This is a genomic window from Streptomyces sp. NPDC005496 (assembly GCF_042872045.1).
Lineage (GTDB): Bacteria > Actinomycetota > Actinomycetes > Streptomycetales > Streptomycetaceae > Streptomyces.
In genome coordinates this window covers 559,967-617,637 of record NZ_JBIAJQ010000004.1, presented here as the reverse complement: position 1 = coordinate 617,637, position 57,671 = coordinate 559,967, and the positions used below count along the sequence as shown (strand labels likewise).

At 74.2% G+C, this 57,671-nt stretch carries 33 protein-coding genes and 1 pseudogene (2 of these 34 running past the window's edge); 19 read left to right on the top strand and 15 right to left on the bottom strand.

Features of this window, described 5'->3' with window-relative positions; translation table 11 throughout:
- The 4 genes from ACFYQQ_RS15155 to ACFYQQ_RS15140 all read left to right on the top strand — a co-directional run.
- Positions 1-7,873: the 3' end of a non-ribosomal peptide synthase/polyketide synthase gene (locus ACFYQQ_RS15155; protein ID WP_388904735.1), read on the top strand. Its footprint begins 10,838 nt before the window's first position; 7,873 of the gene's 18,711 nt are visible here — the last part of the coding sequence; the start codon falls outside the window, past its left edge; it ends in the stop codon at positions 7,871-7,873.
- Positions 7,874-7,887: 14 nt separating this feature from the next.
- A complete protein-coding gene (locus ACFYQQ_RS15150; RefSeq protein WP_388904733.1) occupies positions 7,888-27,885 on the top strand; it encodes a non-ribosomal peptide synthase/polyketide synthase in 19,998 nt (6,665 codons plus the stop codon).
- 156 nt (positions 27,886-28,041) lie between these two features.
- Positions 28,042-28,245, top strand: a complete 204-nt coding sequence (locus tag ACFYQQ_RS15145; protein ID WP_388904728.1) for an MbtH family protein — start codon at positions 28,042-28,044, stop codon at positions 28,243-28,245.
- Between the two features lie 238 nt (positions 28,246-28,483).
- Positions 28,484-28,996 (top strand): GNAT family N-acetyltransferase, encoded by a 513-nt coding sequence (locus tag ACFYQQ_RS15140; protein ID WP_355793146.1) that lies wholly within the window; start codon positions 28,484-28,486, stop codon positions 28,994-28,996.
- Between the two features lie 5 nt (positions 28,997-29,001).
- Here ACFYQQ_RS15140 and ACFYQQ_RS15135 read toward each other — a convergent pair whose 3' ends face one another.
- Positions 29,002-29,715 (bottom strand): SDR family oxidoreductase, encoded by a 714-nt coding sequence (locus ACFYQQ_RS15135; RefSeq protein WP_355793144.1) that lies wholly within the window; start codon positions 29,713-29,715, stop codon positions 29,002-29,004.
- 148 nt (positions 29,716-29,863) lie between these two features.
- Between ACFYQQ_RS15135 and ACFYQQ_RS15130 the strand changes: the two genes are divergently transcribed.
- Together ACFYQQ_RS15130 and ACFYQQ_RS15125 are read left to right on the top strand one after the other, a co-directional pair.
- Complete coding sequence (locus ACFYQQ_RS15130) at positions 29,864-30,166, top strand: muconolactone Delta-isomerase family protein (RefSeq protein ID WP_356164414.1); 303 nt, start codon at positions 29,864-29,866, stop codon at positions 30,164-30,166.
- Between the two features lie 150 nt (positions 30,167-30,316).
- Positions 30,317-30,946, top strand: a complete 630-nt coding sequence (locus tag ACFYQQ_RS15125; protein WP_356164412.1) for a GPP34 family phosphoprotein — start codon at positions 30,317-30,319, stop codon at positions 30,944-30,946.
- A gap of 35 nt (positions 30,947-30,981) precedes the next feature.
- Here the strand turns inward: ACFYQQ_RS15125 and ACFYQQ_RS15120 are convergent, their stop codons facing one another.
- Positions 30,982-31,368 (bottom strand): VOC family protein, encoded by a 387-nt coding sequence (locus tag ACFYQQ_RS15120; RefSeq protein ID WP_355794917.1) that lies wholly within the window; start codon positions 31,366-31,368, stop codon positions 30,982-30,984.
- A complete protein-coding gene (locus ACFYQQ_RS15115; RefSeq protein WP_355794915.1) occupies positions 31,365-31,658 on the bottom strand; it encodes a metalloregulator ArsR/SmtB family transcription factor in 294 nt (97 codons plus the stop codon). Before ACFYQQ_RS15115 ends, ACFYQQ_RS15120 begins: the two co-directional genes overlap by 4 nt.
- Positions 31,659-31,812: 154 nt before the next feature.
- Between ACFYQQ_RS15115 and ACFYQQ_RS15110 the strand changes: the two genes are divergently transcribed.
- Positions 31,813-32,433: a TetR/AcrR family transcriptional regulator gene (locus tag ACFYQQ_RS15110; protein WP_356164408.1), complete on the top strand. Its 621-nt coding sequence runs from the start codon at positions 31,813-31,815 to the stop codon at positions 32,431-32,433.
- A 290-nt stretch (positions 32,434-32,723) separates the two neighbouring features.
- Here the strand turns inward: ACFYQQ_RS15110 and wrbA are convergent, their stop codons facing one another.
- Complete coding sequence (gene wrbA, locus ACFYQQ_RS15105) at positions 32,724-33,335, bottom strand: NAD(P)H:quinone oxidoreductase (protein WP_355795382.1); 612 nt, start codon at positions 33,333-33,335, stop codon at positions 32,724-32,726.
- Positions 33,336-33,630: 295 nt separating this feature from the next.
- Between wrbA and ACFYQQ_RS15100 the strand changes: the two genes are divergently transcribed.
- Entirely contained in the window at positions 33,631-34,656 is a 1,026-nt protein-coding gene (locus ACFYQQ_RS15100) for an alcohol dehydrogenase (RefSeq protein WP_388904723.1), read from the top strand.
- A 285-nt stretch (positions 34,657-34,941) separates the two neighbouring features.
- Here ACFYQQ_RS15100 and ACFYQQ_RS15095 read toward each other — a convergent pair whose 3' ends face one another.
- Together ACFYQQ_RS15095 and ACFYQQ_RS15090 are read right to left on the bottom strand one after the other, a co-directional pair.
- The gene (locus ACFYQQ_RS15095) at positions 34,942-35,403 is read right to left on the bottom strand and encodes a hypothetical protein (protein ID WP_355794223.1); all 462 of its coding nucleotides are present in this window, start codon (positions 35,401-35,403) and stop codon (positions 34,942-34,944) included.
- A 197-nt stretch (positions 35,404-35,600) separates the two neighbouring features.
- Positions 35,601-36,314 (bottom strand): FCD domain-containing protein, encoded by a 714-nt coding sequence (locus ACFYQQ_RS15090; RefSeq protein WP_355794222.1) that lies wholly within the window; start codon positions 36,312-36,314, stop codon positions 35,601-35,603.
- Positions 36,315-36,566: 252 nt separating this feature from the next.
- Between ACFYQQ_RS15090 and ACFYQQ_RS15085 the strand changes: the two genes are divergently transcribed.
- The 4 genes from ACFYQQ_RS15085 to ACFYQQ_RS15070 all read left to right on the top strand — a co-directional run bounded on the left by ACFYQQ_RS15085 (position 36,567) and on the right by ACFYQQ_RS15070 (position 41,017).
- Positions 36,567-37,808 (top strand): aminotransferase class V-fold PLP-dependent enzyme, encoded by a 1,242-nt coding sequence (locus ACFYQQ_RS15085; protein WP_388904720.1) that lies wholly within the window; start codon positions 36,567-36,569, stop codon positions 37,806-37,808.
- 73 nt (positions 37,809-37,881) lie between these two features.
- The gene (locus ACFYQQ_RS15080; protein WP_355784976.1) at positions 37,882-39,183 is read left to right on the top strand and encodes a sugar ABC transporter substrate-binding protein; all 1,302 of its coding nucleotides are present in this window, start codon (positions 37,882-37,884) and stop codon (positions 39,181-39,183) included.
- 2 nt (positions 39,184-39,185) lie between these two features.
- Positions 39,186-40,184 (top strand): sugar ABC transporter permease, encoded by a 999-nt coding sequence (locus tag ACFYQQ_RS15075; RefSeq protein ID WP_355784973.1) that lies wholly within the window; start codon positions 39,186-39,188, stop codon positions 40,182-40,184.
- Positions 40,181-41,017 (top strand): carbohydrate ABC transporter permease, encoded by an 837-nt coding sequence (locus ACFYQQ_RS15070; RefSeq protein WP_355784971.1) that lies wholly within the window; start codon positions 40,181-40,183, stop codon positions 41,015-41,017. The genes ACFYQQ_RS15075 and ACFYQQ_RS15070 overlap by 4 nt, the downstream gene beginning before the upstream one ends.
- On the opposite strand, the gene ACFYQQ_RS15065 is transcribed toward ACFYQQ_RS15070, so the two are convergent.
- Positions 40,992-41,435 carry a DUF6281 family protein gene (locus ACFYQQ_RS15065; RefSeq protein ID WP_355784968.1) on the bottom strand — a complete coding sequence of 148 codons (444 nt, stop codon included), beginning with the start codon at positions 41,433-41,435 and terminating at the stop codon, positions 40,992-40,994. The two genes, ACFYQQ_RS15070 and ACFYQQ_RS15065, sit on opposite strands and share 26 nt — an antisense overlap.
- 186 nt (positions 41,436-41,621) lie before the next feature.
- On the opposite strand from ACFYQQ_RS15065, the gene ACFYQQ_RS15060 reads away from it, so the two are divergent.
- The gene (locus ACFYQQ_RS15060; RefSeq protein WP_355784965.1) at positions 41,622-41,816 is read left to right on the top strand and encodes a dihydrofolate reductase family protein; all 195 of its coding nucleotides are present in this window, start codon (positions 41,622-41,624) and stop codon (positions 41,814-41,816) included.
- 36 nt (positions 41,817-41,852) lie between these two features.
- Here the strand turns inward: ACFYQQ_RS15060 and ACFYQQ_RS15055 are convergent, their stop codons facing one another.
- Positions 41,853-42,257, bottom strand: a complete 405-nt coding sequence (locus tag ACFYQQ_RS15055; protein WP_355784980.1) for a DUF5997 family protein — start codon at positions 42,255-42,257, stop codon at positions 41,853-41,855.
- Between the two features lie 58 nt (positions 42,258-42,315).
- On the opposite strand from ACFYQQ_RS15055, the gene ACFYQQ_RS15050 reads away from it, so the two are divergent.
- Together ACFYQQ_RS15050 and ACFYQQ_RS15045 are read left to right on the top strand one after the other, a co-directional pair.
- Complete coding sequence (locus ACFYQQ_RS15050) at positions 42,316-43,092, top strand: LysR substrate-binding domain-containing protein (RefSeq protein ID WP_356238514.1); 777 nt, start codon at positions 42,316-42,318, stop codon at positions 43,090-43,092.
- Between the two features lie 49 nt (positions 43,093-43,141).
- Positions 43,142-43,321: pseudogene (locus tag ACFYQQ_RS15045) on the top strand (helix-turn-helix domain-containing protein); the annotation flags it as partial.
- Positions 43,322-43,490: 169 nt separating this feature from the next.
- On the opposite strand, the gene ACFYQQ_RS15040 reads toward ACFYQQ_RS15045, so the two are convergent.
- Entirely contained in the window at positions 43,491-44,513 is a 1,023-nt protein-coding gene (locus ACFYQQ_RS15040; RefSeq protein WP_355794465.1) for an alcohol dehydrogenase catalytic domain-containing protein, read from the bottom strand.
- 400 nt (positions 44,514-44,913) lie between these two features.
- Positions 44,914-48,060, bottom strand: a complete 3,147-nt coding sequence (locus ACFYQQ_RS15035) for a carboxyl transferase domain-containing protein (RefSeq protein WP_388904716.1) — start codon at positions 48,058-48,060, stop codon at positions 44,914-44,916.
- A gap of 74 nt (positions 48,061-48,134) precedes the next feature.
- Here ACFYQQ_RS15035 and ACFYQQ_RS15030 point away from each other — a divergent pair, with 74 nt between their 5' ends.
- Both ACFYQQ_RS15030 and ACFYQQ_RS15025 read left to right on the top strand, forming a co-directional pair.
- Complete coding sequence (locus tag ACFYQQ_RS15030; protein WP_355791845.1) at positions 48,135-48,797, top strand: TetR/AcrR family transcriptional regulator; 663 nt, start codon at positions 48,135-48,137, stop codon at positions 48,795-48,797.
- Between the two features lie 87 nt (positions 48,798-48,884).
- Positions 48,885-49,517 (top strand): GNAT family N-acetyltransferase, encoded by a 633-nt coding sequence (locus ACFYQQ_RS15025; RefSeq protein ID WP_355794575.1) that lies wholly within the window; start codon positions 48,885-48,887, stop codon positions 49,515-49,517.
- Between the two features lie 38 nt (positions 49,518-49,555).
- Here ACFYQQ_RS15025 and ACFYQQ_RS15020 read toward each other — a convergent pair whose 3' ends face one another.
- From ACFYQQ_RS15020 to ACFYQQ_RS15010, 3 genes are all read right to left on the bottom strand, one after another.
- Positions 49,556-50,038, bottom strand: a complete 483-nt coding sequence (locus tag ACFYQQ_RS15020) for an STAS domain-containing protein (RefSeq protein ID WP_355794577.1) — start codon at positions 50,036-50,038, stop codon at positions 49,556-49,558.
- A gap of 459 nt (positions 50,039-50,497) precedes the next feature.
- Positions 50,498-51,202 (bottom strand): HAD family hydrolase, encoded by a 705-nt coding sequence (locus tag ACFYQQ_RS15015; protein ID WP_388904713.1) that lies wholly within the window; start codon positions 51,200-51,202, stop codon positions 50,498-50,500.
- A gap of 145 nt (positions 51,203-51,347) precedes the next feature.
- Positions 51,348-51,824, bottom strand: a complete 477-nt coding sequence (locus tag ACFYQQ_RS15010) for an Lrp/AsnC family transcriptional regulator (RefSeq protein ID WP_355794237.1) — start codon at positions 51,822-51,824, stop codon at positions 51,348-51,350.
- A gap of 242 nt (positions 51,825-52,066) precedes the next feature.
- Between ACFYQQ_RS15010 and ACFYQQ_RS15005 the strand changes: the two genes are divergently transcribed.
- The gene (locus ACFYQQ_RS15005) at positions 52,067-53,554 is read left to right on the top strand and encodes an FUSC family protein (RefSeq protein ID WP_388904786.1); all 1,488 of its coding nucleotides are present in this window, start codon (positions 52,067-52,069) and stop codon (positions 53,552-53,554) included.
- A 1,586-nt stretch (positions 53,555-55,140) separates the two neighbouring features.
- Entirely contained in the window at positions 55,141-56,181 is a 1,041-nt protein-coding gene (locus ACFYQQ_RS15000) for a lactonase family protein (RefSeq protein ID WP_356238507.1), read from the top strand.
- A 137-nt stretch (positions 56,182-56,318) separates the two neighbouring features.
- Here ACFYQQ_RS15000 and ACFYQQ_RS14995 read toward each other — a convergent pair whose 3' ends face one another.
- Both ACFYQQ_RS14995 and ACFYQQ_RS14990 read right to left on the bottom strand, forming a co-directional pair.
- A complete protein-coding gene (locus tag ACFYQQ_RS14995; RefSeq protein WP_388904711.1) occupies positions 56,319-57,242 on the bottom strand; it encodes a sirohydrochlorin chelatase in 924 nt (307 codons plus the stop codon).
- A 178-nt stretch (positions 57,243-57,420) separates the two neighbouring features.
- On the bottom strand, positions 57,421-57,671 hold the end of the coding sequence (locus ACFYQQ_RS14990; RefSeq protein ID WP_355790874.1) for a BadF/BadG/BcrA/BcrD ATPase family protein. The gene runs 688 nt beyond the window's last position; 251 of the gene's 939 nt are visible here — the last part of the coding sequence; its start codon lies beyond the right edge, outside the window; it ends in the stop codon at positions 57,421-57,423.

The following is a 57,671-nucleotide window of genomic DNA, read 5'->3' as shown; positions in this document are numbered from 1 at the left end:
CTACAGCGCCGCGGTGCACCACCGGGACACGGTGGAGGGACTCGCGGAGGGCATGCTGCGGGCGCTCGGCGACCTGGTCGCGCACTGCTCCGGCCCCGGCGCGGGCGGACGCACGCCCTCGGACTTCCCGCTGGCCGACGTGGACCAGGCCGCCGTGGACCGGGTCGTCGGCGACGGCCGCACCGTCGCCGACCTCTGCCCGCTGACGCCGATGCAGGCGGGCATGCTGTTCCACAGCCTCCTGGACGCGGACGCCCGGACCTACGTCAACCAGGTGCAGCTGACGCTCTCCGGCGTCCGCGACGCGCACGCCTTCGCCGAGGCGTGGCAGCGGACGGCCGACGCCAACCCGATGCTGCGCACCCGGCTGGTGTGGCAGGAGACGGCCGTACCGCTCCAGGTCGTGCAGCACCGCGCCGAGGTGCCCGTCACCCACCACGACTGGTCCGGATGGCCGGCCGAGCGGTGCGAACGCGAACTCGACCGGATGCTGGAGGAGGACCGGCAGGCCGGCGTCGACCTGGCCGCCGCGCCCCTGATGCGGCTCGTGCTGATCCGGCTCTCGCCCGACCGGGTGCGGATGGTGTGGACCTTCCACCACATCCTGCTCGACGGCTGGAGCGCCGCCCAGGTGTTCGACGAGGTGTGCGAGCGGTACGCGGCACTGGCGACCGGCCGCCGCCCGGAGGTCCCGGACCGCGCGCCGTTCGCCGACTACCTGGGCTGGCTGGCCCGGCAGGACACCGGACGCGCGGAGGTGTACTGGCGCGAGGCGCTGGCCGGCTTCACCGTCCCCACCGAGCTGCCGCGCGACCGGCGGCCCACCGGGGCCCACGCGGCCTCGTCCTCGGGGTCGGTGCGGGTGACGCTCGACGCGGAGGTGTCGGCACGGCTGCGGGAGACCGCGCAGCGCGCCGGGCTCACCGTCAACACCGTGCTCCAGGGCGCCTGGGCGCTGCTGCTGTCCCGCTACGGCGGAGGCGACGACGTGGTGTTCGGGACGACCGTGTCCGGCCGCCCGGCCGAGCTGCCCGGCGTGACCTCCATGGTCGGCGTGTTCATCAACACGCTGCCCACCCGGGCGCGCGTCGACGGACGGCGGCCGCTACTGGAGTGGCTGCGCGAACTCCAGGCCGCCCAGTCGGAGTCCCGGCGCCACGACTTCGTCTCGCTCGCCCAGCTCCAGACCTGGAGCGAGGTGCCCGGTGGGACCACGCTGTTCGACAGCATCGTCGTCTTCGAGAACTACCCCTTCGACGGCGACGCCCTGGCCCGGCACGGGCTGGCCATGGAGCAGGAACGCGACCTGGAGCCGACCAACTACCCGCTCAGCGTGGTGGTCGCCCCCGGTGACACCCTCGCCGTGGCCCTCGACTACGACCCCGAGGCATTCGACCCCGCGTCGGTGGAGGGGCTCGGCGCGAGCCTGCGCACCCTTCTGACGGAGATGGCCACCGACCCCGGCCGCCGCCTCGCCGACCTGCCGCTGATCGCGCCCGAGCAGGGCCGCCGGCTCGTCGAGCGCCTGGGCGGACCGCTCGTGCGGGCGCCGCGGCGGACCCTGCCCGAGGTGTTCCAGGAGCAGGCGGCGCGCACTCCCGACGCCCCGGCCGTGCTGGCGGGCGCCGAGTGCCTCAGCTACCGGCAGCTCAACGAACGCGCCAACCGGCTGGCCCGGCGGCTCATCGAGGCGGGCGCGGGCCCCGAGCGGTTCGTCGCGCTGGCCCTGCCGCGCACCGCCGACCTGATGGTGGCCCTCCTCGCGGTGCTCAAGAGCGGCGCGGCCTACCTGCCCGTCGATCCGGGATATCCGGCCGAGCGCATCGCCTTCCTCTTCGACGACGTACGCCCCGACGCGGTGGTCACCGGCGCCGAGACATCGGGACGGCTGCCCGACGGCCCGTTCACGCGGATCTCTGTCGACGATCCCGCGAGCGGCGCGCCCACGGCCGCCGGGTCCGCCGCCGACGTCCGCGACGACGAACGGCGCACGCCCCTGCTGCCCGGCCACCCCGCGTACGTCATCCACACCTCGGGCTCGACGGGCCGCCCCAAGGGGGTCGTCGTCGCCCACGAGTCTGTGGTGGCGCTGACCGACTGGGCCGCCGCGGAGTTCACCGGCCGCGGGCTCTCCCACGTCGTGGCCTCGACCTCGCTCAACTTCGACGTGTCCGTGTTCGAGATCCTCTCCCCGCTGCTCGCCGGCGGCTGCGTCGAGGTCGTCCGCGACCTGCTGGCGCTCGCCGAGCGCGACCGGCCGTGGACCGCGGGACTGCTCAGCGCCGTCCCCTCCGCCCTCGGCCGGCTGCTGGCGGAGGACACCGTCGACGTCACGGCCGACACGGTCGTGCTCGCCGGCGAGGCCCTGCCCGTCCACACCGTCCAGCAGGTGCGGACGGCGGTGCCCGGCTGCCGGGTGATGAACATCTACGGCCCCACCGAGGCCACCGTCTACGCCACGGCCTGGACCTGCGACCCGGCGGAACCCGACCGGGTCCCGGCGATCGGCAGGCCCGTCGGCGGCGCCCGCGCCTACGTCCTGGACTCGCACCTGCGCCCGGTGCCGGCCGGAGCCCCCGGCGAGCTGTACCTCGCCGGGACGGGGGTGGCCCGCGGCTACCTGGGGCGGCCCGGACTGACCGCGTCCCGCTTCCTCGCAGACCCGTACGGCCCGCCCGGCGGCCGCATGTACCGCACCGGGGACCTGGTCCGCTGGACCGCGCGCGGTGACCTCGTGTACCTCGGCCGCACGGACGACCAGGTGAAGGTGCGCGGCTTCCGCATCGAACTCGGCGAGGTGGAGGCGGCGCTGGCCCGGCACCCGCTGGTGTCCGCGGCCGCCGCGAAGGTCGTGGAGCACGACGGCCACCGGCGCCTGGTGGGCTACGCCGTCCCGGCCGGCGCCGAGGTCCCCGAACCGGCCGCGCTGCGCGACTTCCTCGCCCGCACGCTCCCCGACCACCTGGTCCCGGCGGCCGTGGTGCCACTGGGCGAGCTGCCGCTCGGGGCCACCGGCAAGCTGGACCGCAGGGCGCTGCCCGACCCCGTGTGGGCCGCGCCCGCCTCCGTCGACGCCCGCCCGCCGAGCACCGCCACCGAGAAGACGCTCGCTGCGATCTGGTCCGAGGTGCTCGGCGTGCCCGAAGTGAGCGCGCGGGACAACTACTTCGCGCTCGGCGGCGACTCCATCCTCGGCATCCAGATCGTCTCCGCCGCCCGCCGGGCCGGACTCGCGCTGACCCCGCGGCACCTGTTCCTCCACCAGACCGTCGCCGAACTGGCCGCGGCCGCCGAGGAGATGCCCGCCGGCGCCGCCACCGCCGAGCAGGGACCCGTCGTGGGCGAGGCGCCACTGACCCCGGTGCAGCACTGGCTGCTCGACACCCTCACCGGCGATCCGGCGCACTTCTCGCAGACGGTCTCCTTCCACCTCGCCGACGACCCCGACGAGACGGTGCTGCGGGACGCCCTGACCGCCGTCCTCGACCACCACGACGCGCTGCGACTGCGGTTCGAGCGGTCCGGCGACGGGCGCTGGCGCCAGTACGGCACGGCGCCCGGCACCCCCGCGTGGCTGGAGACACACGAACTGCCCGACGGCGCCGACCCCGACGCGGCGCTGCGCGAGCACGCCCGGCGGCTGGGCGGCGGGTTCGACCTGGCGGCCGGTCCGCTGCTGCGGGGCGCGCTGTGCCGCCCCGCCGACGGCCGGCGGCCGGTCCTGCTGCTGAGCGCCCACCACCTCGTGGTGGACGCTGTCTCGTGGCGGGTGATCCTGGAGGACCTGGAGAACGCGTACCGGGCCCTGTCGGCCGGTGACCGGCCCCGGCTCGGCCCGAAGACCACCTCCTACCGCGCGTGGGCGACGCGGCTCGCCGCGCACACCGCGGCCGGCGGCTTCGACGACGAACTCGTCCACTGGCAGGCGCTGGAGGCCGATCCTGACCTGCCGGCCGACCTGTCCGGGGCGAACACCGTCGCCTGCGAGGAGACCGTGACGGCCGGGCTGGACGACGAGGAGACCCGGCGCCTGCTCCAGGACGTGCCCGAGGTCTACCGCACCCGGGTGGACGAGGTGCTGCTGTGCGCTCTGGGCCGGGTCCTGACCCGCTGGACGGGCCGCGACCGGGTGACGGTGGCGCTGGAGGGCCACGGCCGGGAGGACGTGCTCGACGACGTCGACCTCGCCCGCACCGTCGGCTGGTTCACCACCATGTTCCCCGTCGCCCTCGACGTCCCCCGGGACGCCGACACCGGCACCGCGCTCAAGGTCGTCAAGGAGGGACTGCGGTCGCTGCCCCGCCGCGGACTGGGCTACGGAGCCCTGCGCCACCTCCACCCCACGGCCGGCGACCGACTGCCCGGACTGCCGCAGGTCGGCTTCAACTACCTCGGCCGCCAGGACCGCACCACCTCCCCGGGAGGCCTGCTGCACGCCCCCTACGGCGGACTGGAGGGCGGCATGGACGCCTCCGCGCGACGGCCCCACCTCCTCGACGTACTGGGCCAAGTCACCGACGGTAAAATGGAGTTCACCTGGTCGTACTCGCGCGAGGTGCACCGGCGCGACACCGTCGCCCGGCTCGCCGCCGAGCTGACCGGCGAACTGCGCGCCATCGTGCGGCACTGCGCCCGGCCCGACGCCGGCGGCCGCACCCCGGCCGACTTCCCGCTGGCCCCGCTCGATCAGGCGGGCGTCGACCGCCTGGTGGGCACCGGCCGCGACATCGTCGACGTCTACCCGCTCACGCCCACCCAGACCGGCATGGTCGTCCACGCCATGGACGAACCCGGCGAGGGGCTGTACGTCGAGCAGATCACGTTCGTGGTGGACGGCGTCCGCGACGTCCGTGCCCTGGCGGCCGCCTGGCAGCACGTCGTGGACCGCACCCCGGTGCTGCGCAGCGCCGTGGTCCTCGACGGGGTGCCCGTACCGCTGCAGACCGTGCACCGCGACGTCACCCTGCCGGTCACCGAGCACGACTGGAGCCACTGGCCGCCCGCCCGGCGCGAGGCGGAACTGGAGCGGCTGCTGGCCGAGGACAAGGCGCGCGGCCTCGCCCTGGACTGCGTTCCGCTGCTGCGCGTCGCGCTCATCCGGCTCGGCCCCGACGAGGTGCGCGTGGTGTGGACCTTCCACCACGTGCTGCTGGACGGGTGGAGCGTCTTCCACGTGCTGTCCGACGTCATGGCCTGCCACGCCGCCCTCGCCCGGGGCGAGGAGCCGCGGCTCCCGGAGCGCAGGCCGTTCGCGGACTACGCCGCCTGGCTCGCCGCCCGCGACGCGGCCGAGGCCGAGAACCACTGGCGCAAGGCCCTCGCGGACCTCACCGCTCCCACCCCCCTGCCCTACGACCGGCGGCCCGCGCGCGGCGCGGCGGCCCGTTCCGGCACCTGGCTGTCGCAGCGGCTCGAACCCGACGGCACGCGGCGGCTGCTGGACGTCGCCCGCCGCCACCGCCTCACCCTCAACACCCTGGTGCAGGGCGCCTGGGCACTCCTGCTGTCGCGGTGGAGCGGGGAACGCGAGGTGTGCTTCGGCACCACCGTCTCCGGGCGGCCCGCCGACCTGCCCGGCGCCGACACGATCACCGGGCTGTTCATCACCACCCTGCCCGCCCGGGTCACCGTCGACGGCGACGCGCCCTGCGACGCGTGGCTGCGCGAGATGCAGACCGCCCGCGCCGAGGACCGCCGCTTCGACCACACCCCGCTGACCGATCTCCAGGACTTCAGCGGAGTGCCCGGCGGGACCTCGTTGTTCGACAGCCTGCTGGTCTTCGAGAACTACCCGGTGGGCGACGGCACCGCGGGCGCCCACGGAGTGCGGGTACGCGACCTCGACGCGCGCGAGGCCACCAACTACCCGCTCACCGTGGTGATCTCGCCCGGTGACGAGCTGGGCGTCGAACTCGGCTACGACCCGCGGTACTTCGAGGAGAGCACGGCACGCGCCCTCGCCGCCCGGCTGCTCCACACGCTGCGCGCCCTGGCCGAGTCCGCGGACACCGCCCGCCTCGACGACGTCGACGTACTGCCGCCCGAGGAACGGGCACGGCTGCTCGACCCGCCCGCGCGCCCGCAGTCGCCGCCGGCGACCCCGGCCACGCTGCCGGACCTCGTCGAGGCCGGCGTGGACCGCGACCCGGCCGCGCCCGCGCTGAGCGCACCGGGACTGGAGCTGACGTTCGCGGAGGTCGAGGCACGGGCGAACCGCCTGGCGCACCGCCTCGTCGCCCGTGGCGCGGGTCCGGGCGGCATCGTCGCCCTCGTCCTGCCGCGCTCCGCGGAGATGGTCCTCGTCCAGCTCGCGGTCGCCAAGACCGGCGCGGCGTTCCTGCCCGTCGACCCCGGCTACCCCGCCGAACGCGTCGCGCTGATGCTGCGCGACGCCGCACCCGCCCTCACCCTCGACGCCCCGGAGGTCACCGCCCTGCTGGCGGCGCCACCGGACGGCACGCCCGACCACCGGCCCACCGACGCCGACCGCACCCGCCCGCTCGACCTCGACGACCCCGCGTACGTCATCTACACCTCGGGCTCCACCGGCACCCCCAAGGGCGTCGTCGTCACCCACCGGGGCCTGGCCGGCTTCAGCGCCGCCGAGGCCGAGCACTACCAGGTGAGCCCCGGCGACCGCGTCCTGGCCTTCGCCACCCCCAGCTTCGACGCCTCGGTCCTGGAACTGTGCATGTCGCTGCCGAACGGCGCCCGCCTCGTCGTACCGCCCCCGGGTCCGCTGCTCGGCGCCGAGCTCGCCGGCGTCCTGCGCGACGCACGCATCACCCACACCCTGCTGCCCCCGGCCGCGCTGGCCACCCTGCCGCCGGGCACCCCCGGCACGCTGCCCGACCTGCGCACACTCACCGTCGGAGCGGACGCCTGCGGCGCCGAGCTGGTCGCCCGCTGGGCACCCCACCAACGGATGGTCAACTCCTACGGGCCCACCGAGGCCACCGTCGTCGCCACCTGGTCGGCCCCGCTGGAGCCGGACGGCGCCGCGCCCCCCATCGGCCGCGCCCTGCCGTCCACCCGGGCCTACGTCCTGGACGCGCGGCTGCGCCCGGTGCCCGACGGCGTCGCGGGCGAACTGTGGCTCGGCGGCCCGGCCCTGGCCCGCGGCTACCTCAACCGGCCCGGCCTGACCGCGGCCCGGTTCACCGCCGACCCGTTCGGCCCGCCCGGCACCCGGATGTACCGCACCGGGGACCTGGTGCGCCGCGACGCCCGCGGTGAGCTGCACTACCTGGGCCGCACGGACCACCAGCTCAAGCTGCGCGGCCACCGCATCGAGGCGGGCGAGGTCGAACAGACCCTGGCACGCCATCCGGCCGTGCTGGACGCCGTGGTGAGCGTCCGGGAGGACGAACCGGGGCTGCCGCGCCTCGTGGCCCATCTGCTCGCCGCACCCGGCTGCGAGCCGCCCACGCCCGCCGACCTGCGGGCCTCGGCCGCCCGCACCCTCCCCGGGCACATGGTCCCCTCGGCGTACGTGGTGCTGGACCGCTTCCCGCTCACCGAGAACGGCAAGACCGACCGCGCCGCCCTGCCCGCACCCGAGCCGGGCACGGAGGAGACGCCCGGGCGCGTCGCCCTGCGCACCCCCACGGAGGAGGCGCTGGCCGCCATCTGGGAGGAGACCCTGCACACGGCCGTCGGCGCGGAGGACGACTACTTCGCCCTGGGCGGCGACTCCCTGCGCGCCCTGCTCATCGCCTCCCGCGCCAACGACGCCTTCGGGGTGGCCCTCACACCCCGCGACGTGCTGGTCACCCGCACCGTCGCCGGCCTGGCGGACCTGGTGGAGGAACAGGTGCTGAGCGAACTCGAGGACGCCCTGCGCGGCGACAGCGACCACGACGAAGAACGGTGAGGACCGAAACGACCATGACGTCTTCGAAGCGAAACCGCGCCGAGGCACTGCCCGAGGACCTCCAGGAGGCGCTGCGCCGCCGGCTCGCCGGACGGGCCGGCGGGGCACCGGGCGCGCCCGCCCGCCAGGCACTACCGCGCGCGGACCGCACCCGGCCGCTGCCGCTGTCCTTCGCCCAGCAGCGGCTGTGGTTCCTGGACCGGCTGCGGCCCGGCGACGCCCGCTACAACAGCGCCGTCGCGCTCCGGCTCACCGGCCCGCTGGACCGGGCCGCGCTCTCCCGCGCCCTGGACACCGTGGTGGAGCGGCACGAGGCGCTGCGCACCACGTTCCAGGAGATCGACGGACGCCCGGCGCAGTCCGTGCACCCGGCGGGGCCGGTACCCCTGCCGGTCCACGACGTCCGGCCGGACACCGCGCCGGGCGGCGCCGGGACCCTGGACGCGGCGCTGCGCGCCGAGTACACCCGCCCGTTCGACCTGAGCGACGGCCCGCTGCTGCGCGCCCTGCTGCTGCGCGAGTCGGACAGCGCGCACGTACTGATGCTGACGGCCCACCACATCGTCACCGACGGCTGGTCCATGGGCGTCGTGCTCCAGGAGCTGTGCACCGCCTACGACGCCCTCGCGCGGGGTGCGGAGGTGGACCTGCCGCCGGTCGCCACGCAGTACCCGGACTTCGCCGTATGGCAGCGCGAGCGCCTGTCCGGACCCACCCTGGAGCGTCAACTCGCCTACTGGAAGGAGCAGCTGGCCGGCTCCGTGGCGCCCGCGCTGCCGCTGGACCGCCCCCGTCGCGGGGAGGAGTCCGGCGCCGGCGCGGTCCACACCGTCCCCGTCCCGGCGGACGTCACGGACCGGCTGCGGCAGCTCGCGGCCGAGCAGCACACCACGCTGTTCACCGCCCTGACCGCCGCCTGCCAGGCGCTGCTGGCCCGCTGGTCGGGGCAGGACGACATCACCGTCGGCTCTTTGACACCCGGGCGCTCCCGCACCGACCTGGAACGGACCGTCGGCTTCTTCGCCCACACCGTCGCCCTGCGCACCCCCGTGGACACCAGGGGGTCCTTCCGCGCTCTGCTGGCGGACGCCGCCCGCACCGTGAACGACGCCTTCGCGCACGGCGACACGCCCTTCGAGCGGCTGGTCGAGGCGGTGGGCGCCCTCCGCGAGGCGGGCCGCAACCCGCTCTTCGACGTGATGGTCCTGCTGCACCCGGCCCCGCCCGAGGCGCCTGCGCCGCACGGCCTGGAGACCTCACCCGTCGGCGTGGAGCGGCAGGCGGCCACCTTCGACCTGAGCGTGGAGTTCGTGCCCGACGGGGCCGGACTGAGCTGCCTGCTGGAGTACCGCACCGACCTCTTCGACGCGGCGACCGCCGAGCGCATGGCGGACCAGCTGCTGCGGACGCTGGAGGCCGCCGCCGCGGAACCCGACCGGCCGCTCGGCACCGTCCCGCTGCTCTCCGCGCGCGAGACACGGCGGGTGACCGAGGACTGGAACGACACCGCGCTGCCGGTCACCCCGGCCGCCTACCCGGACCTCTTCCAGCGGCAGGCCGCCCGCACCCCGCACGCCACCGCCCTGGTCGCCGGGGACACCCGGCTCGACTACGCGACGCTCAACGCCCGCGCCAACCGGCTCGCCCACCACCTGATCGCCCAGGGCGCGGGCCCCGAACGGCTGGTCGCCCTGCGCCTGCCGCGCACCGCCGACATGGTCACCGCGATCCTCGCCGTCTGGAAGGCCGGCGCCGGCTACCTGCCCGTCGACCTCGCCCTGCCCGACGAGCGCGTCCGGTACCTGCTCCAGGACGCCCGTCCGGCCCTGGTGCTGGACGAGACCGCGCTGCGGTCGGTGCCCGGCACGACCCCCGCCACCGACCCCACCGACGCCGACCGGCAGGCCCCGCTCGACCCGGACCACACCGCGTACGTCATCTACACCTCGGGCTCCACCGGCAGGCCCAAGGGCGTCGCCGTCCCGCACCGCTCCCTGACGAACCTGCTGGCCGGCCACCGCGAGGGCTTCGTCGCCGAGGCGGGCGGCGGCCCGCTGCGGGTGGCGCTGACCGCGTCGTTCTCCTTCGACACCTCGCTGGAGGGGGTGCTGCTGATGGCGGACGGCCATCCGCTGCACCTGGTCGACGAGGCGACCCGGCTCGACGCCGCCGCCCTCGTCGAGTACGTCGTCGAGCACCGCGTCGACTTCCTCGACCTGACACCCTCCCATCTGCGCCAGCTGCTGCCCGCCGGACTGCTCACCGACCCCCGGCACCGCCCCCGGGTGCTGATGCTCGGCGGCGAGGCCGTCGGCCCCGCCCTGTGGCGCGAACTCGCCGCCCACCGCGACGTCGCCGCGTACAACTTCTACGGCCCCACCGAGTGCACGGTCGACGCCCTGGCCTGCCGGATCGACGCCGGCGACCGCCCCCTGGTCGGCCGCCCGCTGCCCAACGTGCGGGCCTACGTCCTGGACGACCGGCTCCGGCCCGTGCCGCCCGGTGTCGGCGGCGAACTGTATCTGGCGGGGGAGCAGGTGGCCCGCGGCTACGCCGGACGCCCGGGACTGACCGCCGCGCGCTTCCCCGCCGACCCGTTCGGACCGCCCGGCGGGCGGATGTACCGCACCGGCGACCTCGCCCGCTGGACCTCCGACGGGCGGCTCGACTACCTCGGGCGTGCCGACGACCAGGTCAAGGTGCGCGGACACCGCATCGAGCCCGGCGAGGTCGAGGCGGCCCTGCTGGACCTGCCGGACGTCACCGCCGCCGCGGTCGTCGCGGTGACCGACGCGCACGGCCACACCCGGCTGGCCGCCTACCTCGTACCGGCCCCCGGCTCGGCGCGGCCCGTTGCTTCCGAGCTGCGCGCCTCCTGCCGGCGGGTCCTGCCCGACCACATGGTGCCGTCCTCGTTCACCGTGCTCGACGCGCTGCCGCTGACCACCAGCGGCAAGCTGGACCGCCGCGCCCTGCCCGCCCCCGACCTCGGAAACGCCCCGCGCGAAAGGGAGTTCACCGCCCCCCGCACCCCCGCCGAGGAGACGCTGGCCGGCATCTGGTCCGACGTGCTGGGCGTGGCCCGGGTCGGCGCCGACGACAACTTCTTCGAGCTGGGCGGCGACTCCATCCTCAGCATCCAGGTCGTCTCCCGGGCCCGCGCCGCCGGCGTGCACCTGACCTCACGCGACGTGTTCCGCCACCAGACCGTCGCCGACCTGGCCGCCGCCGCGTCCGGACGGACCGGCGCCGTACCGGCTCCCCGCGCGCCGCAGGACGAGGGGCCCGCCCCGCTGACCCCCGTCCAGGAGTGGTTCTTCGCCACGCACGGACCGCTGAAGCACTTCAGCATGTCGATGCTGCTCGACCTCCCGCGCGACCTCGACGAGCCGGCCCTGACCCGGGCCCTGGAAGCGGTGGCCGCCCACCACCCCGCGCTGCGCACCCGGTTCACCCGCGACGGGGACGCCTGGCGACAGCACCCGGGCGCCGGTCCGGCCACCGGGCTGCTCACCCGCCACGACCTGACCGCGCTCGACGCCGCGGTCCTCCCCGGCGCCGTCGCCGAGGCCGCCGACGCCGCCCGGGCGGCCCTGGACCCGGCCACCGGAGCCCTGCTGCGCGCCGCCCTGCTGCTCCTCCCGTCCGGCGCACGCCCCCAGTTGTTCCTGACGGCCCATCACCTCGGCGTCGACAGCGTCTCCTGGCGCATCATCCTCGGCGACCTGGAGCGGGCCTACCGGCAGGCCGCGGCGGGCGAGCCGGTCCAACCGGAGCCCGCCACCGAGCCGTTCACCGCATGGGCCTCGCGGCTGTCCCGGCGGGTGCGCTCCGGCGACCTCGACGACGACCTGGCGTACTGGACGGCCGAGGCACGCCAACCGCGCGTCCCGCTGCCCGTCGACCGCTCCGCGACCCCGCTCGCCGGATCGGTGCGCACCGTCCGCACCCGCGTGGACGCCACCACGACCGAGGCCCTGCTGCGCCGGGTGCCCGGCCTGTACCGCACCCAGGTCAACGACGTGCTGCTCAGCGCCCTGGGCCGGGTCCTCGCCGACTGGGCGGGCACCGAGCGGGTGAGCGTCGCCCTGGAAGGACACGGCCGCGAGGACCTGGGCGACGCACTCGACGTGTCGCGGACCGTAGGCTGGTTCACCAGCCAGTACCCCGTCACCCTCACCCCGGCCGGACCGGCCGCCGACCCGGACTGGGCCGCCACGCTGAAGGCCGTGAAGGAACGACTGCGGGCCGTGCCCAGGCGCGGACTGAGCTACGAGGCGCTCGCCCGCCTCGGCTCACCCGACCCCTCGGCCGCCGCCCTGCGCGAACTGCCGCTGCCCCAGGTGTGCTTCAACTACCACGGGCAGTGGGACGCGGCCGGTGGGCGGGAGTTCGCCCCGGCGGCCGCCGAGATACCCGGCCGGGACATGGCGCCGGACCGGCCCCTCGACCACCTGCTGGACGTCTCGGCGGTCGTCGCCGACGGGGAGCTGGAGATCACCTGGCACTACAGCGACCAGGTGCACGACGAGGACACCGTCCGGGACCTCGCCGAGGGCATGGTGCGGGCACTGGCCGCGATCACCGAGCACTGCGCCCGCCCGGACGCCGGCGGCCGCACCCCCTCCGACTTCCCGCTCGCGGGCCTGGACCAGCCCGCCGTGGACCGGTTGGCAGGCGACGGCCGCCGCGTGGAGGACCTGCTGCCGCTCACACCGCTCCAGGAGGGCATGCTCTTCCACCGGCTGGTCGGCGGCCCCGACGACGTGTACGTGGACCAGGCGGCCCTCCTGCTGGAGGGCGTCGCCGACCCGCACGCCCTCGCCCTCGCCTGGCAGCACGTCACCGACCGCACCCCCGCCCTGCGGACCTCGGTGGTGTGGGAGGGCGTGCCACGGCCGCTGCAGATCGTGCACCGGGACGTCCGCGTGCCGGTGACCCACCACGACTGGCGCGACGTACCTCCCGGCGAGCGGGACGAGCGCCTGGCCCGGCTCCGCTCCGAGGACCTGGCACGCGGCATCGACCTCGGCTCGGCACCCCTGATGCGGCTCACCCTGGTCCGGCTGCCCGACGCCCGGCTGCACCTGCTGTGGACCTCACACCACCTCATCCTGGACGGCTGGAGCCTCGCCCAGGTGCTCACCGACGTCTTCGAGGAGTACGCCGCTCTCACCGCCGGACGCGAACCGAGCCCGCCCGTGCGCCGCCCCTTCGGCGACTACGTGGCCTGGCTGGCCGACCAGGACGACGACGCGGCCCGCGCCCACTGGCGCGACGCCCTGAGCGGCTTCGCCACCCCGACGCCCCTGCCCACCGACCGCCCGCTGCGCGACGCGCACCGGGCCCGCTCGGCGGACGTCCACACCGGCGGACTCCCGGACGAGGTCTCCGCGCGCCTCGCCCGGACCGCGCGGGACGCCGGACTCACCGTCAATACGCTGGTGCAGGGCGCGTGGGCGCTGCTCCTGGCCCGGTACGCCGCGGAACGGGACGTCGTGTTCGGCACCACCGTGTCCGGACGCCCCGACGACCTGCCCGGCGTCGAGTCGATGGTGGGCATGTTCATCAACACCCTGCCCACCCGTGTCCGCGTCGACGGCCGCCGTACGGCCGCCGCGTGGCTGCGCGAACTCCAGGACGCGCAGGCCGAGTCGCGGCGCTTCGCCGCGGTCTCCCTGGCCGAGCTGACGGCACTCAGCGACGTTCCGTCCGGCGCGCCGCTCTTCCACAGCATGGTCGCCTTCGAGAACTACCCCTTCGACGAGGCCCGTTCGGCCGGCTCGGGCGTACGCCTGGCGGACGTCACCTCACGGGACGCCACCAACTACCCGCTCGTACTGCGCGCCTACCAAGGAGAGCGGCTCGGCTTCGACCTGGCCTACGACCCGGAACTGTTCGACGCCGCGACCGTCCGCGCCCTCGCCGACCGCCTGTGCCTGCTGCTCACCGGCTTCGCCGACGACCTCGACCGGCCGCTGCGCACCCTCGCCTGGACCACCGCCGGGGAACGGCGGCTGATGCTGGACGACTGGAACGGCACCGAGCACGGCCGCCCCGAAGAGACCCTGGTGGACCTGTTCGAGGCACAGGCCGCCCGCACCCCCGACGCCGTCGCCGTCACCTGCGGGGAGGAACGCCTCGACTACCGCGCGCTCGACGAGGCCGCCGGCCGCCTCGCCCACCGCCTGGCCGGACAGGGAGCCGGGCCCGAGCGGTTCGTCGCGCTCGCCCTGCCCCGCTCCACCGACCTGGTCGTCGCCGTCCTCGCCGTCCTCAAGACCGGCGCGGCCTACCTGCCGATCGACCCCCGGCTGCCCGCCGAACGCGTCGCCCACCTGCTGCGCGACGCCGACCCCGTGACCCTGGTGACCACCACGGAGGCGGCCGCCCTCGCCGCGGGCACCGGCGTGCCCGTCCTGCCGCTCGACGACCCGGCGGTCACCGCCGACCTGGAGCGGCGCCCCTCCGGCGGCCCCGACGGCGGTGCGACCCCGGCTCACCGTCCGCTGCCGGAGAGCCCCGCCTACGCCATCTACACCTCCGGGTCCACCGGGATGCCCAAGGGCGTGGTGGTGCCGCACGCCAACGTGGTGCGGCTGTTCACCCGCACCCGGCAGTGGTTCCGCTTCGACGAGCACGACGTGTGGACCCTCTTCCACTCCTACGCCTTCGACTTCTCCGTCTGGGAGCTGTGGGGCGCCCTGCTGCACGGCGGCCGTCTCGTCGTCGTCCCCGACGACACCGCCCGCTCCCCGGAGGACTTCCTGCGGCTGCTGGCCGACGAGCGGGTCACCGTCCTCAACCAGACTCCGTCCGCCTTCTGGTCGCTGGCCCGCGCCGACGCCGACCATCCGGACGTCGGCGCGCGCCTGGCCCTGCGCACCGTCGTCTTCGGCGGCGAGGCCTTGGACGTCGAGCGGCTCTCCGGCTGGTACGGACGCCACCCCGACACCGCCCCGCGCCTGGTCAACATGTACGGCATCACCGAGACCACCGTGCACGTCACCTACGCCCCCCTGGACCGCACGACCACCGGCACGGGCGCCGCGGGACCCATCGGCACGGGCATACCCGACCTGCGCGTGTACGTGCTCGACGACGACCTCGCCCCGGTGGCGCCCGGAGCCGTCGGCGAGATGTACGTGGCGGGGGAGGGCCTGGCCCGCGGCTACCTGAACCGGCCCGGCCTGACCGCCGCCCGCTTCCCCGCCGACCCGTTCGGCGAGCCCGGCAGCCGCATGTACCGCACCGGGGACCGCGCCCGCCGGCGGGCCGACGGAACACTGGAGTACCTGGGGCGCGCCGACCAGCAGGTCAAGATCCGCGGGTACCGCATCGAGCCCGGCGAGATCGAGGCCGCGCTGCACTCCCACCCGGGCGTCGGCGCCGCCGCCGTCGGCGTGCACGAGGACACCTCCGGGACGCGCCGCCTGGTCGCGCACGTCGTCGGCACCGGCGAGCACGCCGCCGTACCGTCCCCGGCCGAACTCCGTGCCCACCTGGACCGCCTGCTGCCCGCGCACATGGTGCCCGCCGCCTACGTGCCGATGGCGGCGCTGCCGCTGACCGCGAACGGCAAGCTCGACCGGCGCGCGCTGCCCGCCCCGGGACCCGACGGCTTCGCCACCGGCGCCGACCGCACCCCGCCCCGCACCCCGGCCGAACGCGCGGTCGCCGCCGCCTGGGCGGACGTGCTGGACGCGGACGAGGTGGGCGCCGAGGACGACTTCTTCGCCCTCGGCGGCGACTCGATCCTCGCCGTCCGGGTGACGTCCCGGCTGCGCGCCGCGTTCGGCGCGGACGTCTCGCCCCGGCTGCTGTTCACCCACCCGACGCTGTCCGCCCTGGCCGCCGCCCTCGGCGAGCCCGCGGCGGACGGCACGAAGCCCGCCGAAGGCATACCCGCCGCCGATCCGGACGCCCCGGCGCCGCTGTCGTACGCCCAGCAACGCCTGTGGTTCCTCGACCGCTTCGAGCCCGGCAGCACCGAGTACACGACGCTGTCGGTGCTGCGTCTGCGCGGCCGGCTCGACGCGACGGCCCTGCGCACCGCCCTCGACGGCCTGGTGGCCCGGCACGAGGCGCTGCGCACCACGTTCGCCGAGGAGGACGGCCGGCCCCGGCAGATCGTGCACCCGCCGCACCCGGCCCACCTCACGCCGGACGACCTCACCGGCGTCCCCGCCGACGGCGCGCGGGCGGCCCTGGACGCCCTGGTGGAACAGGAGGCGTCCACCCCCTTCGACCTGGCCGCGGGCCCCCTGCTGCGGGCCCGGCTGGCGCGCCTCGCCGAGGACGAGCACGCGCTCCTCCTCGCCGTCCACCACATCGCCACCGACGGCTGGTCCGTCGCCGTCCTCGGCCGGGACCTCGGGGAGCTGTACGCGGCGGCGCTGGAAGGCCGCCGGCCCGACCTGCCCGACCTGCCCGTGCGGTACGCCGACCACGCGGCCTGGCAGCGCGCCCGCACCGAGGAGGCGGAGGGCCAACTCGCCCACTGGCGCGAGACCTTGGACGGACTCGCCCCGCTGGAGCTGCCCACCGACCGGCCCCGCCCCGCCGTACGCACCCGCGACGGCGCCCTGGTGACCTTCGTCCTGCCCGCCGAGCTGACCGAACGCCTGCGCCGGACGGGCCAGGAGGCGGACGCCACCCTCTACATGACCCTGGTGGCGGCCTGCACGGTCCTGCTCTCCCGCTGGGCGGACCAGGAGGACGTCGCCGTCGGCACCGTGACCGCCGGCCGCGACCGCCCCGAACTCCACGACGTGGTCGGCATGTTCGTCAACACCCTGGTGCTGCGCAACCGGGTGCGCCCCGGCCGGTCGTTCCGCGCGCTCCTGGAGCAGGTGCGCGCCACCGTGCTGGACGCGTTCGCCCACCAGGACGTGCCCTTCGAACGGCTCGTGGACGTCCTCCAGCCCGAACGGGACACCAGCCGCACCCCGCTGTTCCAGGTCATGGTGGCGCTGCACAACCTGGGCGCCGCGACCCCTGACCTGCCCGGACTGGACGTCGAGCCGCTCACCCCGCCGGTCCGCAACGCCACCTTCGACCTCGCCTTCGACTTCGTGGAGGGCGACGGCGGACTCACCGGCCACCTGGAGTACAACACCGGCCTGTTCACGGCGGACACCGCCCGGCTCCTCGCCGCCCGGCTGCGAATGCTGCTGGAGGCCGTCGCCGAGGACCCCGGCCGGGAGACCGGCGCGCTGCCGCTGCTCACCGCCGACGAACGGCACCAGGTGCTCCACGCGTGGCAGGGCACGCGCATCGACACGCCCGACACCACCTTCCCCGCCCTGTTCGAGGCGCAGGCGGCCGCGCTCCCGCACGCCACGGCACTAATCGCCCGGGACGGCACGCTGGACTTCGCCACGCTCGACGGGCGCGCGAACCGGCTCGCCCACCACCTCATCGGTCTGGGCGTCGGCCCGGAACGCGTCGTCGCCGTCCGCCTGCCGCGCACCTCGGACCTGCTGGTGACCCTGTTCGCCGTCCTCAAGGCCGGCGGCACCCTGCTGTGCCTGGACCCCGAACTGCCCGAGGAGCGCGTCGCGTTCCTCCTCGCGGACGCAGCGCCGCACACCGTCGTGACGCCCGGCACCCTGCGCGACGTGGCCTGGGACCGGCTGCCCGCGCACGCCCCCACCGACGCCGACCGCCCGTGGCCGCTGCGCCCGGAGAACACCGCGTACATCGTCTACACCTCCGGCTCCACCGGCCGCCCCAAGGGGGTCGCCGTGGAACACCGCCAGCTGGTCAACCTCTGCCACGACCACCGCACCGGACTCGTCGCACCCCACACCACGGGCGGGCGGCGCCTGCGGGCCGCGCTCAGCGCGTCGTTCTCCTTCGACACCTCCTGGGAAGGGCCGCTGCTCCTCGCCCTCGGACAGGAGGTGCACCTCGTCGACGAGGACACCCGCCTGGACCCGGACGCCTTCTGCGCCCTCGTCGCCGAACGCCGCCTGGACCTGGTGAACGTGACCCCGTCCTTCCTGCGCGAGCTGACCTCCGCCGGGCTCCTGGCCCCCGGCCGCCACCACCCGCGCCTGCTCCTCGTGGGCGGCGAGGCGGTCGACGGCACCGCCTGGCAGGAGCTGTGCGCCGCGGACGGCGACCTCGGCGTGAGCGCGTACAACATGTACGGGCCCACCGAGTGCACCGTCGACGCCGTCTACGGCCGCTGCGCCGAACGGCCCGAGCGCCCCGTCATCGGCCGCCCGGGCGGCAACCTGCGCGCCTACGTCCTGGACGGCTCGCTGCGGCCGGTGCCGCCCGGCACCCCCGGAGAGCTGTACCTCGCCGGCGCCCAGGTGGCCCGCGGCTACCTGAACCGGCCCGGTCTGACCGCGGCGCGCTTCGTGGCCGACCCCTTCGGGGCACCGGGGGAGCGGATGTACCGCACCGGCGACCGTGCCCGCTGGGACGCGGGCGGGCTCCTGGAGTTCCTCGGGCGCGCCGACGAACAGATCAAGATCCGCGGCTTCCGCATCGAACCCGGCGAGGTCGAGGCCGCGCTGCTGGCCCACCCGGACATCGCCGAGGCCGCGGTGACCGCCCGCGAGCACGGCGGGCGCCCGATGCTCGTGGCGCACCTCGTGCCCGCCGGGGACCGCACCCCGCCCGCCGACGAACTGCGCGTCAGGCTGCGGCGGACCCTGCCGGACCACATGGTGCCGGCGGCGTTCGTCCCGCTGGCGCGGATGCCGCGCACCAGCAGCGGCAAGACCGACCGGCGCGCGCTGCCCGCCCCGCCGGACCAGCCCGACAGCACGACGCCGTACGTGGCGCCCCGCCCCGGCACCGAGGAGCGCCTCGCCGCGATCTGGGCGGAGGTCCTCGGCGTCGAGCGGGTGGGCGCCCGGGACAACTTCTTCTCCCTGGGCGGCGATTCGATCCTCAGCATCCAGATCGTCTCCCGGGCCCGCCGCGCCGGCCTCGCGCTCACCACCAAGGACGTCTTCCGCCACCAGACCGTCGCCGAACTCGCTCTGCGCGTGGGCGACATGGACCCACGCCCGGCCAAGACGTCCGGGACCGCACCGGCCGAGGCGCCCCTCACCCCCATCCAGCGCTGGTACCTCGACGGCCGCGCCCCCGGCGACCCGCTGCGCTTCACCATGACCCAGCTGCTCGAACTCGCCCCCGAAGTAGACACTTTGACGATCCGTCAGGCAATCGACGCGGTCGTACGTCACCACCCGGCCCTGCGCACCCGGTTCCTGAACACCGGTGACGGCCCGCGCCAGGAGGCACTGCCCGAGGCGCCCGAGGGCGTCCTCACAATCCACGACGTGTCCCGTCTGGACGAGGAGGCACTGGAGCCGGCGGTGCAGCGCGCGGCGGAGGAGGCGCAGTCCTCCCTCGACCCCGCCGAGGGCAGGGTCGTACGGGCCCTCCTCTTCGACCGGGGCCCCGGCCGGCCCGCGCAGCTGCTGATCACCGCCCACCACCTGGTCGTCGACGGCGTCTCCTGGCGCATCCTGCTCGCCGACCTGGAGACCGCGCAGCGCGCCGCCGCGGCCGGACGCCCCGTCGAACTGCCCGACGAGGGCACCACGTACGGCCACTGGGCGGCCCTCCTGGAGCGGCACACCCGCTCCGGCGCCCTGGACGCCGACCTGGCCCACTGGACCCGCACCTGCGCCGCCCCGGCCGGCCTGCCCCCGGGACGGACCGGCCCCAACACCCATGGCACCGCCGCCACCGTCACCGTCACCCTGGAGACGGAGGAGACCGACGCGCTGCTGCGCCACGTCCCCGACGTGTACCGCACCCAGGTCAACGACGTCCTGCTCAGCGCCCTCGGCCGCACGCTGGCCAATTGGTGCGGACGCGACACGGTCCTGGTCGGCGTCGAGGGCCACGGCCGCGAGGACCTCTTCGACGACGTGGACCTCTCGCGCACGGTCGGCTGGTTCACCGCCGAGTTCCCGCTCGCCCTGACCGTCCCCGGCGACGCCGGCTGGGGCGACGTGCTCAAGTCCGTCAAGGAGACGCTGCGCGCCGTGCCGCTGCACGGCCTCAGCCACGGCGCGCTGCGCCACCTGCTGCCCGGCAGCCCGCTGGCCGGCACCCCGGCCCCGCAGGTCGGGTTCAACTACCACGGGCAGTGGGACGCCGGCGGCGGCAGCGGCCTGTACCGGGCCGCACTCCCGCCCGCCGGCCGCGACACCGACCCGGACGAACCCCGCCCCTACCTCCTGGACATCACGGGCGTCGTCCAGGACGGCCGGCTGGAACTCGGCTGGACCTACCCCACGGCCGTCTACGACGAGAGCACCGTGCGGGAGCTGGCCGAGGACATGTGCAGGGCGCTGCGCGAGATCGTGGCGCACTGTGCCCGCCCCGAAGCGGGCGGCCGCACCCCGTCCGACTTCCCGCTCGCCGGCCTCACCGCGGAACAGCTGGACCGGCTCGTCGGCGACGGGCGGCACGTGGCGGACGTCCTGCCGCTGACGCCGCTGCAGTCCGGCATGCTCTTCCACGGCCTGGTCGACACGGCGGGCGCCTACTTCGACCGGACCGCGGTACGGCTGTCGGGGGTGGCCGACCCGCAGGCGTTCGCCGCGGCCTGGCAGCAGGTCACCGACCACACGCCGGTCCTGCGCACGAGCGTGCACTGGCAGGGCCTGCCGCACCCCGTGCAGGTCGTGCACCAGCACGTCGAACTGCCCGTCCGCCACCTGGACTGGCGCGACATGACGGAACGTCAGCGGGCCGACGCGACGGAGCGGTTGCTCGCCGAGGACCGCGCATCCGGCATGGAACTGACCACCGCCCCCCTCACCCGCGTCACCCTGGCCGCCCTTCCCGGCGACGAGGTCCTGCTCCTGTGGTCCTCGCACCACCTGATCCTCGACGGCTGGAGCACCGGCCAGCTCCTCACCGAGGTGTGCGAGCGCTACGCCGCCCTCACCGGTGGCGCCGACACCGCGCCGCCCCCGCGCCGGCCCTTCGCCGACTTCCTCGGCTGGCTGCGCGACCAGGACGAGGACGCGGCCGGCCGCCACTGGGCCGACGCCCTCGCCGGCTTCACGGCGCGCACCCCGCTGCCGTACGACCGCACGCCCACCGAGGCGCACCGGGCGCGCGCGGCGGACGCCGTGCACCACGAACTGGACGAGCGGCTCTCCCGGCGGCTCCGGGAGACGGCCGCCCGGGGCGGACTGACCGTCAACACCGTGGTGCAGGGCATGTGGGCGCTGCTGCTGGCCCGGTACGGCGGGCGCCGCGACGTCGTGTTCGGGACCACCGTCTCGGGCCGCCCCGCCGAACTGCCGGGCGTGGACTCCATGGTGGGCATGTTCATCAACACCGTGCCGACCCGCGTCCGCGTCCCCGCCGGAGGCGTCCTGCCGTGGCTGCGCGATCTCCAGGAGCAGCAGAGCGAGGCCAGGCGCTTCGACTTCCTGGCGCTGCCCCGCATCCAGGCGCTCAGTGAAGTCCCGCAGGGCGAGGCCCTGTTCGACAGCATGGTGGTCTTCGAGAACTATCCGGTCGACGAGTCCGCCACCGCCAGGACGGGCGTGCGCGTCGAGGAGGTGCGCGCCGAGGACGCCACCACCTTCCCGCTCTGCCTCCGCGCCCACCTCAGCGACCGGCTCGGCTTCGACCTGGCCTACGACGCCGCGCTGTTCGACCGCCCGACGGTCGAGCGTGCCGCGTCCCGGCTGGCCGCCCTGCTCACCCGGTTCGCCGACGGCGCCGAGGGCGACGTGGACGACCTGGACCTCCTCACCGCCGACGACCGCGCACTGCTGGACCGCTGGAACACCACCGCCCGGCAGACCGCCCCCCGCAGCCCGGTCGACCTGTTCGCCGAACAGGTCCGGCGCACGCCCGACGCGCCGGCGGTGCACGACGGCGACCGGCACGTCAGCTACCGGCAGCTCGCCGACTGGTCGGACGCCGTGGCCCGGCGGCTGCGGTCCGCCGGTCTGGCGGCCGAGGAGCGGGTGGCGCTGCTCATGGACCGCTCGGCGGAGCTGGTGGCCGCCCAGCTCGGTGTCCTCAAGGCGGGCGGCGCCTACCTGCCGGTGGACACCCGTGCCCCCGAGGAGCGGCGCCGCGCCCTCCTCTCCCAGGCGGGCGCCGCCGTCCGGCTGACCGCGCGGGACGTCGCGGCGGCGCGCACCGAGGCTTCGGCGGAGGCCGCGCTGCCGGCGGCCGACCCCGACCGGCTGGCGTACGTCATGTTCACCTCCGGCTCCACCGGCCGGCCCAAGGCGGTCGCGGTCCGGCACCGCGACGTGGCATCCCTGGCCACCGACAGCCGCTTCGGGGACGGCGTCTGCGAGCGGGTGCTGCTGCACTCGCCACCGGCCTTCGACGCCGCCACGTTCGAGGTGTGGGCGCCGCTGCTGAACGGCGGCTGCGTGGTGGTGGCCCCCGACCGGCCCATGGACGCGGCCCTGCTGCGGCGCCTGGCGGCGGACGGCGGGCTGACCGCGGTGTGGCTGACGGCCGGCCTGTTCCGGCTGCTGGCACAGGACGCGCCGGACTGCTTCGCGGACCTGCGCCAAGTGTGGACCGGCGGCGACGTGGTCCCCGCGGCGGCCGTACGGCGGGTCCTGGACGCGTGCCCCGCACTGACCGTCGTGGACGGCTACGGACCGACGGAGACCACGACCTTCGCGACGTCCTTCGCCCTCGCGGACGCGGCGGATGTGCCCGGCACCGTGCCCATCGGGCACCCCCTGGACGACCTGCGCGTCCATCTCCTGGACGGCCGGCTGCGCCCCGTCCCGCCGGGCTGCGCGGGCGAGCTGTTCGTGTCCGGCGAGGGCGTGGCCCGCGGCTACCTGGGCCGCCCCGGCGACACGGCCGCCCGCTTCCTCGCCGACCCGTACGGGCCGCCCGGCACCCGCATGTACCGCACCGGAGACCTGGCCTGCCGCCATGTGGACGGCACCGTCGAGTTCCTGGGCCGCGCCGACGACCAGGTGAAGATCCGCGGGTTCCGGGTCGAACCCGGCGAGGTCGAGGCCGTGCTCACGGCCCGTCCCGGCGTCGCCGACGTGGCCGTCGTCGCCCGCGAGGACCGGCCCGGCAGCAGGCGCCTGGTCGCCTACGTCGTCGGTCCCGCCGCCGAGGACACCGAGGAACTGCGGGCGTTCGCCGCCCGCACCCTGCCCGACTACCTCGTCCCCTCCGCGTTCGTCCCCCTGCCCGCCCTCCCGCTCAGCGCCAACGGCAAGGTGGACCGCGCGGCGCTGCCGGCCCCCGCACCGGAGTCCCGGGCGGCGGACGGCGCCCATGTCGCACCCCGCACCGAGGCCGAACGCCGCACGGCCGAGATCTTCGCCGAGGTCCTCGGCGCCGAACCGCCCGGCGTGCACGACGACTTCTTCCAGCTGGGCGGCGACTCGATTCTCAGCATCCGCCTCGCCTCCCGCCTCGCCGAGGCCTTCGGCACCGACCTCTCACCGCGTGCCGTCTTCACCCGGCCCACCCCGGCCGCACTCACCGCCCTGCTCACCGAGGAGCGCCCCGACGACGCCCTCGCACCCGCCGTCGTCGCGGCGCTCCGCGACGTGCCGCCGCCGATGTCGTACGCCCAGCAACGCCTGTTCTTCCTGGAGGAGTTCGCGCCCGGCGGCGCCGAGTACGTCACCGCGCTGGCACTGCGGCTGCGCGGCGCGCTCGACACCGCCGCCCTCACCGCCGCCCTGCGCGCCCTGGTGGCCCGGCACGAGTCGCTGCGGACCACCTTCGACACGGTGGACGGCCACGGCGTCCAGATCGTCCACCCGCCGCAGGACGTACCGCTCCCGCTGCACGACCTGTCCGCACTGCCGGAGGAGGAACGCTCCCGGAGCCTGCGGCACCTCCTCACGGACGACCGCACCCGCCCGTTCGACCTGCGCCGGGGCCCGCTGCTGCGCGCCGGGCTGGTACGGCTCGGCGCCGACGACCACGTGCTGACGCTGACCCTGCACCACATCGTCACCGACGGCTGGTCGACCTCCGTGCTCGCGGGCGACCTCGCCCACCTCTACCGGGCCGAACGGGACCCCGGCACGGGCCAACTGCCGCCGCTGCCGGTGCAGTACGCCGACTACGCCCACTGGCAGCGCACCGCGAGCGGCGCGGGCACCGGCGAGCACCTCGCGTACTGGAAGGAGCAACTGGCCGGCACCGAACCGCTGGACCTGCCCACCGACCGGCCGCGACCCGCGGTGCGCACCGGCAACGGCGCGACCGCCCGGCTGGTGCTCCCGCCCGCGACGGCCCGCCGTCTCGCCCGAGTCGGCCGGGACCGCGGCGCCACCCTCTTCACCACACTCGTCGCCGCCGCGCAGACGTTCCTCGCGCGGCTGTCCGGCGAGCGGGACATCGCGGTCGGCACCGTCACCTCGGGCCGCGACCGGCCGGAGACCCAGAACCTGATCGGCTTCTTCGTCAACACCCTGGTGCTGCGCTCCCGGGTGGACACCGGCCGCCCCTTCCCGGAGTTCCTCGCCGACGTACGGCAGACCGTGCTGGACGCCTTCGCGCACCAGGAGGTGCCGTTCGAGCAGGTCGTGGACGAGGTGCAGCCGGCGCGCGACACCAGCCGCACCCCGCTGTTCCAGGTCATGGTCGTCCTGCAGAACACACCCGCGGCCGACCTCGACCTGCCCGGCCTCGACGTCCAGGACGTCGAACAGGAGCTGCACCACGCGGCGTTCGACCTCACCCTGGAGTTCGCCGAGACGGAGTCGGGGGCGCTGCACGGACTGCTCACCTACAACACCGACCTGTTCGACGCGGCCACGGCCGAGCGCATGGCCGACCAGCTCGGCACGCTCCTCGCCGCCGTCGCCGACGACCCGCACCGGCCGCTGGGCGCGCTGCCGCTGGCGTCCGACGAGGAGCTGAAGGCCCTCCTGGACCAGGGGCGCGGCACGGCCCTGCCGGTGCCCGCGGAGACCCTGCCCGAGCTGTTCCAACGCCAGGCCGCCCGCACGCCGGACGCGCCGGCGCTCGCGGACGGCACCCGGCAGCTGACCTACGCCGAGCTGGACCGCGCCGCCAACCGGCTGGCGCACCGCCTCATCGCGCGCGGCGCCGGACCCGAGCGGGTGGTCGCCCTGGCCCTGCCCCGCGCCGCCGAGACGGTGGTGGCCCAGCTCGCCGTCGCCAAGACCGGCGCCGCCTTCCTGCCCGTGGACCCGGCCTACCCCCGGCAGCGGCGGGAGTTCATGACACGCGACGCGGGCGCCTCCCTCGTCCTGGACGACCCCGCCGACGTCTGGGCCGACGCGGGACCGGAGAGCGCGCCCACCGACGCGGACCGCACCGCCGCGCTGACCCCCGACCACCCCGCCTACGTGATCTACACCTCCGGGTCCACCGGCACCCCGAAGGGCGTGGTCGTGACGCACCGCGGACTGGCCGGCTTCGCCGCGGCCGCCGCCGAGCGCTACGCGGCGGGCCCGGGCGACCGCGTCCTGCAGTTCGCCTCGCCCAGCTTCGACGCCTCCGTGCTGGAGCTGTGCGTGTCCCTGCTCACCGGCGCCGCCCTGGTGACCGGTGAGGAGGGCCCGCTCGTCGGCGAGCGGCTGGCCGCCGTCCTCGCGGAACGCGCCATCACCCACACCCTGATCCCCCCGGCGGCCCTCGCCACCGTGCCGCCCGAGACGTCCGCCGCGCTGCCGCACCTGCGGACCCTGATCGTCGGCGCCGAGGCCTGCCCGGCGGACCTCGTCCAGCGATGGGCCCCCGGCCGGCGGATGATCAACTCGTACGGGCCGACGGAGGCCACGGTCGTCGCCACCTGGACCGGCCCCCTGACCCCGGAGGCCGCCGCCCCGCCGATCGGCCGCCCGGCCGGCGCCACCCGCGTCTACGTCCTGGACGCCGCCCGCCGCCCCGTGCCGCCCGGCGTGACCGGCGAACTGTACGTGGCGGGCCCCGGGCTCGCCCGCGGCTACCTGAACCGCCCCGGCCTGACCGCCCAGCGGTTCACCGCCGACCCCTTCGGCGCACCGGGGGAGCGGATGTACCGCACCGGCGACCTGGTGCGCTGGGGAGCCGACGGCCGTCTCCGCTTCGCCGGACGCGCCGACGAGCAGATCAAGCTGCGCGGCTTCCGCATCGAACCGGGGGAGATCGAGAGCGCTCTGCGCCGCAGCCCCCTGGTGCGCGACGCGGTCGTCGTGGTCCGCGGCGAGGGCACCGGCGACGACCGGGGCGCGGGGCACGGACGGCTCGTCGCGTACGTCGTCCCCGCCCGGGACACCCCGGACCGGCTGCCCCTGGCCGAACTGCGAGAGCACCTCACCGGGCTGCTTCCGCCGCACATGGTCCCGTCGGTGTTCGTCGCGCTGGCGGAGCTGCCGCTCACCCCGAACGGCAAGCTCGACCGGCGTGCGCTGCCCGCACCCGAGCCCGGGCACACCGCCGCCGGCGGCCCGCGCACCGCCCCGCGCACCGACACCGAGCGTCTCGTCGCCCGCGTCTGGGAGGACGTGCTCGGTGTGGACGAGGTCGGCGCCGACGACAACTTCTTCCACCTGGGCGGCGACTCGATCCTCACCATGCAGGTGGTGTCGCGGCTGCGCCGTGAGGGCCTGCACCTGGCCACCCGCGATCTGTTCACCCACCAGACGGTCGCCGAGCTCGCCACCGTCGTCGGCGTCGCGCCGCAGCGCTCCGAGGACGGCCCAGTGACCGGCGAGGTGCCGCTCACCCCCATCCAGGAGTGGTTCCTGACCACCCCGCGCCACAGCCACCACCACTTCAACCAGTCGGTGCTGCTGGAACTGGACGGCACCCCCGACCCGGTGGCCCTCGGCACGGCCCTGGACGCACTGCTGGAACACCACGACGCCGTGCGCATGCGCTTCACCCGGGAGGACGACGGCTGGCGCCAGTTCAACCCGCCGCCCACCGACGGCGGCAGCGGTCTCCTCCTCCGCCACGACCTGACGGGACTGACCTCCGCTGAGGCGGACGAGGCCATGGGCGAGGCGGCCGACGAACTGCACGCCGGTTTCGACCTCGCCCACGGCCCCCTGCTGCGGGCCGCGCTGTTCACCGGCGCCGACCGTCCCACGTTCCTCCTCCTGGTCGCCCACCACCTCGTCGTGGACGCCGTGTCCTGGCGGATCCTGCGCGACGACCTGGAAGCGGCCTACCGGCAGGCGGCACAAGGGGAGCCCGTCGCACTGGGGGAGCGCAGCACCTCCTTCCGGGACTGGGCCCGCGCCCTCGCCGCGCACGTCGCCGACGGCGGCCTCGACCACGAACTCCCGTACTGGGAAGAGGCGGTGACGGCGGAGCAGCTGCCGGTCGCCGGCACTCCCGGAGCCGACGCGGGCGAGAAGCGCGTCCTCACCGTGGAGCTGGACGAGGAGGACACCACGGCGCTGCTGCGGGCCGCGCCCACCGCCTACCGCACCCGCGTCAACGACGTCCTGCTCTCCGCCCTGGCCCTGGCCCTCGCCCGCTGGACCGGCCGCGACCGGGTCCGCCTGGACCTGGAGGGGCACGGCCGCGAGGACGTCCTCGACGGGGTCGACCTGTCCCGCACGGTCGGCTGGTTCACCACCGTCCACCCGGTCGCCCTCAGGGTGGACGAACCGGACGAATTCGGTCCCGCCCGGGACTGGCGGGCCCTGGTCAAGTCGGTGCGCCGCCAGCTGCGCGCGGTGCCCGGGAACGGACTGGGCTTCGGCGCCCTGCGCACCTACGGCTCACCCGAGGTGCGCGAGCGGCTCGGATCGGCGGCGCACGGGCAGGTGGTCTTCAACTACCTCGGCCAGTGGGACGCCCGCCCGGCCGACTCCGGCAGCGGCCTCATACGCGCCGAGCACGGTTCCTTCGGCCAGGACCACGACCCCCGGGACAGCGGCTCCCACCCCCTCGAAGTGGTGGGGGCGGTGCAGCACGGGCGCCTCGCCTTCACCTGGCACCACCGGACCGGTCTCCACGACACGGCGACCGTGCGAGAGGTCGCCGAGGAGTTCGCCGAGGCGCTGCGCCACATCGCCCGGCACGCGCGGGACAGCCGGTGAGGCCCGCGCACCGCGCGGGGGCGGCGGCCGGAACGGGCGGCGGACGCAGGGCACCGCCGCGAGGGCCCCGTGCCGCGTCCCACGACCGGCCGTGAACAGGAGCGGCCCGCCAGCCGGCGGGCCGCGGTCACCGTACCGACGACAAGAGAGCGTGACATGGACGAGAACACCCGCTACCAGGTGCTGCGCAACGACGAGGAGCAGTACTCGCTGTGGCCGGTCGACATCGAGGTGCCGGCCGGCTGGCAGCCGGTCGGCAAGGAGGGCACCGAGGCCGAGTGCTCCGCGTACGTCGACGAGGTCTGGACCGACATGCGCCCGCGCAGCCTCCGCGAGCGGATGGAGCGCGCGGGCTCCTGAGCCCCGTCCGGCCTGCGCGCTCCGGACGCCGGGACGGTCACGCCCGTTCCCGGCTCCGGTGACCGCGGCCGCAAGGCACGTCGGCTGCGCGGGGCCCACCGGTCCGGGGCGGGGGCGCAGGAGAGGCCCCCGCCCCCGGACGGGCCCCGCCCGCCCCGCGGAATCCCCGCACCTCCCGCGCGCCGCGCCCCTCCGCGGCGCCGCCGTCCCACCCCGCGTCACCCAGAGGAGTACGACGATGACGCCGACCCTGCACACCGAACGGCTGGAGTTCAGGCCCTACCGCCCCGAGGACGAGGACGCCTTCGTCGCCCTCCTGCGCGACGAGGAGGTCTGCCGCTGGATGGGCCAGGAGCAGGTCCCGGAGGCCGACCTGCGCACCCTCTTCCGCACGATCCTGACCGACGTGTACCCCAAGGAGCTGTTCGACGTCTGGGGCCTGTGGTTCCGGGGCGCGTTCGCCGGCCACGCGGAGGTGAAGAAGACCGGCAACGTCGACGGGTACGAACTCATCACCGCGCTGGCCCCGGAGTACTGGGGCCAGGGGCTGGGCACCGAGGTGGTCCGGGGTCTGCTGCGGCACGCCGCCGGCCACCTGGGTCTGAAGGAGGCCTACGGCATGGTGGGCGAGGGGAACACCGCCAGTCTGGCGCTCGCCCGCCGTATGGGCTTCCGGCACGTCCGCGACGTGGTCGGGGACGACGGCTCGGTCACGAAGATGCTGGTGATCTCGACGACCGATCCGTCCTGAGCGGGTCAGTGACCGGCGCTCTGCCCGCCGTCGACGGCCAGGATCTCGCCGGTGACGAACGGGGCGTTCTCCAGGTACAGCACCGCGTCGACGATGTCGCCTACCTCGCCCATGCGCCCGACCGGGTGCAGCGAGGCGAGAACCTCGTGGGTCTCCTCGGGGTGCATCGGGGTCTTGATCGTGCCGAGGGCGACGGCGTTGCTCCGGATGCCGCGGCCCGCGTACTCGATCGCCAGCGCCTTGGTGGCCGCCTGGAGTCCGCCCTTGGTCAGTGAGGCCAGCACGGACGGCACGGCGGAGTTGGGGTGCTCGACCAGGCTCGTGCTGATCTGCACGACGTGGCCGCCGCCGTGCTTCAGCATGTCCTCGATCGCGAGCTGGGTGATCCGGAAGAAGCCGGCGACGTTCACCCCGAGGACCGCGTCGTAGTCGTCCTGGGTGTACTCGGTGAACGGCTTGGCGACGAAGATGCCGGCGTTGTTGACCAGGGTGTCGATCCGGCCGAACCGCTCCAGACCCGCGGCGATGACGCGTTCGGCGGTCGCCGGATCGGCGATGTCGCCCTGCACGGTCACGATGTCCGCGTCCTGCGACTCGGCGATGGTGCGCGACGTGGCGACGACGCCGTACCCGAGCTTGCGGTAGGCGGCGACCAGACCGGCTCCGATGCCCTGCGAGGCTCCGGTGACGACGGCGACCTTCTGACCCTGAGCGCTCATGACGGTTCTCTCCTGTCGGGTTGGTGCTTCCACCGATCGCTAGCCGACCGGTCATGTAAAACTAAGCGACCGGTCTACTATTGTCAACGAGAGTTGTCCCACACCGTTCCGCCTCGCCGGCGGGACACCTCACCGAAGGAGAAGGACCATGCGTGAGTTCCTGGTCGAGCTGGTCACCACCGTCCCCGAAGGAACCGACCCCGCCGAGGTGGACCGGCGTCGCGCCGCCGAGGCGGTCCGGGCCCGGGAGCTGGCGGCCGGCGGGCACCTGGTGCGCCTGTGGCGGCCCGTCGGCGAACTGCGCAGCATCGGCGTGTGGAGGGCGGAGGACGAGGCCGAACTCCACCGCGAGGTGCTCGGCACGCTGCCGCTGCGCCCCTGGATGCATGCCACTGTCACCGCGCTCGGCTCCCACCCGAACGACCCGGGCAAGGCCGACGCGGCCGCATGACCCCGGGCCCGCCCGGCTCGTCGCGGCCCCGGCGCCGCCGCGACGAGCCGGGCGGACGGGAGGCACCGGCCAGCCCGGCCCCGGTCGTACGACAGGCGGCGCGCCACCTCGGCGTCGTACGGTGGGTGCTACCTCTGAGGGGATGCCGAGATGACCACACCACGGGACCTGTTGATCGTCGCGATGGACATGGGGCCGGGTCGCGCCGTGGACCAGGGCGGGCTGTCGCTGACGCTCGCCGGGGCCGAACTCCTCGATCTCCTGCGCGGGGGAGCCGTCGGCCTGGACGGCGTCCGCGTCCTGCCGGGGGAGCAACCCGTCGCGGGCGACGATCCCCTGCTTCGGGAGGCCGCGTCGTCGCTGGTCCGCCAGGAGCCGTACGAGTCGGTGGAGGACTGGTTGTGGCGCAGGGGTCGCGGCCTCGCCGCCGCCTACGAGGCCGCCTTCGAGGCCGAGGGGCAGCTCACCCGGCCGCACCGCCGCCTGGCGTCGCTCCGCCCGAGCGCGGGCCCCGCGGTGCTGGCCGAGTCGCCCGCGCGCACCCGCGCCGAAGCCCGTTGGGCGGCCCGTGAACCCGTCCTGGTCGCCCTCGCGGAAGCCGCCGGAATGGACGGTGAACCCTGGGACGAGTCCGAGGAGGACACCTTGGACATCACCGACGACGGCGTGGCGACGGTCCTGGCCGCCGTCAACGACGCGGTGATGGAGCTGGAGGCGGTCCGGCAGCGCCGGGCGATCGAGGACGCGGCCTTCGACAACGTCTGGCGCGGCGGCGTCTGACGCCGCCGCGCTCGTCCCGGTGCGGGCGCCCGCCCCTACTTGCCGTGCACGATCTGGATCAGGTTGCCGCAGGTGTCGTCGAGCACCGCGGTGGTGACCGGCCCCATCTCCAGCGGCTCCTGGGTGAAGCGCACCCCGAGCCCGCGCAGCCGCGCGAACTCCGCGTGCACGTCGTCCACCGCGAACGAGGTGGCCGGGATCCCGTCCTGCACCAGCGCGTCCTTGTACGGCCCCACCGCGGGGTGGCCCGAGGGCTCCAGGAGCAGTTCCGTACCGTCCGGGTCCTCCGGCGACACCACCGTGAGCCACCGGTCGTCGCCCAGCGGGACCTCGGTCTTCTTGATGAAGCCCAGCACCTCCGTGTAGAAGCGCAGGGCCTTGTCCTGGTCGTCGACGAAGACGCTGGACAGGTGAATCCTCATGGGGTGCTCTCCGGTGCCTCGGGCCTGAGCCATCGCGTCACGATGAGCTCCAGGGGTTCGGTGTTCAGGTCGTGGAACTTGTAGCGGCCCTGGCGCCGGGACCGGACCAGGTCCGCCGCCTCCAGTACGGCCAGGTGCTGACTGACCGCCTGGCGGGACAGCCCCAGACCGTGCTTGGTGAGCAGCCGGGTGCAGATCTCGAACAGTGTCTGGCCGTCCCGCTCCACCAGCTCGTCGAGGATGCGCCGACGCGTGGGGTCGGCCAGGGCCTTGAAGACATCCTCCGCCATGACCGAGACGATAGGCAAGTGACCGCTTGCCTATCAAGGCGGCGGCTCGACAGGCATGAGCCCGCATCCATGCGGCCGGATCCGAGGCCGGTGGGTCCGGATCCGTAGGTGACTGGTCCACTCGCGTATAGTCGATCGGTCGTATACTGGTGGCATGGGACGTACCAGCAATGCCAGGGAGAAGATCCTCACCGCAGCCCAGTCGCTCATCGAGCAGCGGGGCTACTCGGCTCTGGGCACCGCGGAGATCTGCAAGGCCGCCGGCGTGCCCAAGGGCAGTTTCTACTACTTCTTCGAGTCCAAGGAAGCTCTCGCGCTCGCCGTCCTGGACGAGCACTGGGCCGTCCAGCGCGGAGACTGGGAGCGCGTCCTGCGGGGCGACGCCGACCCGCTCCAGCGGCTGCGCCGGCTGTTCGAGGAGACCGAGGCCGGCCAGCGCGCGGGCCAGCAGAGCTGTGGCACGGTCTCGGGGTGCATGTTCGGGAACCTCACCCTGGAGATGAGCAACCAGACCGATTCCATCCGCGCCCGCCTGCAGGACATCTTCGACGCGCAGGTCGACATGGTGGAGGAGGTCGTGACGGAGGCCGTCTCCCGGGGCGAGGTCACCGTCGACGACACCCGCGAGGCCGCCAGGTCCGTCGTCGCCCAGCTGGAGGGGCAGGTCCTCTTCGCCAAGCTGTACAACGACACCCAGCGCCTCACGGTCCTGTGGCGCAACTGCCTCGCCATCCTCGGAGCCCGCGACCCGGAACTGGCCGGGGCGACCGGCTGAAGGGGGCGACGCCCGCCGCGCTCGCCAGGTAGCGAGCGGGGCGGGCGTGCGACGGTCCGCGCACCTGCGGCCGTGGACGCACAGGGAAGCGGTGACGGCCGGGCACCCCAACCGACCCGGACGTGCACCGAGAGGACCGCGCACAGCACGGCGAAGCGGCCGTCACCTGGTCGGTGACGGCCGCTTCCGCCGTGCTGTGCCGATGTGCGGGACCGGACGGGCGAAGCCGTGAGCTCCAGTTCCTGGGATCCGGGCGTTCGCCGCCCGACCGCGCCGGTGCGCCGGTGAGGTCAGGCGGCTGCCTTGAGGCGCGAGGCGATCTTCACCACGCGCTCGGCCTGGTGACGCGCCGCGGCGCGGGTGGTGTCGTCGACCGGGTTGGTCCCCTGGGCGTCGACGTGCGAGGTGCCGTAGGGGTTGCCGTCCGCGAACTTGACCGGGTCCGTGAAACCGGGCGCGACCACGATCCCGCCGAAGTGGTGCACCGAGGTGTAGAGCGCCTGCAGCGTGGTCTCCTGGCCGGCGTGCGCGGTCGCGGAGGAGGTGAAGCCGCTGTAGACCTTGTCGGCCAGCTTGCCCTGCGCCCACAGGCCGCCGAGGGTGTCGATGAACTGCTTGAGCTGGGCGGAGAGGTTGCCGAACCGGGTCGCGGAGCCGAACAGGACGGCGTCGGCCCACTCGATGTCCTCGGGGGTCGCGACGGGAATGCCCGCGGTGGCCTCGTGGTTGGCGGCCCAGGCCGGGTTCGACTGGATCGCCTTCGCGGGGGCCAGCTCGGCGGCCTTCACCAGGCGGACCTCGGCACCGGCCTTGAGGGCGGCGTCACGCAGCTCCTTGGCGATCTCGGTGATGGTGCCGGTGGAGGAGTAGTAGACGATCGCGAGGTTGACGGGAGTGGCCATGGTGGCGATCTCCGATTCCGTGTGGTGGGTGACGGTGGAAGCGATCCAGTACTAGGTGACCGGTCGACTATCTAGAAGGTAGGTGGGCGGTCGCCTCTTGTCAAAGGTCTCTGATGTGACGTCCGGAACACCCGGGGCGACCTCGCTTCGCCGTGCTCGGTCACCCGCCAGGGGAGTGACCGGCCGGGACGAGGGGGGATGACCGTCCCCGGGCCCGTGCCTGCCCGGCGCGCACGATCGGCGTGGAGCTGGTCTGCTGGTCTAGGGGCCCTCACACCTGTTCCGGAGAGACAGCATGAGTACCTATCGAGTCGCCCAGGTGCCCGTCGCCAACGGCACGTTCGAGATCGTCGAGCGGGAACTTCCGCAGCCGGGCCCCGGGCACGTGCGCGTCGCCGTGGAGGCCTGCGGGATCTGCCACAGCGACGCCTTCTTCGTGTCGGCCGGCATGCCCGGCGTCCGCTTCCCGCTCGTCCCCGGACACGAGATCGCCGGGCACATCGACGAGCTGGGGGAGGGGGCGCAGGACAAGGGTTGGAAGGTCGGCGACCGGGTGACGGTGGGCTGGTTCGGCGGCAGCTGCGGTTACTGCAAGCCCTGCCGCCAGGGCGACTTCATCGTGTGCGAGAACCTCAAGATCCCCGGGTGGGCCTACGACGGCGGCTTCGGCGAGGTGATGGTCGCGCCGGTCGACGCGCTGGCCCGCATCCCCGAGGCGCTGACGGCGAGCGACGCCGGCCCGATGGCCTGCGCGGGCGTGACCACGTACAACGGCCTGCGGCGCAGTGCGGCCGAGCCGGGCGATCTGGTCGCCGTGCTCGGCATCGGCGGCCTCGGTCACCTGGGCGTGCAGTACGCCGTCGCCATGGGCTTCGAGACCGTGGCGATCGCCCGGGGCGCCGACAAGGGCGACTTCGCCCGGCAGTTGGGGGCCCACCACTACATCGACAGCACGGAGGGCGCTCCCGTCGCGGACGCCCTGCAGGCGCTCGGCGGCGCCAAGGCCGTCCTGGCCACCGCGGGCAGCTCCGACGCCATCGCGGCGACGGTGGACGGGCTGGCGCCCCGTGGCGAGCTGGTGGCCATCGGTGCCAGCCCCGAGCCCCTGGCGATCAGCCCGCTCCAGCTGCTCCTGAGCGGCCGTGTCGTCCGCGGGCATCCCTCGGGGACCGCGCAGGACGTGCAGGACACCATGGAGTTCAGCGCCCTGCACGGGATCCGGCCGGTGATCGAGACCGTGCCGCTCGACCAGGCCGACGAGGCGTACCAGAAGATGCTCTCCGGCGGTGCCCGCTTCCGGATGGTGCTCACCTACGGCTGACGGACACCCCCCGGCACTGGAACGTGAGACGGGCCGCGCGTCGGTACGCGCGGTCCGCCTCACGTTGGCGGGAGCGCGCGGTCGGCGTGCGTGGCCCAGGCGGGGACGCGCGCGCTCCTCACGGATCGCTGTCGTCTGCGGCCGGTCGGTCGGTTGGTCGGGCGTGGTCGGTGGCTGTCGTCGCCGGCGGACGGATCCGCTCGGTATCCGGAACGCGCGACGACGCCACGTAACCCTCCCGGAGGGTGACGTGGCGGGTCCAAGCGTGGGTGAGGCGTGGACCGGTCAGTTCCAGAGCGGCTGGTGCACCGTCCGGGCGTATCCGTCCGGCCTGCCGTCGGTGTACGTCAGGCTCATCCGGGTGTAGTGGGAGAGCTGGGGCTGCTTCTTCCATGTCTGGGGGTGGTCGAGCCGCACGGTGACGGCGTACGAGCGGAAGGTGCCCGCGGCGCAGTACGGCTTGCAGTCGTTCACCACGTTGAAGCCCGTGGCCACCGCGCGCTTCGCGTCCCACCGCGTCCAGTGCAGCGAGGTCAGCCGACTGTTCCCGTCGCCGCAGGCCAGGATGAAATCGGCCGGGCGGACCTGCGACCGCTCGAAGCAGTCCACGAGGACCGTCCTGCTCACCCGCTGTCCGGCGGTGTCCGCGGACCGGGGTGCCGCCGCGGGTGAGGCGGCTGCCGTGGCCGTCGCCAGCGCCGCCGCGGCGCCGAACATGACCGCCGCCCTGAATACGTTCTTGGCCATGTCCGCTCCCGGCACCTCGTCGCGGGGCCCACCGGCCGCGCGTCCTCGCCCGTCGCCCCGCCGAGCACGCCGGGGCCGGGGCCCCGCCGAGCGCGTCTCCGTGCCGGGCGGAATCCTCGATTCCGACGCTACGGCCCTGCCCGGAGATGCACCACTCGCACGGCCCAACGCGTTCCGTCCCGGTGGCCGGAAAGGGGTCAGGCGGGCGGGTCCTCGGACCGGTCCTGCTCCTCGAGCGGCGGCATGAAGGCGCGCAGCCACCGCTCCGTCTGGGCGACGTGTGCCTCCGCGGCGCCGGCCGCCGCGCCCGGGTCCCGGTCGGCGATCGTGGTGGCCATGACGCGGTGGTCCTCATCGCTCTTGCGCCGCAGCTCGGGGCCCTCGGGGAGGGTGAAGACCTGGTACTTGCGGGAGCGGGCACGGAAGACCGAGAGCAGGGAGGCGAGCGCGGGATTGCCCGCGGCCCGGGCGATCTCGGCGTGGAAGCGGTGGTCGAGCTCCGAGGCCTCGGTGGGGTCGTCGGTGGCCTCCATCGCGTCGATGAGCGAGAACAGCGTCCGCACCGTCTCGGGCGTGCGGCGCGCGGCCGCCTTCGCGGCGACGTGCGCCTCCAGGACCCGCCGGATCTCGTACACCTCCAACAGGCCCGACAGCGGCAGGAGTTCGAGGGTCAGCGAGAGGCTGCCGATGACGTCCTCGGGGCGGAGCGGGGAGACGTAGGTGCCGGAGCCGTGCCGTGGCTCGATCACGCCGAGGGCCGCGAGCATCCGTACGGCCTCGCGCAACGAGCCGCGGGAGACGCCCAGTTCCTCGCAGAGGTCGGCCTCGGGCGGGATGCGCTCACCCGCGACCAGACGGCCCGTCGCGATCATGTGCCGTAGCCCGTGGAACGCCCTGTCGACTGCGGACATCCGACTCCTCCCCTGACGGGCCGGCGGCACCGCCGAGCCCTCGGTGCACTCTAGCGAGTCCTCCCGAGTCATCAGATGTCCTGGGCGTATCGACGGCGACTCATCTGATGACTTCTTCTGCAGGACCCTTGCATGGCCGGAAAATGCCGTGCAGGATGCCGAGTCATCATACGTGTCCAGGTGACGGTCCGATGTCTTGTAGGCGCTGCCGTGTGCCGTGCGGCCTTCGGATCCTGGCGGACGAGGAGTCATGTGAGCGAGACCGAGGTCACCACCGCCCCGCGCCCCCTGCTGCTGGCGGACGGCCGGCCCGCCGACCGGGCATGGTCGCTCGACCCGGCCATGAAGCACCTGAACCACGGCTCGTTCGGGGCGGTCCCGCTGGTGGCACAGGAACTGCAGAACGAGCTGCGCGCGGAGATGGACCGGTCCCCGGTGGTCTGGTTCCCGGCGCTGCCGCAGCGGATCGCCGACACCCGGGTCGAACTCGCCCGCTTCCTGCGGGTCGACGCGGACGACCTCGCCCTGGTCCCCAACGCGAGCGCCGGGGTCAGCGTCGTCTACGCCGGCCTCCCGGACCGCCCCGGCGGGGAGATCGTCGTCACCGACCACGGCTACGGGGCCGTGACCATGGGGGCGCAGCGGCTGGCGCGCCGCTGGGGCGGACGGGTCCGCACCGCGCGGGTGCCACTGGGCGCCGGCGAGGAGGAGGCGTACGAGGCCGTGGCGGCGGAGCTGAGCGACGCCACCGGACTCGTCGTCCTCGACCAGATCACCTCGGCGACCGCCCGCCGCATGCCGGTCGAACGCGTCGGCGCCCACGCCCGGCGGCTCGGCATCCCGACGCTCGTGGACGCGGCCCACGCACCCGGCCTCATCGCCGCCCCTCTCGACGGCCTGACCTGCGATTTCTGGGTCGGCAACCTGCACAAGTGGGGTTGCGCGCCGCGAGGGACCGCCGCACTGGTGGCCCGCGGCGAGCTGCGCGAGCGGCTGTACCCGCTGATCGACTCGTGGGCCGCCGCCGATCCGTACCCCGACCGCTTCGACCAGCAGGGGACGGTCGACGCCACCGGCTATCTCGCGGCGCCGGCCGCGCTGGACTTCGTCGAGCGCACCTGGGGCTGGGACACCGCCCGGCGGTACATGGAGGACCTCGCCGGCTACGCGGAGCACGTCATCGGCGGCGCCCTCGCCGAACTGACCGGGGAGCCCGGCACGGTCGACGTCGGCATGCCCGTCCCCGGCATGCGCCTGGTGCGCCTGCCGGCCGGTCTGGCCGCGAGCCGCGTCGAGGCCGACGCCCTGCGCGACCGGGCCGCCGACGAGCTGGGCGTGGAGACGGCCTTCACCAGCTTCGACGGCGTCGGCTACCTGCGGCTGTCCGCGCACGTCTACAACACCCCCGCCGACTACGAGTACTTCGCCGAGACCTGTGTCCCCGTCCTCGGCGAGTGGGCCCGCGCCGCACGGGCCCGTTCCGACACCCCGTGACACCGCGCCACCGACAACCCCCGTCCCCCGAAGCCGCCGTGAGTGCGGCAGATCCAAGGAAGAGGTCGGCACGATGAAGAGAAGGACGGCAGTCCTGGCCCTCGGCACGGCCGCCACGATGGTCCTGACCGGCTGTTCCGCCATGGGCGGCGGCGACAGCGGCACGGTGACCCTCAACATGGTCGAGAGCCTGACGAACCCCGCGCGCACGAGCCTGCTGAAGGACCTCATAGCGGACTTCGAGAAGCAGAACCCCAAGATCAAGGTCAACCTGATCTCGCCGCCCACCGAGCAGGCCGACCAGAAGATCCAGCAGATGCTCCAGTCCGGCAGCGGTGTCGACACCCTTGAGGTGCGGGACATCACGGTGGGCCCGTGGTCGAACAACGGCTGGCTGTACGACATGAAGAAGGGACTGGCCGGCTGGAAGGGCTGGGACGCCATGACCGAGAACGCCGTCAAGGCGTCCCAGGACACCAAGGGCAAGACGTACTTCGTCCCCTACGGCTTCTACGGGCTGAGCCTCTTCTACCGCACCGACCTGATCAAGGACGCCGGGTTCTCGGCACCGCCGGCCACCTGGGAGGAACTGCTCAAGCAGGCCTCGGCCGTGCACGACCCCGCCAAGCGCCGGTACGGGTACGCCTTCCGCGGCGGAGCCAACGCCAACAGCAACGCCACCGCCGCCATCGAGGCGTACGTCGCCGACAGGATCGACCCCTCCGACGGCTTCAAGCTGAAGGACGGCAGCACGATCTTCTCCGCGCCCGAGGCCCTCGACGCCATGGAGACCTACCTCGAGCTCTTCAAGCGGGCCTCGCCGAAGTCGTCCGTCTCCTGGGGCTACCCGGAGATGGTGGAGGGCTTCTCCAACGGCTCCACGGCCTTCCTGCTCCAGGACCCCGAGGTGATCGCCACCGTCTCGGAGTCCAAGGCGATCTCCGCGGACCAGTGGGACACCGCCCCGCTGGTCGCGGGCCCCAGCGGCAAGACCGTACAGCCCCTCGCCACCGCCGGCTGGGGCGTCGCGAGCGGCAGCAAGCACAAGTCCCAGGCGCTCAAGCTCGTCGAGTTCCTGTCCGAGGGCAAGGCGTCGACGGCCTTCACCAAGAAGAACAGCCTGGTGCCGATCCTCAAGTCGGCCACCGAGGACACGTTCTACAAGACCGGCCCCTGGTCCAGCTACGTCACGATGACGGAGCACCCGGAGAAGTACCTCAACGTCAGCCAGCCGCGCGGCGTCGCGTGGTGGACCGAGTGGCAGCAGAAGGCGGACGCCGACATCCAGAAGCTCGTCCTCGGCAAGACGACGCCGAAGGAACTGCTGGCCGGCTGGGACGCGTACTGGACCGAGAAGCGGCAGCAGGAGAAGTAGCCATGCCGACCGCGTCCGGAGCGACGAGTACGACGAAAGTGACGAAGACGGCGGGCCCCTCCGGTGACGGGGGCGCCCCGCCCGCCCGCGGTGCCGCACGGGGCCGCCGCAAGCCGGAGTTCACGTCCCGCCGGGGACTGCTCATCGCCGCCTTCATGGCCCCGGCCGCGGTCTTCGTGGCGGTCTTCACGTACTACCCGATGGTGGCCGGCAGCCAGATGGCCTTCCGCCACTGGAACCTGTCGGACCTCACCGACACCTCCTGGGTGGGTCTGGAGAACTTCCACGACGTCTTCGCCGACCCCGCCTGGGGCACCGTCCTCGGCAACACCGCCGTGTGGGTCTTCGGGTCGATCGTGCCGCAACTGGTGATCGGCTTCGCCCTCGCCCTGTGGCTGCGCCGCAAGTTCCCCTTCCGCGGCCTCTACCAGGCACTGGTGTTCTTCCCGTGGGCGATCTCCGGCTTCCTCATCGGGATCCTGTTCCGCTGGCTGTTCAACAGCGAGTTCGGGGTGGTCAACGACCTGCTGCAGAAGGCGGGGCTGATCGACGAGCCGGTCGCCTGGCTGGCCGACCCGCAGACGGCGATGTTCGCCGTCGTGGTCGCCAACGTCTGGTACGGGGTCACGTTCTTCACGATCATGATCCTGGCCGCGCTGCAGTCCATCCCCGACGAGCTGTACGAGGCTTCGGCGCTCGACGGCGCGGGCAAGGTGCGGACGCTGTTCCAGATCACGATCCCGTACATCCGGGTCACGCTCGCGCTGACCGTGCTGCTGAGGGTCATCTGGATCTTCAACTTCCCGGACCTGATCTTCGGGATGACCGGCGGCGGACCCAACAACGAGACGCACATCGTGACCACCTGGATGATCAAGATCACGCAGCAGGGCGACTACGGCAAGGCCTCCGCGCTCGGCCTGATCGTGGTCGCGACGCTGCTGGTGTTCGCCGTCTTCTTCCTCCTGGCCACCCGTGAGAAGCGAGAGGTGAAGCCGTGATCGGCAAGGAGTCCACGGCCGGACGGGCCGCCAAGTTCACCTTTCTGGGCCTGTGGGTGGTCTTCACCGTCTTCCCGCTCTACTGGATCACCGTCACCTCGCTCAAGGCACCCGGCGACATCTTCGCCTTCCCCATCTCCTACTGGCCCGAGCACTTCTCGCTGGAGAACTACCGAGGGCTGTTCGACAAGGCCGACTTCGGCGTCTACCTCACCAACAGCCTCGTCGTCGCGACCGTCGCGGGCGCGGTCGCCACAGCGATCTCGATGCTGTCGGCGTACGTCCTGGCCCGCTTCGAGTTCCGCACCAAGTCCGCGCTGCTGATGGCGGCCCTGGTCACGCAGATGATCCCCACCTTCATCGCGCTGGGACCGCTGTACCTGCTGATGACCGACCTGAACATGGTCGACAACCGGCTCGGGCTGATCCTGGTCTACATCGCCGTCTGCATCCCGTTCTGCACGGTGATGCTCCGCGGCTTCTTCGAGAACATCCCGGACGCCCTGGAGGAGGCCGCCATGATCGACGGCCTCTCCCGGTTCGGAGCGCTGTTCCGGGTGCTGCTGCCGGTGATGCGGCCCGGGATCGTGGCCGCGTTCATCTTCAACTTCGTGAACTGCTGGAACGAGCTGTTCCTGTCGGTGACGCTGATGAACAGCGACAGCAACAAGACGGTCCCCACGGCCCTGAACGGGTTCATCTCCAGCTTCAACATCGACTGGGGCTCGATGTCGGCGGCGGCGGTCCTCACCATCCTGCCGACGATGCTGCTGTTCGCCTTCGCCAGCCGGCACATCGTCCAGGGACTCACCTCGGGCGCGGTGAAGGGGTAGGCGAGGTGCCGGGACCGCCGATCAATTCCCTCACCGCGGAAGGGAGTTCACCGTCCCGGTGGACGACGACGAGGCGGACGTCGCCGGGTGAGTCTCCCACGGCGACGGCGATGGCGGGGTCCAGTTCCGCCACGGCGTAGGCGGTCGTCGCGGACCTCGGCACGCCGTCGTCCCCGTCGCTCGGGGTGTCGTCGCACGCCGGCACGACCGCCTCACCGAGCGCGTCCCCGACCGTGAACGGGATGTCGGCCACGTCCTGGTACGTCCGGCCCTCGTACTCGACCACGAAGGCGCAGGACGACGCGGCCTCACCGCCACCAGCACCGACGTCCGTGCAGGCCACGGCGGACGCAGCGACGGCCGCCGCGACCGCCGCCCACACGCCTCCGCACCGGCTCGCGTGCAGCACCGTTCTCATCGGAGACCTCCTCCGGCAGCCCCTCGGCTCCCGCTCGGGTGAATGCCGAAGGCCGGGGCCGGGCCTTGCCGCGCCCCCGTCCCGGGCCTTCACCACTACGACGGAGAGGGTGCCGTCTTCGTTCGGCCGGAGGACTCCCGTGGCGGGTGTCGATCCGGTGTGCCCTCGTTCGACGCAGGGGTGAGAGTGGTCACTGACGAGCCCGTCGACAGGGTGCTGAAGCGGGCGTTCGAGGCGGCGGGCAGCAGGGACGTACGTGCCGGCGGGGGAGCGGCCACGGTGCAGCGGTACCTGCGGGTCGGTCTGATCGACGAACTGCACCTGGCCGTCGTCCCGCACCGGTCAGGCGCTGACCCGAGGCTCCCGCGCCGGGGGAGGTGACTCCGTCCCTCCGTACGGCAGGGACGGGGGAGGGGGTCAGGAGCGGGTGTCGCCGGACTCGTTCGCCCGCTCCGCCTTCTTCTCCTTCAGACGCACGGTCTCCTTGCGGACCTCGGCCTGGGTGGCGCGCTCCCGCCGGAGCCAGGACGGGTTCTCGTCCTTGAGCGCCTCGATCTGCTCGGTGGTGAGCGCCTCGGTGACCCCGCCGCGCGCGAGCCCCGCGATCGAGATGCCGAGCTTCGCCGCGACCACCGGGCGGGGGTGCGGGCCGTTGCGGCGCAGCTCCTGCAGCCACTCGGGCGGGTCGGTCTGCAGCGCGCTCAGCTCGGTGCGCGAGACGACACCCTCCTGGAACTCGGCGGGCGTGGCCTGGAGGTACACACCCAGCTTCTTCGCCGCCGTGGCGGGCTTCATGGTCTGGGTGGTCTGCTGCGACGTCATGGTGTCAAGGGTATCGAGCATGTGCGCCACCTCTGACCACGCCCGGTAGCCTGGCCAGGTGACAGGCTCGGAAGCATCCCCCTCGTTCCGGCTCGCGTATGTCCCGGGAGTGACACCCGCCAAGTGGGTGCGGATCTGGAACGAGCGCCTGCCGGACGTCCCGCTCACCCTCGTCGCGGTGCCCGCCGCGGAGGCGAGCGGCCTGTTGCGCGACGGCGGCGCGGACGCCGGTCTCGTCCGGCTCCCGGTCGACGGTACGGACCTGAGCGCGATCCCCCTCTACGCCGAGACGACGGTCGTCGTGGTCCCGAGGGACCACGTCGTGACGGCGGTCGACGAGGTGTCCGTCGAGGACCTGGCCGACGAACTCGTGCTGCACCCCCTCGACGACGTCCTGGACTGGCAGAGCCTGCCCGGACGGCCCGCCATCGAGCGTCCCGCCACGACCGCGGACGCCGTGGAGCTGGTCGCGGCGGGCGTGGGGGTCGTCGTCGTCCCGCAGTCCCTCGCCCGCCTGCACCACCGCAAGGACCTCACCTACCGGCCGGTCTCGGACGCCCCCGAGTCACGCGTCGCGCTGTCCTGGCCGGAGGAGCGGACCACCGACCAGGTGGAGGACTTCATCGGCATCGTCCGCGGGCGGACGGTCAACAGCTCCCGCGGGCGTCCCACGGCCCCGGCCGCGGCGCCGGCCCAGCCCAAGCGGAAGCAGCCCCCGAAGGGCGACGCCCGCCGCAAGCCCGCACCCGGCAAGCAGGGCGGCAAGAATCCCCGGAGCGGATCCGGCGGCGCGGGCAAGGGCGCGAAGCGCGGGAAACCCCGCCGCCGCTCGTAGCCGACGGGTCGGGCGCCCGTGCCGTCGACGGCACGAGCGCTGGGCGTGGGTCCACGAACGCCCCCTGCTCGAAGCCAGGCGCCTGCTGGACAGCGCCGGATGGGATGCCCGGGCCGTGGCCGCTCACCTCGACTTCAGCGACCCCGCGAACTTCGGCCGCTTCTTCCGCGATCGCACCGGGCTCACCCCGGCCGCCTTCGCCGCCCGCGAGGCGAGGAGCGGCGCGTGACGAAACGCGGCGGAGGCGGTGCGGTTGCCGATCGTCGCCGCCCTCGTCGCGGACGTAGGTGTTGAGGTACTCGTCGCGGACGATGTGCGGGTTCCTGGAGATCGAGTCGATGTGTGCGGCGACCTTGCCGCTTGTCGCCTCACACGACCGGATCGCAGTCGCCCAGGTCTCAGTCGTCCAGGACGACGAGGTGCTTGCCCGGCGTGGTGCCGGACTCGAGGTCGGCCTGGGCGTCCCGGACCTGTTCCAGGCCGTGGTAGACCTTCGCGACCGGGACCTTGAGGCGTCCTGCGGCGATGGCCTGGAGCTGGTGTGCGAGGACGTCGGCCGGGAGGTCGGCGGCCTCACCGCCGCAGGAGGTGAGGCGCACCCCGCCCGGGATCATGAACGGGGTGAAGTCGGGGATGGACCACTGGCCCGCGAAGGCTCCGGTGAAGCAGACCGTGCCGTGTATGCGGACGGTGCGCAGGGTGTCCGCGAGGACCGAGCAGCCCACCAGTTCCAGTGCGGCGTCCACGCCGTCCGGCATCAGCTCGCGCACCTGGCCGGCGAGGGTGCCGTCGTCGACGAGGGGATGGTCGACGCCCGCCGCCCGCAGTTCCCCGGCCCGGCCGGGACTGCGGGTGGTGGACAGCACGGTCGCTCCGAGGTCCTTCGCGATCGTGGCCGCGCTCAGCCCGACCGTGGAGGTGCCGCCGCGGATCAGCAGCGTCTGCCCGGCCTTGAGGCCCAGCCCGCGGGTCAGGGATCCGTAGGCGGTCTGGAACATCTCGGGCAGTGCGCCGACCACGTCCCACGGCAGGATGGTCTCGAACGGGATGACCTGCGCCGCCGGGACGGTGACGTACTGGGCGTACGCGCCGTCGTAGGAGCGCCCCATGCCGCCCATCATCGTCGCCACCTGCTGCCCCGGCCGCAGCCCGCTGTCCTCGTCTGCCTCGTCGACCACGCCGACGCCCTCGATGCCGGGAACGCGCGGGTAGGTGACCTCCGCGTCCGACTCTCCCTTGCGGGTGGTGACTTCGGACTCGTTGACGCCGAACGCCTTCACCTTGATCCGCACCCAGCCGGGGTTGCGGACGGGGACCGGCACATCCTCGATCCGGAGTGCGTCCAGGCCGCCGGGCCGGGTGACGACGACGGCCCGCATCGTCGCCTGTGCGGCGCCGCCGGCTGCTGTTGATCGGCTCATGCCGAGCTCCTTGCTCTGTTCGTCCGCCGGGGATGTGAGGGCGGAGCTGGGACTCCGGGCGGAAGTGATCAGTCAGTTGCGGCCCTGCGCCGTTGCGATTCGGATGCTCCGCGCGATGTCGGCGGCTGGGCGCTCGTGGTGACGCTCTCCCATCGTTCCCTGGGATCCGACAAATCGCCCGGCGGGCAGCGGTCACCTGATGGTCACCAGGTGACGATCTCCACGCCTCGCCTTTCGCAACCCAGGCCACGGCGGCAGGCGTGCCGACGAGTGCGTGCGCCGTCTACTTGGCGCCTGCTTCGCTGCTCGTCAGCGGCACTCCGACTCCGGTCAGCTCGTCACCGGAGGACTCCCGGCGGCCTCACCGCACCTACGCGGCTCCGCCTCCCCGCCGGCGGCCTCACCACGTGTCGACGAAACCCCGGCCCTCCCCGGGGCGGGCCTGCTCGTGGCCGTCGAGGGCCGCGAGGATCCACTCCCGGGAGTCCGCCGGGTCGATCACCGCGTCGATCTCCAGCGCGGCGGCCGCGTTGACCGCCTTGCCGTGCTCGTAGAGTTCGGCGACGCGTGCCTCGAAGGCGCGGGCGCGCTCCTCGGGGTCCTCGATCGCCTCCAGTTCCTTGCGGTAGCCGAGCCGGACCGCGCCCTCCAGGCCCATGCCCCCGAACTCTCCGCTCGGCCAGGCGGCGGTGGCCAGCGGGGCGCGGGTGGAACCGCCCATCATGGCCATCGCGCCGAGCCCGTACGCCTTGCGCAGGACGAGGCAGACGAGTGGCACGCGCAGGTTCGCGCCCGTCACGAAGAGGCGCGCGAAATGCCGTACCGTCGCGGTCCGTTCGGCGTCCGGGCCGACCATGAAACCGGGGGTGTCGCAGAGCGAGACGACCGGGAGGCCGAACGCGTCGCAGAGCTGGAGGAAGCGGGCGGCCTTGTCCGCCGCGTCCCGGTCGACGGCGCCGCCCAGATGGGCCGGGTTGCTCGCGAGGAGTCCCACGGGACGGCCCTCGATCCGGACGAGCGAGGTCAGTACGCCCACGCCGAAGGCCGGCCGCAGCTCCAGCACCGAACCGGTGTCCGCGAGCGCCGTCACGGCCGCCCGCACGTCGTAGGCGCGTCGGCGGTTCTCCGGCACGACATGGCGCAGCAGCCTGCGGTCCGGCGCCTCCCAGTCCTCCGTCACGCCCTGGAAGTACCCGAGGTAGCGGCGGGCCACGCGGACCGCCTCCGCCTCGTCGGACACGGCGATGTCGACGACCCCGTTGGGCTCCTGCACCGACAGCGGTCCGACCTCCTCGGGCCGGTAGACCCCGAGGCCGCCGCCCTCGATCATCGCGGGACCGCCCATGCCGATGGTGGCCTCCGGCGTGGCGATCACGACGTCGCAGCAGCCGAGCAGGGCCGCGTTGCCCGCGAAGCACCGCCCCGAGGCGATGCCGACCAGCGGGACCGTGCCGCTGAGGCGGCCCATCCGGTGGAACGTCGTGACGTTCAGGCCGGCGACGGCGGTGGTGTCCGTGTCACCGGGCCGGCCACCCCCGCCCTCGGCGAACAGCACCACGGGCAGCCGCCGCTCCTGCGCGATGCCCAGCATGCGGTCGGTCTTGCGGTGGTTCTGGTGCCCCTGGGTGCCCGCGAGGACCGTGTAGTCGTACGACATCACCACGCAGGGCGCTCCGTCGACCCGCCCGGTGCCGGTGACCATGCCGTCGGCCGGAGTGGAGCGGATCAGGTCGTCCAGCGAGCGCCGCCCGCGCTGCGCAGCGATCGCCAGGGCGCCGAACTCCGTGAAGCTGCCCGTGTCGCAGAGGTCCTCGATGTTCTCGCGGGCGGTACGGCGCCCGAGCGCCCGGCGCCTGGCGACGGCGTCCGGCCGGTGCTCGTCCAGTCCGAAGGCGTGGCGGCCGCGCGCCTCGGCCAGATCGGCCCGTACGGCGTCCAGGTCGACCGCCTCTACCGCCCCGGCCCCGGCGGACGCGTCGCTCGCCTCGTCCAGCTCGACCAGGGGCCGCCCTTCCCGCACCGTGTCGCCGACGCGCGCGTGCACGGCACGGACGACCCCGGGGGCCGTCGCCCGGACGACGTGCTCCATCTTCATGGCCTCCAGCACGACCAGTTGCCCGCCCGCCGCGACCCGGTCGCCCGGGGACACGTCGACGGCCACGACCGTGCCGCTCATGGGGGCGACGGCGGTCCCCTCGACGGATGCCGGGGCGGCGTCCTCAGGGACCAGCTCGGCCAGGTGCTGCTCGACGAAGCCGGTGTGCGCCCAGAACTCCGGCCGGTCCAGGACCGCGCGCAGCAGCGGGATCCCCGTCCGCACGCCCTCGACCGTGAACTCGTCCAGCGCCCGCCGGGCCCGCTCGCAGGCGGCGGCGACCCCGTGCGGCGACGACACGATCACCTTGGCCAGCAACGAGTCGTAGCGGACCCCCACTTCGGCGCCGGCCCGCGCGGCGGTGTCGACCCGGACCCCGGGCCCGGTCGGCACGTCGAAGCGCGCGAGCCGGCCCGCCGACGGCCGTACGGTGCCGTCCGCCGTCGTCACCTCGGCGTTCACCCGCGCCTGCACGGCGTGGCCGCGCGGTGCCCGGGGCTCTCCCGCCAGCCCGAGCGCCTCCAGCGTCTCGCCCGCGGCCAGGCGCAGCTGGACGGCGACCAGGTCGACCCCGGTCACCTCCTCGGTGACCGTGTGCTCCACCTGGAGACGGGGGTTGGCCTCGATGAAGCGGAACTCCTCACCGCGGACCAGGAATTCGAAGGTACCCAGTCCGGTGTAGCCGGTCGCCCGGGCCATCCGCAGGGCGCAGGACAGCAGCGCGTCGCGCACCCGCGGCGGCAGTCCGGGAGCCGGCGCGATCTCGATCAGCTTCTGGTGGCGGCGCTGGGCGCTGCAGTCCCGGTCCCACAGATGGGTGACGGCGCCGGCCGCGTCGCCGACGACCTGCACCTCGATGTGCCGGGCACCCTCCAGCAGTCGCTCCACGTACAACTCGGCCCTGCCAAAACCCTGTTGGGCCTCCGAACGGCAGCGCTCCCACGCCTCTGCCAGCTCTCCGGGTGAGCGCACCACCCGCATCCCGCGGCCGCCGCCTCCGCCCACCGCCTTCACCATGACCGGGCCGCCCGCGAGGAACTCCCGCGCCTCCTCCAGGCTCGTGCCGCCGCGGGTCCCCTCCAGCACCGGCACCCCCTGCTCCACGGCGAGCGCGCGTGCGCGGGCCTTGTCGCCGAAGAGCGCCAGCACCTCGGGGGAGGGGCCGACGAAACGGACTCCGCTCGCCAGGCACCGGGCCGCGAACTCGGCGTCCTCGCTGAGGAATCCGTACCCCGGGTGCAGGAAGTCGCAGCCCCGCGCCGCGGCCAGCACGGCGTCCGCGTCCAGGTAGCCGGACCCGCCGAGCGGCACCGCCTCGTCGGCGTGGCGGACGTGCAGGTCGTCGTCCGGGGCGTACACCGCGACGGTGCGCAGCCCCGCCTCGGCGGCGGCGCGCAGGACACGTACGGCGATCTCCCCGCGGTTGGCGACGAGTACGGCGGCAGAACCCATGAGCCCCTCCGGGAAACCGTGGTCGGCGCGGCCATGCTCATTGACATTGACGTCAACGTCAATATGCTCGCGGCGTGACAGGCGACGAACAGGCTGGGCGGCGGACCTGGGCGACCCGCACCGCCCGTGACCGCAGCGACGCCCCGGCCCGCGGCAGGCTCCTGGACGCCGCCGAGACCGTCTTCGCGCGGCTCGGCCACGGCGCCGCCACGGTGGGCGACATCACCGCCGAGGCCGAGGTCTCGCGCGCCGGCTTCTACGTGTACTTCGCGTCCAAGGAGGAGATCTTCCGCGTCCTCGCGGCACGGGTCCGGGACGCCTTCCTCGCCGCACAGGACGTGCCGGACGTCGGCACCGACGACCTGCGCGCCGTCGCCGAGGCGTCCGTCGCCGCCTTCATCGCCGCCTACGCCCGCCATCTGCCCCTGCTCGGACTGCTGGCGCAGCAGGCCCGCACCGACCCGGGGGTGCGCGAGTTGTGGCAGGAGATCTGCGAGCGGCCCGTGCACCGCCACGCCCGCTACATCCGCCGTGTGGCCGCCGAGGGCAGGGCCGCGCCGGTCGCCGAACCGCTCTCCGTCGCCCGCGCGGTCGGCGGCATGTGCGTCGAGTTCGCCCGCCTGACCGCGGCGGACCCCGGCGCCCACGACGACGCGGTCCGCGACGTCACGGCCATGTACCTGCACCTGCTCGGAGTGGTTCCAGGCGTGAAGGAGCATGCCGGACAGGGCACTTGAGCCCCTGACCGGGCCCGGAGTCTCCGCCGGGAAGGACGTCGGTGAAAGGCGGTTGTGGGAGCGCTCCCAACTCTGCAGGATGCTGGGGTGACTTCAACTCCCGTCGTACGTCCGTACCGCCCGCAGGACCGGGCGGCCGTCGAGGACATCTGCGTGCTCACCGCCCACAACGGCGGTGACAGCAGGCCCCATTACGAGGATCCCGGGATCTTCCCCACCACCTTCGCCCTCCCGTACGTCGAGCTGGAGCCGGAGCTGGCCTTCGTGCTGGACGACGGGCGGGGACAGGCGGTGGGCTATGTCGTCGGCGCCGCGGACACCGCCCGTTTCGCCGAGGTCTTCCGCGCGAAGTGGCTGCCCCGGGTCGCAGATCGCTATCCGCGGCCGTCCGGACAGCCCGCGAACGCGGACGAGGCGATCGTCGCGCTGCTGCACGACCCCGAGCGGATGGTCGTCCCCGAGGTGGCCGCGTATCCGGCCCACCTGCACATCGACCTGCTCCCCGCATGGCAGGGCCGCGGCCACGGGCGTGAGCTGATGAGGACGCTGCTGGCGGCCCTGGGGGAGAAGGGGGTGCCGGCCGTCCACCTGGTGATGGTCACGGCCAACACGCGGGCCAGGGCCTTCTACGACCGGCTGGGCTTCCACGAGATCGACGTGCCGGACCCCGGCCCGGTCACCTACCTCGGGCGTACGACGGGACGACTCGACCGGCTGTGAGCGCCCGCTACCGGTGCCCCGGTCGCCCCCGTGGGCCGTCACTCACCGCCGCTGTCCGGAGGCCGCTGCCGTGACGGAGGGAGGTGCGGAGCCTCGGCGCGGCCGTGCACGGCGTGGTCCTCCGGCCTGGGAGGCGCCGGCGGCCAGACGGGCCGGTGCTCCGCGGGCAACTCCAGCAGGGCCTGACCGACCGTCAGCCGGTTGGGCAGCAGGTCCGAACTGCCGGTCTGTGCCAGCAGTTCGGACAACCGGCGCCCCGCTCCGGCCAGCAGGAGTTTGCCCTGCCTGCGCTCCAGCAGCCAGCGGACGGCCAGCAGGCTGTTCAGCCCCCGCGAGTCGCAGAAGACGAGCGCGGTCACGTCCAGCACCAGATGCCGGTGCCCCGCGTCCACGCTGGCGCCGAGCGTGCCCAGGAAGAGCCCCTCACAACTCTGGTCGAGTTCGCCGCTGACCCGCAGGACCGCGCAGTCGTCGCAACTGGTGATCTCGGTGATGGTCAGACGGTGGGTCTGTGTGGACATCGCACCTCCATCCAGCCCTCGTGCGGTGAGCCACTACTACCAGAGCTCCCCTGCACGTCCGTGCTCGTCCGGGTCCGGCGGGCGGCCCGGACGCTTCTCCTCAGGCCGACCACGCTGGGCCGCCCCGCGGTCCGGATGCCGCCCGAGCGTCACCCGTACGGGTGCGTGTGCCCCGCATTCCGGATGCCAGGGCCCCTCGGGCGGTTCCCGTCCGCCCTCGACCCCTCGCGCGCACCGTCGCCGCACCGGGCCCGCGTGCGTCCCGCGCGCTGCCAAGTCCCCTACGTCGCACGGTCCCGCACAGGCCGGTGCCTGTCACACGGCCTGGATGTGGACCTTAGCGCGGTGTGCACGCGAACCGGACAGGATCGCCGATTCCGGCCGCGGTCCAGGGGGGTTTCGCGGGCCATCGGAGAGTCTGGCAGCCCTTTTTGTCGGACCGTCAGGAGTAGGGCACGATCAGGGAGTTCGGGACGAACGGGCGGAGCGGAGGAGCCAGTCGTGGGCCGCTCGCGCGGTGAACTCGGCCTGGCCGCCGCGCAGCAGCAGCGCGGCGGTCGCGAACGCCGGGTCGTCGGCCTGGGCGGCGAGGTAGGGGACGGCTACGCAGCGCATGCCCGCCGCGTGCGCGGCGGCGGCGCCGGGGGCCGCGTCCTCCAGGACCACGCAGTCGGCGGGGGCCACCCCCAGCCGGCGGGCCGCCTCCAGGAAGATGTCGGGGGCGGGCTTGCCGTGTGCCACCTCCTCGGCCGAGACGACGGTGGTCAGCCACTGGTCCAGGCCCGTGCCCGCGAGGATCGCCTCGATGGCCTCCGGCGAGGAACCCGACGCCACGGCCATCGGGACGCCGTCGTGGGCGAGCAGTTCCACGAACCTCCGCATCTCGGGATACACGTGCGTGGCGGCGCGAGCCAGCTCCAGATAGCGGCCGTTCTTGTCCGCGAGCAGGACGTCGAGGGGGGCTTCGAGGCCGTAGCGCTCCTTCCAGATCCGCAGTGTCTCCCGGGTACTGATCCCGACGTACCGCTCGTGGTCCGCCCAGGTGAAGTCCGTGACGCCGTGTCCGGCGAGCGTCCGCCGGCCCGCCTCGAAGTAGTTGGGCTCGCTGTCCACGAGCGTTCCGTCGAGGTCGAAGACGACCGCGGTGCCGGCGAGAGTGCTCATGGCCTCCAGGATGCCAAGAGCGTTCTTGTCGTGGCGCGGCCGGGGCGTGTGCGTGGAGCCGGGAGTGCGGGACCGTGTGGCGGAGCCGGGAGCGCGGAGCCGTGCGCCGAGGCCGGGAGAGCGGGCGGGCGCCCGGCTCGCGGGGTCAGCTCCTCGCCGCCCGGCCCATCGACTCGACCAGCGGCAGCAACCGGTGGGGGACGCGCTCGCGCAGCACCACCTCGGTACGCGTCCGGACGACGCCCGGCAGGCTGATCAGGGACTGGATGACGTCCTCCAGGTGCGCGTTGTCCCGCGCCACCACCCGGGTCAGCAGATCACCGCCGCCCGTGATCGAGAACGCCTCGACGATCTCCGGGACGGCGGCCAGCGCGTCCCCCACGTCGTCGAGATTGCCCTGCGTCACCTCGACGTGCACGAAGGCGAGCACGGGGTGGCCGAGCGCGGCGGGGGACAGCGCGGGGGCCGTGCCGGTGATCACGCCGTCGCGCTCCAGCCGGTCGAGGCGGGCCTGGAGCGTGCCACGGGCGACGCCCAGGATGCGCGCGTACTCCCGCACGCTGGTGCGCGGCTGTTCAAGGAGCAGCCGCAGGATGCGGGTGTCGAGTTCGTCCACGGCCATGGTCCGTTGGCCTTCCTGGTGTCACGGGTGATCCCAGCCGACTGTACCAATGGCCCTGTGAACGGTGAGCCGGTTGAGCCAATGCCGTCCTGATGCTTTCCTAGGGCCTATCGATGGCGCCGCGCAGCGCAGGACAGGCAATGAAGCCGGATCCGTGCCCGCGGCGCCATTCCCATGTCCCGAGGGGAATCCCCGACGGCTGTGTCGACGAGAAGTGGGGGCGGCTGCCGCACGTGAAGAAGATGTTCAGGGCTCCGGATCCGGGACTGTTCCGGCTGCGGGTCTCGCTGCGGGCGGTGCTCGGCATCGGCCTCGCCGTGACCGTGTCGGAACTGGCGGGACTGTCGCTGCCGGCCTCGATCACGGGCGGGCTCGCGGCACTCCTCGCGCTGTTCACCGTGGGAGACGCGACAGTGCGCGGCCAGGCGGTCACCACCGCCCTGCTGCCCGTCGTCGGCTTCCCCGTCCTGGCGGTCGCGACGGCGCTGCACGGGGTGCCCGCGCTGCGCGACGCGACCTGGCTCGCGGTGGTCTTCTGCGGCGTGTACGCCCGCCGCTGGGGACCGCGCGGCCACGCGCTCGGGATCTTCGCGTTCATGATGTTCTTCACCACGCAGTTCCTGCACGCCCTGCCCGGCCAGCTGCCGCAGCTGTACGCCGCCGTCGCGCTGTCCCTGGCCGCCTCCTCGGCGGTCCGCTTCGGCGCGTGGTGCATCGAACGGCGCACCCCGTCGCCTCCCGCGCCCGCACCGCTGGACGGGCGGGGCCTCGACCGCCCGGCCACCCGCCAGGCCTTCCAGGCGACCGCCGCCTGCGCCTTCGCCGTCGCCGCCGGACCGGTCCTCTCGCACGAGCGCTGGTACTGGGCCGTCGGCACCGCCTGGTGGATCTTCGTGAACACGGCGTCGCGCGGCGAGACCCTGGTGCGCGGCTTCCGGCGCGTCGTCGGCACGGTCACCGGCATCGGCGCCGGGCTGCTGATCGCCGTCCCCCTGGACGGCGCCCCGGCGCCCACCGCGGCACTCGTGGCCGTCTGCGTCTTCGGCATCTTCTACACGGCGGCGCCCTCGTACAGCTGGATGATGTTCTTCGTCACCGTCATGGCCGGCCTGCTGTACGGGCTCCTCGGTGTCCTGCACCCGGGACTGCTGGCCCTGCGGTTCGCCGAGACCGGTGTCGGGGCCCTCGGCGCCGCGCTCGCCGTCGCGCTGATCCTGCCGATCACCACGCACGCGGTCACCGACCGCTGGGTGGAACGCGCCCTGCACGCGGTGCACGCCTGCACCGCGACGGCGGCGCGACGGCTGGCCGGTGACGCCGCCGCGGACCCCGCGCCCCGGGTCGCGGAGCTCGAAGCCCTCCTGGGGCGGGTGCGGGCGGCCCTCGCGCCGCTGGTCCATCCGCTCAATCCGCTGCGGGTGCGGAAGGCGCGGGCCCGCGAGATCCTCGCGCTGCTCGACGACTGCGCCCGCGAGGCGCGGGGGCTCGCCGCCGTCGCCGCCGACCCGGACGCCTCGCACGACGCGCGCCTGAGCGCCGCCTGCGGGCGCGTCGAGGCGGCGATGGCGACACTGGTCGGCGCCGTGCCCGAGGGCGCCGTGCCGGTCCATCCGGCAGCGCCGGGCCACCACCCGGGCGCCGAGCAGGCCCTGGCCCACCTGCACGGCCTGGAGCGAGCGCTCGCGGCCCTGGCGGGACCGCTGCGGGGTTCGCGGCTCCTCGGCGCCTGAGAGGCCGCTCGACGGCCCGCCGGGGCGCGCGACCGGCGGAACGGCCGTCCTGACACCTCCGGCCGTTCCGCGGCCCGCCGAGGCGCGCAGGCACGGCGAGGCGCGAGCCGGCGGACACCGCCGTACGAACACCTCCGGCCGCCGTACGCCCTGGCCGTGGACGGCGATCGGCGACCGACGTTCAGCTCGGGGGGCGGGGGACCGGTGCCAGGGGCGCCGGGAACGGCGGTCGGTCGCAGTCGCCGGACGCTCGGTCGCCGCCGCCGGCGCTCGCAGCGGGATCTCCGTCGCCGCCGACCTTGTCGGGCGGCCCCTCGGCCGGACGCGTGGCGCCTCGGTCGGCGTACGCCCTGACCGTGGACGTGGACTGGCGTTCGGCTCGTGGGGCGTGGCGGGTGCCTCGGGGACGACGGTCGGTCGCAGTCGCCGGACGCCTGCGTCGGCCCTTGCGCGCGGGACCCCCGCCGCTGACCCAGCCGGGGCCCCTCGGCTGGACGTGCGGTTGACTCCGTCGGCATTCGCCCTAACCGTGTACGGCGACCGGCGTACGGCTCACGGAGCGGGACTGGTGCCTCGGGAACGTCGGTCGGTGGCGCTGGCCGGACGCGCGGCTGCTCCGCCGACCCTCGCCCGCGCGATCCCCGTAGCCACAGAGCTACCCGGCGGCCCTTCGGCCGGACACGCGGTCGCTCAGCCAACCCTCGCGCGCGGGATCCCCACCGCTGACCCAGCCGGGGCCCCTCGGCCGGACGCCCGGACGTCTCCGTCGCGGGACGCCCCAGGCGGTGGACGAGGACCGGCGTACGGCGTACGGCTCGCTGGGCGGGGGCCGGTGACACGGCTGCCGGGAACGGCGGTCGGGCGCGGTCGCCGCCGCCAGCGCTCGCCCGCGCGATTCCCGTAGCTACCCGGCGGCCCTTCAGCCGGACGCACGGTCGCTCCGCCAACCCGCGCACGCGAAATCCCTGTCGCCGCTGACCCAGCCGGGCCCCCTCGGCGGGACGCTTGGTCCTCTCCGTCGCCGGACGCCCCAGGCGGTGGACGGGGACCGGCGTACGGCGTAGGGCTCGCTGGGCCGGGGGCCGGGGGCAGGTGACACGGGTGCCGGGAACGGCCGGTCGGGCGCGGTCGCCGGACGCGCGGTCGCCGCCACCCTCGCCCGCGCGATCCCCGTCGCTGCTCACCCACCGGGTGATTCCTCGGCCGGCGGCTCGGTCGGCTCCGGCGGCGTACGCCCTGACCGGCGACCGGCGACCGGCGACCGGCGCACGGGTCACGGAGCGGGGCCGGTGCCCCGGGAGCGGCGGTCGGTCGCGCTCGCCGTACGCGCAGTCGCTCCGCCGGCCTCTCGCCCGCCCGACCTCAGTCGCCGTCGGCCTCTCCGCCGGACGCGCGGTCGCTCCGCCGGCCCCCGCGTGCGGGATCCCCCTTGCGGCCGGACCACCCGGCGGCCCGGCGGCCGAGCGCAGGCGCTTCCGGCCGTCGTCGCAGGGGGCCTCGGACGGCTGGCCCCAGCTTGGTCTAGACCGATGGACCCCTGCTGCTACCGTCGCCCCGGACAGCGCAGAAGGCGAGAGGGGACGGCAGTGACAGACGGCGTCAGGCGGCAACCACGGGCGTTCATCGGGTCGTTCACGGCGGCGGGTGGCCACGGTGTCCTCACCGCGGCCATGGACGAACAGAGCGGCACGCTGACGGTTCTGAGCGCCGTGGACGGCGTACCCGATCCGTCGTACCTCGCCCTGTCACCCGACGGCGGCACGCTCTACACCGTCAGCGAGACCTCCGACGGCGCGGTGGCCGCCTTCCGCGTGACGGGCGACAAACCCGAACTCACCGGGCCGCCCGTGCCGGTCGGCGGCAGCGGACCCACCTACCTCAGTCTCCTCGACGGCCACGTCCTGACCGCCAACTACGGTTCGGGCAGCGTCACCGCCGTACCCGTCCGCGCCGACGGGAGGCTCGCCGACGCCCCCTCCGGCGTGTTCACGCACACCGGCTCCGGCCCCCACACCCCGCGCCAGCAGGGACCGCACGCCCACCAGGTGCAGCCCGACCCCAGCGGCCGCTGGGCCGTGAGCGTGGACCTCGGCACGGACTCGGTGCGGGTGTGCGCGCTGGACGGCGGAACCCTCGCCCTGCACCGCGAGACGGCGCTTCGGCCCGGCTCCGGACCCCGCCACCTGGCCTTCCACCCGCGCGGCGAGCACGCCTACGTCGTGAACGAACTCGCGCCCACCGTCACCGTCTGCCGCTGGGACGCCGCCGAGGGCACGCTGCGGCCCTTCGGCGAGACCTCCGTGCTGCCCAGCTCCCCGGACGGCGACGCGTTCCCGTCCGGCATCGCCGTCTCGCCCGACGGGCGGTTCGTCTGGATCGCCACCCGGGGCGAAAACGTCCTCTCCGTGCTCGCGCTCGACGGGGAGGAACTGCGCCTGGTCGCCACGGTGCCGTGCGGCGGCACCTGGCCGCGGGCGATCGCCCTGCACCCCTCGGGGCGCTTCCTGTACGTCGCCAACGAGCGCTCCGGGGACGTGACCTGGTTCGCGGTCGACCCCGCCACCGGGATGCTCCGCAAGAGCGGCTCGATCGAGGCGCCCGCGGCGTCCTGCGTGGTGTTCGGCTGACCCGCCCTCTCCCGGTCGGCCGCCCGGCCCGGCGCACGGCGAAGGGCCCGTTTCGTGGAAACGGGCCCTTTCGGCGTCCGATGTGCGGGTGACTCCTGCCGGCGGTCGCGCGAGTCCGCTGGACCGGCCGGACAGCTCTAGCGGGCCGGCGCGCCCTGCGGCTGCTGTGGAGCGATGCCCAGCGCAGTCGTGTACTTGGCCAGGGCGAGCTTGCCGATCGCCGGGTACGGGCCGAGCGCCTCGGCGGCGGAGCAGCCCGCCTCCTTGGCGGCCGCGTCGAGCAGCCCCGGGTCCAGCTCGGGGCCGATCAGGTACGGCGCGAGCGCCAGCTGCTGGGAACCGGAGGAGCGCAGCTGCTCGGCGATCGCCGCGATGGAGCCCTCCTCGTCGAGCGCCGCGGCCATGACCGGCACCGCGAGACGGGCGGCCAGCAGCATGCCGGTGATCCCGGCCGCCTGCACGGCCTCCTCGCCGCCCACCGACGCGAGGATGATGCCGTCCGCCGCGGTCGCCACGGTGAACAGCCGGGCACGGTCGGCGCGCGCCAGACCAGCCTCGGACAGGCGCACGTGCAGCGCCTCGGCGAGCAGCGGGTGCGGGCCGAGCACGTCGGTCAGGTCGGCCGCGACGCGGCTCTCCATGACGGCCTGGCGGATGCGGCGCAGCAGCGCGTTGTCGGGGCCCGCGAGCAGCGGCACCACGACGGCCACCGGGCCGTCGGGCTCGGCCACGTCCGCCCCGGCGGCGCGCGCCTGCTCGAATCGGGCCGTGCGCTCCTCGGCGGCACGGCCGAGAACGGACTGCAGGGTGGGGAACTCGGCGTCGTCGCCGTCCAGGTACCCGATCCGGGCGTCGAGGCCGGGGAGCTCGGAGCGGGCGATGCTCACGACCTCCTCGGCGAGGCTGCGCGTGGCGGCACTGGGAGTGCCCGGCAGCGCGAGGACGAGCGCGGGCGCGCCCTCGGGAGCCGCCAGCGGTTCCGGGCGGCGGTGCCGCCCGGGCTGGCGGGGTCGCGGCATTCGTACTGGCAGGCCGGACGCGGGCCCAGTGGGGGAGCTCATGGCGCCGCATGTTACTGGCTTCCTGGGCTCCCCTGTTCGGGGAGGGTGCAGGTGAGCGGTATCCGTCCGCTTTTGTCGCATGAGTTACGTACAGATCAGAAATGATCACTACGGCCCGTCTTGACGAGGCCGCCACAACCACCACGGAATCCAGACCTCGCACATCGGGCGAAGAGCGTCAACCGGCCGTCTCGGACACCACGTGCAGCAGACGCTCGTCCGGCGCGAGCGCGAGGTCGCCGCGGACGAGGTCGATCGCGATGATCATGGCGCCGTGCAGGGGGTCCCCCGCGGCCGGTACCGGGCGGGCGTGCGGCAGTTGCGCCGCCAGCTCCTCCCGCAGCGGTACGAGGAGCGGGTCCCCCATCTTGAACAGGCCGCCGGTGAGCGCGACTTGCGCCTCCTCCGTCTCCGGGCAGACCGCGGCTG

Bases quoted from the DNA above. Each gene is read 5' to 3' on its own strand.
- ACFYQQ_RS15150 (WP_388904733.1), top strand. From the start codon at position 7,888: ATGACGTCTTCGAAGCGAAACCGCGCCGAGGCACTGCCCGAGGACCTC.
- ACFYQQ_RS15145 (WP_388904728.1), top strand. From the start codon at position 28,042: ATGGACGAGAACACCCGCTACCAGGTGCTGCGCAACGACGAGGAGCAG.
- ACFYQQ_RS15140 (WP_355793146.1), top strand. From the start codon at position 28,484: ATGACGCCGACCCTGCACACCGAACGGCTGGAGTTCAGGCCCTACCGC.
- ACFYQQ_RS15135 (WP_355793144.1), bottom strand. From the start codon at position 29,715: ATGAGCGCTCAGGGTCAGAAGGTCGCCGTCGTCACCGGAGCCTCGCAG.
- ACFYQQ_RS15130 (WP_356164414.1), top strand. From the start codon at position 29,864: ATGCGTGAGTTCCTGGTCGAGCTGGTCACCACCGTCCCCGAAGGAACC.
- ACFYQQ_RS15125 (WP_356164412.1), top strand. From the start codon at position 30,317: ATGACCACACCACGGGACCTGTTGATCGTCGCGATGGACATGGGGCCG.
- ACFYQQ_RS15120 (WP_355794917.1), bottom strand. From the start codon at position 31,368: ATGAGGATTCACCTGTCCAGCGTCTTCGTCGACGACCAGGACAAGGCC.
- ACFYQQ_RS15115 (WP_355794915.1), bottom strand. From the start codon at position 31,658: ATGGCGGAGGATGTCTTCAAGGCCCTGGCCGACCCCACGCGTCGGCGC.
- ACFYQQ_RS15110 (WP_356164408.1), top strand. From the start codon at position 31,813: ATGGGACGTACCAGCAATGCCAGGGAGAAGATCCTCACCGCAGCCCAG.
- wrbA (WP_355795382.1), bottom strand. From the start codon at position 33,335: ATGGCCACTCCCGTCAACCTCGCGATCGTCTACTACTCCTCCACCGGC.
- ACFYQQ_RS15100 (WP_388904723.1), top strand. From the start codon at position 33,631: ATGAGTACCTATCGAGTCGCCCAGGTGCCCGTCGCCAACGGCACGTTC.
- ACFYQQ_RS15095 (WP_355794223.1), bottom strand. From the start codon at position 35,403: ATGGCCAAGAACGTATTCAGGGCGGCGGTCATGTTCGGCGCCGCGGCG.
- ACFYQQ_RS15090 (WP_355794222.1), bottom strand. From the start codon at position 36,314: ATGTCCGCAGTCGACAGGGCGTTCCACGGGCTACGGCACATGATCGCG.
- ACFYQQ_RS15080 (WP_355784976.1), top strand. From the start codon at position 37,882: ATGAAGAGAAGGACGGCAGTCCTGGCCCTCGGCACGGCCGCCACGATG.
- ACFYQQ_RS15075 (WP_355784973.1), top strand. From the start codon at position 39,186: ATGCCGACCGCGTCCGGAGCGACGAGTACGACGAAAGTGACGAAGACG.
- ACFYQQ_RS15065 (WP_355784968.1), bottom strand. From the start codon at position 41,435: ATGAGAACGGTGCTGCACGCGAGCCGGTGCGGAGGCGTGTGGGCGGCG.
- ACFYQQ_RS15055 (WP_355784980.1), bottom strand. From the start codon at position 42,257: ATGACGTCGCAGCAGACCACCCAGACCATGAAGCCCGCCACGGCGGCG.
- ACFYQQ_RS15040 (WP_355794465.1), bottom strand. From the start codon at position 44,513: ATGAGCCGATCAACAGCAGCCGGCGGCGCCGCACAGGCGACGATGCGG.
- ACFYQQ_RS15035 (WP_388904716.1), bottom strand. From the start codon at position 48,060: ATGGGTTCTGCCGCCGTACTCGTCGCCAACCGCGGGGAGATCGCCGTA.
- ACFYQQ_RS15020 (WP_355794577.1), bottom strand. From the start codon at position 50,038: ATGTCCACACAGACCCACCGTCTGACCATCACCGAGATCACCAGTTGC.
- ACFYQQ_RS15015 (WP_388904713.1), bottom strand. From the start codon at position 51,202: ATGAGCACTCTCGCCGGCACCGCGGTCGTCTTCGACCTCGACGGAACG.
- ACFYQQ_RS15010 (WP_355794237.1), bottom strand. From the start codon at position 51,824: ATGGCCGTGGACGAACTCGACACCCGCATCCTGCGGCTGCTCCTTGAA.
- ACFYQQ_RS15005 (WP_388904786.1), top strand. From the start codon at position 52,067: ATGTTCAGGGCTCCGGATCCGGGACTGTTCCGGCTGCGGGTCTCGCTG.
- ACFYQQ_RS14995 (WP_388904711.1), bottom strand. From the start codon at position 57,242: ATGAGCTCCCCCACTGGGCCCGCGTCCGGCCTGCCAGTACGAATGCCG.